This is a genomic window from Flavobacterium sp. W21_SRS_FM3, from assembly GCF_052113625.1.
Taxonomy (GTDB): domain Bacteria; phylum Bacteroidota; class Bacteroidia; order Flavobacteriales; family Flavobacteriaceae; genus Flavobacterium.
The window spans coordinates 1-57,671 of the sequence record NZ_JBGQOD010000007.1 but is presented as its reverse complement, the minus strand read 5'-3'; the positions used below and the strand labels follow the sequence as shown (position 1 = coordinate 57,671).

At 32.5% G+C, this 57,671-nt stretch carries 56 protein-coding genes (1 of these 56 running past the window's edge); 43 read left to right on the top strand and 13 right to left on the bottom strand.

Going from position 1 to position 57,671, the window contains the following annotated elements; translation table 11 throughout:
* The 3 genes from ACEN2K_RS11425 to ACEN2K_RS11415 form a co-directional block, all read left to right on the top strand.
* Positions 1 to 1,311, top strand: the 3' portion of a protein-coding gene (locus tag ACEN2K_RS11425) for an L-serine ammonia-lyase (protein ID WP_441759455.1). The gene continues 117 nt to the left of window position 1, outside the view; only the last 1,311 of its 1,428 coding nucleotides appear in the window; the start codon falls outside the window, past its left edge; the stop codon is at positions 1,309 to 1,311.
* 436 nt (positions 1,312 to 1,747) lie between these two features.
* Complete coding sequence (locus ACEN2K_RS11420; protein WP_441759454.1) at positions 1,748 to 3,502, top strand: tyrosine-type recombinase/integrase; 1,755 nt, start codon at positions 1,748 to 1,750, stop codon at positions 3,500 to 3,502.
* Between the two features lie 84 nt (positions 3,503 to 3,586).
* A complete protein-coding gene (locus ACEN2K_RS11415; RefSeq protein WP_441759453.1) occupies positions 3,587 to 4,033 on the top strand; it encodes a hypothetical protein in 447 nt (148 codons plus the stop codon).
* A gap of 381 nt (positions 4,034 to 4,414) precedes the next feature.
* On the opposite strand, the gene ACEN2K_RS11410 is transcribed toward ACEN2K_RS11415, so the two are convergent.
* Positions 4,415 to 4,537, bottom strand: coding sequence for a hypothetical protein (locus ACEN2K_RS11410; protein ID WP_441759452.1), 123 nt, complete (start codon positions 4,535 to 4,537; stop codon positions 4,415 to 4,417).
* Between the two features lie 60 nt (positions 4,538 to 4,597).
* Between ACEN2K_RS11410 and ACEN2K_RS11405 the strand changes: the two genes are divergently transcribed.
* Complete coding sequence (locus ACEN2K_RS11405; RefSeq protein WP_441759451.1) at positions 4,598 to 4,801, top strand: hypothetical protein; 204 nt, start codon at positions 4,598 to 4,600, stop codon at positions 4,799 to 4,801.
* Here ACEN2K_RS11405 and ACEN2K_RS11400 read toward each other — a convergent pair.
* Entirely contained in the window at positions 4,785 to 4,976 is a 192-nt protein-coding gene (locus tag ACEN2K_RS11400; protein WP_441759450.1) for a hypothetical protein, read from the bottom strand. The genes ACEN2K_RS11405 and ACEN2K_RS11400 overlap by 17 nt on opposite strands.
* Positions 4,977 to 5,442: 466 nt before the next feature.
* Here ACEN2K_RS11400 and ACEN2K_RS11395 point away from each other — a divergent pair, with 466 nt between their 5' ends.
* From ACEN2K_RS11395 to ACEN2K_RS11260, 28 genes are all read left to right on the top strand, one after another.
* Positions 5,443 to 5,733, top strand: coding sequence for a hypothetical protein (locus ACEN2K_RS11395; RefSeq protein WP_441759449.1), 291 nt, complete (start codon positions 5,443 to 5,445; stop codon positions 5,731 to 5,733).
* A 245-nt stretch (positions 5,734 to 5,978) separates the two neighbouring features.
* A complete protein-coding gene (locus ACEN2K_RS11390) occupies positions 5,979 to 6,329 on the top strand; it encodes a hypothetical protein (RefSeq protein WP_441759448.1) in 351 nt (116 codons plus the stop codon).
* Positions 6,330 to 7,015: 686 nt separating this feature from the next.
* Positions 7,016 to 8,827 carry an AAA family ATPase gene (locus ACEN2K_RS11385; protein WP_441759447.1) on the top strand — a complete coding sequence of 604 codons (1,812 nt, stop codon included), beginning with the start codon at positions 7,016 to 7,018 and terminating at the stop codon, positions 8,825 to 8,827.
* 158 nt (positions 8,828 to 8,985) lie between these two features.
* Positions 8,986 to 9,597: a hypothetical protein gene (locus tag ACEN2K_RS11380; protein WP_441759446.1), complete on the top strand. Its 612-nt coding sequence runs from the start codon at positions 8,986 to 8,988 to the stop codon at positions 9,595 to 9,597.
* Between the two features lie 133 nt (positions 9,598 to 9,730).
* Positions 9,731 to 10,822, top strand: a complete 1,092-nt coding sequence (locus ACEN2K_RS11375; protein ID WP_441759445.1) for a TIR domain-containing protein — start codon at positions 9,731 to 9,733, stop codon at positions 10,820 to 10,822.
* A gap of 204 nt (positions 10,823 to 11,026) precedes the next feature.
* On the top strand, positions 11,027 to 12,502 hold the full coding sequence (locus tag ACEN2K_RS11370) for a serine hydrolase (RefSeq protein ID WP_441759444.1): 1,476 nt from the start codon (positions 11,027 to 11,029) through the stop codon (positions 12,500 to 12,502).
* A gap of 139 nt (positions 12,503 to 12,641) precedes the next feature.
* The gene (locus tag ACEN2K_RS11365; RefSeq protein WP_441759443.1) at positions 12,642 to 13,088 is read left to right on the top strand and encodes a DUF4844 domain-containing protein; all 447 of its coding nucleotides are present in this window, start codon (positions 12,642 to 12,644) and stop codon (positions 13,086 to 13,088) included.
* A 2-nt stretch (positions 13,089 to 13,090) separates the two neighbouring features.
* A complete protein-coding gene (locus tag ACEN2K_RS11360; RefSeq protein ID WP_187011300.1) occupies positions 13,091 to 13,234 on the top strand; it encodes a hypothetical protein in 144 nt (47 codons plus the stop codon).
* A 172-nt stretch (positions 13,235 to 13,406) separates the two neighbouring features.
* Positions 13,407 to 14,138, top strand: a complete 732-nt coding sequence (locus ACEN2K_RS11355; RefSeq protein WP_441759442.1) for a hypothetical protein — start codon at positions 13,407 to 13,409, stop codon at positions 14,136 to 14,138.
* 669 nt (positions 14,139 to 14,807) lie between these two features.
* Positions 14,808 to 15,296, top strand: coding sequence for a hypothetical protein (locus ACEN2K_RS11350; RefSeq protein ID WP_441759441.1), 489 nt, complete (start codon positions 14,808 to 14,810; stop codon positions 15,294 to 15,296).
* A gap of 152 nt (positions 15,297 to 15,448) precedes the next feature.
* The gene (locus ACEN2K_RS11345) at positions 15,449 to 16,462 is read left to right on the top strand and encodes a hypothetical protein (RefSeq protein WP_441759440.1); all 1,014 of its coding nucleotides are present in this window, start codon (positions 15,449 to 15,451) and stop codon (positions 16,460 to 16,462) included.
* Positions 16,463 to 16,622: 160 nt separating this feature from the next.
* Entirely contained in the window at positions 16,623 to 17,129 is a 507-nt protein-coding gene (locus ACEN2K_RS11340; protein ID WP_441759439.1) for a hypothetical protein, read from the top strand.
* 160 nt (positions 17,130 to 17,289) lie between these two features.
* Complete coding sequence (locus ACEN2K_RS11335; RefSeq protein ID WP_441759438.1) at positions 17,290 to 17,700, top strand: hypothetical protein; 411 nt, start codon at positions 17,290 to 17,292, stop codon at positions 17,698 to 17,700.
* A gap of 166 nt (positions 17,701 to 17,866) precedes the next feature.
* Positions 17,867 to 18,514, top strand: a complete 648-nt coding sequence (locus ACEN2K_RS11330; protein ID WP_441759437.1) for a hypothetical protein — start codon at positions 17,867 to 17,869, stop codon at positions 18,512 to 18,514.
* 176 nt (positions 18,515 to 18,690) lie between these two features.
* Entirely contained in the window at positions 18,691 to 19,215 is a 525-nt protein-coding gene (locus ACEN2K_RS11325) for a hypothetical protein (RefSeq protein ID WP_441759436.1), read from the top strand.
* A gap of 156 nt (positions 19,216 to 19,371) precedes the next feature.
* Positions 19,372 to 19,854 carry a hypothetical protein gene (locus ACEN2K_RS11320; protein ID WP_441759435.1) on the top strand — a complete coding sequence of 161 codons (483 nt, stop codon included), beginning with the start codon at positions 19,372 to 19,374 and terminating at the stop codon, positions 19,852 to 19,854.
* A 380-nt stretch (positions 19,855 to 20,234) separates the two neighbouring features.
* Positions 20,235 to 20,714 (top strand): hypothetical protein, encoded by a 480-nt coding sequence (locus ACEN2K_RS11315; protein WP_441759434.1) that lies wholly within the window; start codon positions 20,235 to 20,237, stop codon positions 20,712 to 20,714.
* A 260-nt stretch (positions 20,715 to 20,974) separates the two neighbouring features.
* A complete protein-coding gene (locus ACEN2K_RS11310) occupies positions 20,975 to 21,463 on the top strand; it encodes a DUF4199 domain-containing protein (RefSeq protein ID WP_441759433.1) in 489 nt (162 codons plus the stop codon).
* A 176-nt stretch (positions 21,464 to 21,639) separates the two neighbouring features.
* Complete coding sequence (locus ACEN2K_RS11305; protein WP_441759432.1) at positions 21,640 to 22,170, top strand: GNAT family N-acetyltransferase; 531 nt, start codon at positions 21,640 to 21,642, stop codon at positions 22,168 to 22,170.
* 505 nt (positions 22,171 to 22,675) lie between these two features.
* Entirely contained in the window at positions 22,676 to 22,993 is a 318-nt protein-coding gene (locus tag ACEN2K_RS11300; protein WP_441759431.1) for a hypothetical protein, read from the top strand.
* A 120-nt stretch (positions 22,994 to 23,113) separates the two neighbouring features.
* On the top strand, positions 23,114 to 24,151 hold the full coding sequence (locus ACEN2K_RS11295) for a serine hydrolase domain-containing protein (RefSeq protein WP_441759430.1): 1,038 nt from the start codon (positions 23,114 to 23,116) through the stop codon (positions 24,149 to 24,151).
* Positions 24,152 to 24,296: 145 nt separating this feature from the next.
* Positions 24,297 to 24,920, top strand: coding sequence for a hypothetical protein (locus ACEN2K_RS11290; protein ID WP_441759429.1), 624 nt, complete (start codon positions 24,297 to 24,299; stop codon positions 24,918 to 24,920).
* A gap of 1,090 nt (positions 24,921 to 26,010) precedes the next feature.
* Positions 26,011 to 28,293: a GH92 family glycosyl hydrolase gene (locus ACEN2K_RS11285; protein WP_441759428.1), complete on the top strand. Its 2,283-nt coding sequence runs from the start codon at positions 26,011 to 26,013 to the stop codon at positions 28,291 to 28,293.
* Between the two features lie 207 nt (positions 28,294 to 28,500).
* Positions 28,501 to 30,276: an AMP-dependent synthetase/ligase gene (locus ACEN2K_RS11280; RefSeq protein WP_441759427.1), complete on the top strand. Its 1,776-nt coding sequence runs from the start codon at positions 28,501 to 28,503 to the stop codon at positions 30,274 to 30,276.
* A 439-nt stretch (positions 30,277 to 30,715) separates the two neighbouring features.
* A complete protein-coding gene (locus tag ACEN2K_RS11275; protein WP_441759426.1) occupies positions 30,716 to 31,195 on the top strand; it encodes a MarR family winged helix-turn-helix transcriptional regulator in 480 nt (159 codons plus the stop codon).
* 47 nt (positions 31,196 to 31,242) lie between these two features.
* Positions 31,243 to 33,633, top strand: a complete 2,391-nt coding sequence (locus ACEN2K_RS11270; RefSeq protein WP_441759425.1) for a 3-hydroxyacyl-CoA dehydrogenase NAD-binding domain-containing protein — start codon at positions 31,243 to 31,245, stop codon at positions 33,631 to 33,633.
* A gap of 110 nt (positions 33,634 to 33,743) precedes the next feature.
* Positions 33,744 to 34,925, top strand: a complete 1,182-nt coding sequence (locus ACEN2K_RS11265; RefSeq protein ID WP_441759424.1) for an acetyl-CoA C-acyltransferase — start codon at positions 33,744 to 33,746, stop codon at positions 34,923 to 34,925.
* A gap of 168 nt (positions 34,926 to 35,093) precedes the next feature.
* Positions 35,094 to 36,884 (top strand): acyl-CoA dehydrogenase family protein, encoded by a 1,791-nt coding sequence (locus tag ACEN2K_RS11260; RefSeq protein WP_441759423.1) that lies wholly within the window; start codon positions 35,094 to 35,096, stop codon positions 36,882 to 36,884.
* A gap of 293 nt (positions 36,885 to 37,177) precedes the next feature.
* Here ACEN2K_RS11260 and ACEN2K_RS11255 read toward each other — a convergent pair whose 3' ends face one another.
* A complete protein-coding gene (locus ACEN2K_RS11255; RefSeq protein ID WP_441759422.1) occupies positions 37,178 to 39,199 on the bottom strand; it encodes a BCCT family transporter in 2,022 nt (673 codons plus the stop codon).
* A gap of 679 nt (positions 39,200 to 39,878) precedes the next feature.
* On the opposite strand from ACEN2K_RS11255, the gene ACEN2K_RS11250 reads away from it, so the two are divergent.
* From ACEN2K_RS11250 to ACEN2K_RS11240, 3 genes are all read left to right on the top strand, one after another.
* Positions 39,879 to 40,406 (top strand): superoxide dismutase family protein, encoded by a 528-nt coding sequence (locus ACEN2K_RS11250; protein ID WP_441759421.1) that lies wholly within the window; start codon positions 39,879 to 39,881, stop codon positions 40,404 to 40,406.
* 21 nt (positions 40,407 to 40,427) lie between these two features.
* The gene (locus ACEN2K_RS11245; RefSeq protein ID WP_441759420.1) at positions 40,428 to 40,997 is read left to right on the top strand and encodes a YdeI/OmpD-associated family protein; all 570 of its coding nucleotides are present in this window, start codon (positions 40,428 to 40,430) and stop codon (positions 40,995 to 40,997) included.
* Positions 40,998 to 41,077: 80 nt separating this feature from the next.
* Positions 41,078 to 42,277: an LETM1-related biofilm-associated protein gene (locus ACEN2K_RS11240; protein WP_441759419.1), complete on the top strand. Its 1,200-nt coding sequence runs from the start codon at positions 41,078 to 41,080 to the stop codon at positions 42,275 to 42,277.
* 43 nt (positions 42,278 to 42,320) lie between these two features.
* Here the strand turns inward: ACEN2K_RS11240 and can are convergent, their stop codons facing one another.
* From can to ACEN2K_RS11220, 4 genes are all read right to left on the bottom strand, one after another.
* Positions 42,321 to 42,956, bottom strand: a complete 636-nt coding sequence (gene can, locus ACEN2K_RS11235) for a carbonate dehydratase (protein WP_441759418.1) — start codon at positions 42,954 to 42,956, stop codon at positions 42,321 to 42,323.
* A 95-nt stretch (positions 42,957 to 43,051) separates the two neighbouring features.
* Positions 43,052 to 44,707, bottom strand: a complete 1,656-nt coding sequence (locus ACEN2K_RS11230) for a SulP family inorganic anion transporter (RefSeq protein ID WP_441759417.1) — start codon at positions 44,705 to 44,707, stop codon at positions 43,052 to 43,054.
* Positions 44,708 to 44,788: 81 nt separating this feature from the next.
* A complete protein-coding gene (locus ACEN2K_RS11225) occupies positions 44,789 to 45,073 on the bottom strand; it encodes a hypothetical protein (protein ID WP_441759416.1) in 285 nt (94 codons plus the stop codon).
* Between the two features lie 147 nt (positions 45,074 to 45,220).
* Positions 45,221 to 45,694, bottom strand: a complete 474-nt coding sequence (locus ACEN2K_RS11220) for a Dps family protein (RefSeq protein ID WP_441759415.1) — start codon at positions 45,692 to 45,694, stop codon at positions 45,221 to 45,223.
* 93 nt (positions 45,695 to 45,787) lie between these two features.
* On the opposite strand from ACEN2K_RS11220, the gene ACEN2K_RS11215 reads away from it, so the two are divergent.
* Positions 45,788 to 46,729 carry a LysR substrate-binding domain-containing protein gene (locus ACEN2K_RS11215; RefSeq protein WP_441759414.1) on the top strand — a complete coding sequence of 314 codons (942 nt, stop codon included), beginning with the start codon at positions 45,788 to 45,790 and terminating at the stop codon, positions 46,727 to 46,729.
* A 3-nt stretch (positions 46,730 to 46,732) separates the two neighbouring features.
* On the opposite strand, the gene ACEN2K_RS11210 is transcribed toward ACEN2K_RS11215, so the two are convergent.
* The 3 genes from ACEN2K_RS11210 to mnmD all read right to left on the bottom strand — a co-directional run bounded on the left by ACEN2K_RS11210 (position 46,733) and on the right by mnmD (position 48,203).
* On the bottom strand, positions 46,733 to 46,942 hold the full coding sequence (locus tag ACEN2K_RS11210; RefSeq protein WP_441759413.1) for a hypothetical protein: 210 nt from the start codon (positions 46,940 to 46,942) through the stop codon (positions 46,733 to 46,735).
* Positions 46,943 to 47,187: 245 nt separating this feature from the next.
* Positions 47,188 to 47,382 (bottom strand): hypothetical protein, encoded by a 195-nt coding sequence (locus ACEN2K_RS11205; RefSeq protein ID WP_441759412.1) that lies wholly within the window; start codon positions 47,380 to 47,382, stop codon positions 47,188 to 47,190.
* Positions 47,383 to 47,537: 155 nt separating this feature from the next.
* A complete protein-coding gene (gene mnmD / locus ACEN2K_RS11200) occupies positions 47,538 to 48,203 on the bottom strand; it encodes a tRNA (5-methylaminomethyl-2-thiouridine)(34)-methyltransferase MnmD (protein WP_441759411.1) in 666 nt (221 codons plus the stop codon).
* 310 nt (positions 48,204 to 48,513) lie between these two features.
* Between mnmD and ACEN2K_RS11195 the strand changes: the two genes are divergently transcribed.
* Positions 48,514 to 49,581 (top strand): branched-chain amino acid aminotransferase, encoded by a 1,068-nt coding sequence (locus ACEN2K_RS11195; protein ID WP_441759410.1) that lies wholly within the window; start codon positions 48,514 to 48,516, stop codon positions 49,579 to 49,581.
* Between the two features lie 69 nt (positions 49,582 to 49,650).
* On the opposite strand, the gene ACEN2K_RS11190 is transcribed toward ACEN2K_RS11195, so the two are convergent.
* Entirely contained in the window at positions 49,651 to 50,037 is a 387-nt protein-coding gene (locus ACEN2K_RS11190) for a hypothetical protein (RefSeq protein ID WP_441759409.1), read from the bottom strand.
* Between the two features lie 82 nt (positions 50,038 to 50,119).
* Here ACEN2K_RS11190 and ACEN2K_RS11185 point away from each other — a divergent pair, with 82 nt between their 5' ends.
* Entirely contained in the window at positions 50,120 to 50,308 is a 189-nt protein-coding gene (locus ACEN2K_RS11185; RefSeq protein WP_441759408.1) for a hypothetical protein, read from the top strand.
* A gap of 68 nt (positions 50,309 to 50,376) precedes the next feature.
* Here ACEN2K_RS11185 and ACEN2K_RS11180 read toward each other — a convergent pair whose 3' ends face one another.
* Positions 50,377 to 52,413 carry a dipeptidyl-peptidase 3 family protein gene (locus ACEN2K_RS11180; RefSeq protein WP_441759407.1) on the bottom strand — a complete coding sequence of 679 codons (2,037 nt, stop codon included), beginning with the start codon at positions 52,411 to 52,413 and terminating at the stop codon, positions 50,377 to 50,379.
* 322 nt (positions 52,414 to 52,735) lie between these two features.
* Between ACEN2K_RS11180 and ACEN2K_RS11175 the strand changes: the two genes are divergently transcribed.
* Genes ACEN2K_RS11175 through ACEN2K_RS11160 form a run of 4 tightly spaced genes read left to right on the top strand, consistent with a single transcriptional unit; the run spans position 52,736 to position 55,497 of the window.
* Complete coding sequence (locus ACEN2K_RS11175; RefSeq protein WP_441759406.1) at positions 52,736 to 53,938, top strand: SRPBCC family protein; 1,203 nt, start codon at positions 52,736 to 52,738, stop codon at positions 53,936 to 53,938.
* A gap of 60 nt (positions 53,939 to 53,998) precedes the next feature.
* On the top strand, positions 53,999 to 54,541 hold the full coding sequence (locus tag ACEN2K_RS11170; protein WP_441759405.1) for an RNA polymerase sigma factor: 543 nt from the start codon (positions 53,999 to 54,001) through the stop codon (positions 54,539 to 54,541).
* A 33-nt stretch (positions 54,542 to 54,574) separates the two neighbouring features.
* Positions 54,575 to 54,994, top strand: coding sequence for a hypothetical protein (locus ACEN2K_RS11165; RefSeq protein WP_441759404.1), 420 nt, complete (start codon positions 54,575 to 54,577; stop codon positions 54,992 to 54,994).
* Positions 54,995 to 55,038: 44 nt separating this feature from the next.
* Positions 55,039 to 55,497 (top strand): sensor of ECF-type sigma factor, encoded by a 459-nt coding sequence (locus ACEN2K_RS11160; protein WP_441759403.1) that lies wholly within the window; start codon positions 55,039 to 55,041, stop codon positions 55,495 to 55,497.
* A 40-nt stretch (positions 55,498 to 55,537) separates the two neighbouring features.
* Here the strand turns inward: ACEN2K_RS11160 and ACEN2K_RS11155 are convergent, their stop codons facing one another.
* The gene (locus ACEN2K_RS11155; RefSeq protein ID WP_441759402.1) at positions 55,538 to 56,602 is read right to left on the bottom strand and encodes an oxidoreductase; all 1,065 of its coding nucleotides are present in this window, start codon (positions 56,600 to 56,602) and stop codon (positions 55,538 to 55,540) included.
* 114 nt (positions 56,603 to 56,716) lie between these two features.
* Between ACEN2K_RS11155 and ACEN2K_RS11150 the strand changes: the two genes are divergently transcribed.
* The coding region (locus tag ACEN2K_RS11150) for a hypothetical protein (protein WP_441759401.1) at positions 56,717 to 57,671 on the top strand (955 nt) is incomplete at its 3' end.

The following is a 57,671-nucleotide window of genomic DNA, read 5'->3' as shown; positions in this document are numbered from 1 at the left end:
AATATACTTGACACCATTACAAGAGTAAAAGTAGATCTATACGGCTCCTTATCCTTAACAGGTAAAGGACATGCTACTGATCTAGCCGTTATGTTAGGACTTAGTGGGCAAGATCCAGAGTACATTCCCGTAGAAGACATTGATGGTATTATAAAAACCATAGAAACGACGCAGCACCTTTTATTGGGGAATGAGTTTAGTATCCCGTTTCATATTGTAGAAGATATTGTTTTCAACAAAGACTTTTTACCTTTCCATTCTAATGGGATGATGTTTACGGCATATACTGCTAGTGGTGCTGAATATGAAGCTACCTTCTACTCCATCGGTGGTGGGTTTGTAGTTAAAGAAGAGCGTGTCAATGCTAAGGAGAAAATCAAAATAAAATGTGCGTTCCCATTTCCAACTGATAAAGCGGCCGACTTATTAGCGTATTGTCATGCTGAGAATAAAAGTATTTCGGAAATTGTGTACGAAAACGAAAAATCCATGCGCAGTGAAGCCGTTATTCATCATGAATTAATGCGCATTTGGAACACCATGCTCGAGTGCATGTACATTGGCTGCCATTCTGAGGGAATACTTCCTGGTGGGCTTAATGTGCGCCGTAGAGCCTTTGATTTGCATCAAAATCTTATTGGATTATCAAATTATAGCAATCCTCAAACCTGGTTAGAAGAAATTAGGTTGACTGAGGTAAAATTTCGACAAATATTAAAATGGGTAAGTTGTTTTGCGCTGGCAGTAAATGAAGTTAATGCCGCGCTAGGTCGTATTGTAACTGCTCCTACTAACGGTAGCGCTGGAGTTATCCCATCAGTTCTTATGTATTATTTAGTGATCGAAAACCACGATGCAGGAGAGAAAGAAATCAAACAATTCTTGTTAGTTGCTGGTGAGATAGGAAGTATTTTCAAAAAAGGTTCGACTATATCAGCAGCCATGGGCGGTTGTCAAGCAGAGATTGGTGTATCTTCGGCCATGGCAGCAGCAGCCTTGTGTGAACTTATGGGCGGAACTCCAGAACAAGTGTTAATCGCTGCCGAAATTGCTATGGAACACCACCTGGGATTAACCTGCGACCCTATAGGCGGACTAGTGCAAATTCCATGTATAGAGCGCAACACGATGGGCGCTATAAAAGCAATCAATGCCGCTGAACTGGCATTGGCTACTGATGCTAAAAATGTCAAAGTACCCTTAGACAAAGTAGTTAGCACCATGTGGGAAACAGCCAAAGACATGAATAATAAATACAAAGAAACGTCCGAAGGAGGTTTAGCGATTGCCGTTAATATGGCTGATTGCTGATATTGTAGATTTCGTGCTTGGTTGTGAAGCTTCTAGCTAGTGGCTCTTCCCTTTTGGCTTAGTGCCTAATGCCTAATACATTTCAAGTTTCAGATAACAACATTCAGCATACTTAACTTCCTTGAACAAGATGACAAGGCGATTAAAAGCTTAGATTCCAACGTAAAGCTCCCCTTTAGAGTTAGTATAAAGATTTGGGCGTGTCCTTGCTTCCACTCTGTTGCAGCAAGGTCAGGCTTTCGGCACTCGCTTCCCGATAAAAATCGGGAGAGCTCAAACAAAGCCTCAATCCTTCACGCAAGTCCCCATTTTGCGACAGCGAAAACAATAGCTTTCAACTCTTCCAAATAAAATTGAACATAGACCATTCAAAACCAATAATTTATAAGACATTATTTAAAATAAAGTAGTATTTTAGTTACTTCATATACGCCTTATGCAAATAATTGTAAAAAAGATTTGGCATCGCGATGCAGACCGAATCGGACTTTTTTTTAAATATGATAGTGCTACAATTGGCCAATTAAAACAATTGGGAGGAAATTATAGCCAGTCGCTCCGTTGTTGGTATTTTGATTATAATCTTGACAATTACAAGCTGTTAAGTCAGACCTTTGAAGATTTAGTTATTGACAATCCAAAAAAGTCTAAAACGCAACCGCTGGCCGGCCTTACCACAAGCCGTGACCTTCCAGCCATAGCCAAAAGCGAACTTCAGTTAGATTCGGCTCCAATGCTGAATAACCCTGAACATATAACGAAAGTAACTTCGTTAGCAACCAACATGCGTTTAGAATTATTACCTAATTTAGGTAAATATTGGGTTTTCAAAATGCGGTATTACCAGCATATCAGCAGGCAATTATTAGCCACAAAAGGAGTCTATTGGAACGCTAATTATAAAGTGTATATGGTTTTAAGGAATGCAGCAGCTAAAGCGCAAGTTGAAAAAACGCTAGGTGTATCCTCTTTTTTCCCTGAAAATGATTTTTATAAAAAAGAAACTGTTTTTACATCTGAATCGGTTGTAATCAAACCACACCTTGAAGACACTAAGTGGATGGAAGTGTACATGCCCCCTTTTCTAGTATTGCGAGAAAAAATAAAACGATTTTCGATGGTGCGTTATAGCACAATCAAAGACTGTTACTTACTTCCTGCATCTCCTAGTGTTTATGAAGCTATGGAGTTGCAATTTGAACCCCATCGGGTATTGCTAAACAATCGGCTTCCAAAAGCATATTTGATGAAACAAAATTTACCCAATAGGAAGCAGCTGGATTTAAGTAAAACCAAAGCGCAATTATTCAACCAAGTTCCTGATGCAGCCCACGATTACATTTCGCTGCTGGTTGACACGATCCTGGCGCTTAATTACAGTAGTTCCACGATGCGCACCTACACTAGTTCTTTTTTAAAATTCCTACGAGATCATCAGTTCAGAGACCCAAAATCAATTACCCATAAAGAAATCATAAGATACCTAGGATCCCTTATGGAGCGTGGTTTATCAGCATCATCTGGACACAGTATGGTCAATGCAATATTATTTTACTACCAGCAAATAGAACATCAAAAAGGTTTTGAACTTAAACTACCGAGGCCAAAAAGCGAAAAAAAATTACCCTCAGTATTAACAATGGAAGAATGCCTACAAATATTTAGGGCAGTAGACAATCCTAAACATAAATTATTATTGTTAATAGGCTATGGAGCGGGCTTAAGAGTAAGTGAGATTGTAACGCTCGAATGGCGAGACATTTTATTTACAGAGCATAAAATACATATTAAAAATGCGAAGGGGAAGAAAGACCGCATGGTGATGTTGCCCTACTCTATTGTGAGTTCACTGGAGCTTTATAAGCAGTTATATGAACCTACAAAATATGTTTTTGAAGGGCAATATGCTGGAGAGCCATACAGTGTAGGCAGCGCTCAGTCAGTGATGCGTCAAGCATTAAAGAAATCTGGACTATCCAAAAAAGCTACAGTACATACCTTACGTCATAGTTTTGCAACCCATTTATTAGAAAGTGGAACCGATATTAGATACATTCAAAAATTTCTAGGGCACGCTAGCATCAAAACCACAACAATATACACCCACGTTTCAAAAATGGCTACTGATAAGATAGTGAGTCCACTAGATCGTTTAGTAGATGAAAATAACAAGAAAAAACTGAATGATTGATGTAAACGATCCAAAAAGATGTATATATTTGATGTTATATACAAGTTATGCCTCAGTTTAGAAAACCGAAACACCGAAAATAATATGAGTAATGAATTAACAATTGGAATAATTGGTTTATATACTATTGTATACGTAGTTGTATTCTTTGTGCAAAAATCACAAATCGACCAAACAAAAGAAATAAACGCATCAATGAAATCTTTTATGGATATTTTCAAAATAGACGAAGTTAAAAAATATGTTGAAATGAGAAACGAACGTGTAATGGAAGACGCTTCTAAAATGATGATGAATGATCAGAAATTTAAAGAAATGTCAGACCATTTAATAAAAACAACTACAGAGCCATTGCAAGAGTTTTATAAAAAAACAATTAACGACAGACATATTGAATTGTTAAATGTTGTTTCTCAAGTAATAATATCTTTAGAACCAGACGAAAGAGAAAAATTCATAAAAGAAGTTTTACCAAATAACCAGCAAGCTCTTATGGATATGTTGATTGACCACGAAAAAAATAAGTCTTAACGTTATTATATTCTTTTCTTGAAACAATTTTGTGTTTTAATAAAAACCCAAATCTTTCGTCAAAAACATTTTTTTCCTTTTTTTTGAGTAAATTACATATAAAGTAAAGCATAATAATTAATTTGAAAATGTTTCCGACTTAAACGGTGCGGAAGCGAAACCGAAAATTGAAATGTGAAAATTGTAATAAATATAAAACCGAAGGCATAACCGCTGTTTTGAGCTAGCTGGAGTTTAGTGGAATTGCCGTTTCGCAATCATATTTTCGTTAAGCCGAAAATTGAGCGGTCACGATTTTCCAGCCAACTCAAAGCAACATAACGTTATGGCTCAGTTCAACCGAACTGACGTAGAAAAAAATAACGTTAAACAATTAAACATTCAAAAAATGAGATGTAGTAACTGCGGAAAAGAAACGCCATTTAGTGGAAAAGTGTGCCATTGGTGTAATAATGACAAATCTAAAGACCAAGCAATGTATAGTAAATTTATGGTTGTTTTCATAATCATAATATTTTTTATATGGTTGTTTTCTAAATAATAACATAATCTAAAATATAATTTATGGAACTAAAAGATTTAATTAAGAAGTATTACGATTCTAATGATAAAACTGAAAAATTAGAATTAAGAAACGATATACTTAAAAAGAAAACCCAATTAGATTTACCACTTGCTTTTGATGGACCTATTTTATTACACTATGAAACGTTTAGAATGACCAACAAAAAAACATCTTTAGAATCTATGCTTAAATTTGTTCCCTAACAAACATAACCAATCTTGGAGCTTCAATATCATCTTTATACGAATCTAATTCAATAGTAAATCCTTTTTGTGAAAGAAATTCTATGAGTTCTTCTTCTAAATTGTATTTTCTGTGTATAGTAACAATTGAAATAATATCTGGGTTTAAATCTGTATTTGAATTTATATCTGACATAATAATTAAATTTTTAAGGTTATAAAATAAACCTCGCTTACGTTACAAACGAGGTTTTGTTTTGAGGCATCTTGCCTACTGAGATAACCTAAGTTTAACTTTTAATGTTGGGACAACATGGAAACAATTATTGCTTTAGCAATCGTGTACTTAATAGTATGCGAAGCCAAAAAATAATTAAGTAAAACTTAGTTATTATCTTTTCTTTTTTAGAACATTGCTCGTTATTTTTAACGAGCTTTGTCCTGAAAAAAAACGAAACCGACTTTAAAACGGTGCGGAAACTAAACCGAAAATTGTATTGTACATAAAGAACCGAAGCCATAACAGCTGTTTAGCAATAGGGCAAATTATGTGCTATCTTGATATTTTATTTTCATAATGATATTTAGTTTAAACGGAAAATTTAGTGCTTTTAAGTTTGCCCCATCGCTAAGCAGCGAAACGTTACCATACATTTTAAAATATGAAGAAAATAGAAAATATGCAACAGCAAGTAATTATCGGAATGTTATCACACTTAAGTAGACAATTGATAGATGTTGAATCAAAACAAGATTTCATATTAAATTTAATCTCGCAAAAGTTTGATATTGACATTGAAAAAATTAACACAGAAATAGAAAGAATAACTGCCGAAAACTCAATATTAAATTTAAACTCTATTGAAAATATATACAATAACGTTGAGGACATTAACGACTTCGTTCGCGACATAAAATTTCCTTTGAAAGACGACGAATCAGAATCCATGTAGTTATTTTTTTTATTTCTTTTATTTCTTTTGAAATATATTTTTTGTTTTTTTTCATTGTATTTAAATTTAATATTTAATAATATAAAAAGGAAAAACGTCTGGTAACAGCAGTCTGTGTATATTGTGGAATTTAGTGGAATTACCGTTTCGCAATCGTGTTTTCGCTAAACCGAAAATACTCTGGTCACGAACCTCCACAACATCCACAGGCTGCGAAACGTTATGGGCTATTTAAAAACCGAAAAGTGACGAAAAACAATCCTGAAATACTATTCAAAGCACATCTAAAAATATACGTTTTGCCGAAAGACAAAATTATATTTGAATTCGAATTAGAAAATAATAATATCGAATATTATAGTGATATAGAAAATCAGCCAAATTTTGAAAACGGAATTAGATATTTGATATTAGATGCCGACAGAATAAAGCTTGATAAAATTTTTACCGAAAACGGAATTATTGCTCATACAGAAACAATCCCAACTTCGGATTATCGAGACGGAAAAAAAGCAATGAAATTGTATCTAAAAGTTGGCGGAATAGTAGCAGGAATTATGATTTTAATAATGATTATTGAAAGCTATTTAAAGTGAAAATTGAAAAGCAGAGAGTATTAGAATATATATTTGAAATAACATAAACAGCCCATAACCGCCATTTTGAGCTAGCTGGAATTTAGTGGAATTATCATTTCGCATCAAGTTTTCGTTAAGCCGAAAATCGAGCGGTTACGAACTTCCAGCCATCTCAAAGTGGCATAACGTTGCTGTATATGATATTCCGAATTTTGCGCATAAAAAATCAGAATATAATCGTTAAGCAGAAAATCATTTGCTTCAATTTAAGTGATGCAGTTTGCGTCGAAATAGATTATAACGACATCACTAAGCAGAAAGTTATTCGGTTCAATTAAAGCGATGCAGTTTGCGTCGAAATAAATTCTAGTAAAATCGTTAAGCAGAAAGTAATTTGCTCTAATGAAAGTGATGCAGTTTGCGTCTAAATGAATTGTAGCGGAATCGTTTAGCGAAAAGTTATTCGATTCAATGGAAATGATGCAGTTTACGTCCAAATGTATTGCGCCGAAAAACGGAAGTGGAATAGCATTTTAATAACATAATCACACACAGCAACACACGTTTTGCCGTATTTGGGGCTTTAGTGGAATTATCGTTTTAATTCGTATTTTCGTTAAGCGGAAAATATCCGTTTTTAAAACCCCAAAACACGGCAAAGCGCGGGAACGTTGGCAGTAATTCTATAAAATCATCCAATAAACATGAACCTTTCCTTACCAAACAAATATAAATCTCTAGATCCATTTACTTTAATTTTGCCAGACTTTGTTGTTTTGACAGGGTTAAATGGAGCTGGTAAAACACAATTACTAACGGCTATAACAAATAATCATTTAAATGTTATTGAAAATGGCTTAGAATTAAATCCTAAAAAGTATGTAACCGGACAAACTTTGGCTCCTAATGATAGCGCTATTGTAACTCGAGAGCAACTTAATGTGAACACACAAAATATTTGGAATCAATATAATGACTATTTAAAAAATAAACAAAGTAATCCATCATATTCCTTAGAAAATCATGTCTTTGGTCAAAATTCACCTCAAATCAAATTAATCGAAAGAATTGCGAAAAGTGCCAAGAAGCAAAGAGATGAATTAACATCAGATGATTTCTTTAATTTTTACCCATTTGAGGACGGATTAACTCCATCTGATATTTTTTATCAAAATTTTTCAAGTCTTTTTAAGCGCTATCAAGATAAATTAGATGAAAATGAATATCGTGAGTATAGAAATAAAATCAAAGGTCATCTTGATGTCTCATTTTTAACCAAAAATGAATTCACAGATAATTTTGGCGAAGCTCCTTGGGAATTTGTAAATAAAATTATTAAAGAAGCTACCTTAGATTATCATATAAATTCACCTGCTGATAGTCATCGCGATGCACCATTTGAATTAAAATTAATAAATAATTTAACTGGAACTGAAGTGAAGTTTGGAGATTTGTCTTCTGGAGAAAAGGTTATTATGTCGCTAGCTCTCGCTCTTTACAACTCGAACTTTGATATCGAATTTCCAAAAATGTTATTAATGGATGAACCAGATGCGTCACTTCATCCATCAATGTCAAAAAAATTTTTAGATGTTATTCAAGAAGTTTTTGTAAAGGAAAAAAAGATGAAAGTTATTGTAACGACGCATTCGCCATCAACTCTCGCTTTGGCTCCAGAAGAATCGATATTTATTGTAAATAAGACAGGACAAAGAGTCGAAAAAGCAACAAAGGATAGAGCTTTAAAAATTTTGACTTCAGGTGTTCCGTCATTTAGTATAAGTTATGAAAACAGACGGCAAGTTTTTGTAGAAAGCCCCAATGACGTAGCCTTTTATGAAAACCTATATCAAAAAGTGTCTGGCTCTTTAATTCCTGAAATATCATTAACATTTATATCTTCAGGCGAAAGTAGAACTGATAAAAATGGAGTTAAAGTCTCTAATTGTGGGCAGGTAATCAATATTACTCAAACACTTAGAACTGCTGGTAATAAATTTGTTTTTGGACTTATAGATTGGGACACTGTAAACCAAAATTCAGATGGAATATTTGTGTTAGGTAATGGAAATAGATATAGTATAGAAAATTATATAATTGATCCCATCTTTATTGCTGCAATTCTTTTAAGAGAAAAAATAGTTGATAAGAAAAGTTTACATCTTACTGACGAAGAAACATTTACTGACTTAAAACATTTTTCTGCAGAGCGATTACAATCGATTGTAGATTATATCACGGAAAAAATAAAGCCAACTATCAAACCATCTGAAGAAACCACAACAGAAGTTTCACTTCTAAATGGTATAAAAATTACTATTCCAAATTGGTACCTTCATCATCAAGGCCATGAGCTAGAAGAAAAAATAATTAAAATTTTTCCAGAATTAAACGGTTTGAAGAAAGGGAAAGAAGAACTTCTAAAATTAGAAATACTGAATAAAGTTATTGACGACTTGCAAGGACTTCTATCAGCCGACATAATTGATGCTTTTATAAAAATACAATCACACTAGAACTACTGCCAACAGCGGTTTTGCGAGATTGCGAATTATGTGCAAAAATTAAATTTATCTTTCGCAAGAAGTTTTATCTTAGCAGAAAAATCTCGGCTACGAAGTTCGCAACCTCGCAAAGCCGCGAAACGTTGGCAGTAATAATAAAACCGAACTGGATGAAAAAACTAATTTGGATATTAGTATTGATTTTAATAAGCTGTTCATCAAAAGAAAATGAAGTCGAAAACATCGAATTTATGTCTTACAATTGGAGCGTGGAAATACCTGTAAATAAAGCTAAACCGAAATTCAAAACAGAATGCGAAATCTATTCAGTGTTAAATATAAATGGAAATAATAAGACTTATTTTCTTAATTACGAGCCGAATAAAGTTGAAGAATATTTCGAATCAACTGTTGATAAAAAAATTATTGATTCGCTAATTCATTATTCAAATAAACTTTCAGAAAATTCTAGAAGCGAAATCAAATATGATTCAAATATTGGATGTATAAAAGCACCTCCAATATTAAGAGTGAAAATTAATTATAAAAATAAAACTTCAAAATCTTATTATTATAACTTTATCCAAAATGACAAAGAATACTCATCTATCAAAAAATTATATACTGAATTACGAATTAACCGAATTGAGGAAAATTATAGAAAAACAAAAATGAATTCTGATCTAATAAACAGAAAAAATATATTTATAAAATGGACAAGCAATGAGGACACTTTAAACTTTCCAAAACCAAGAAAACTAAATTTTGAACCTCAAGGCTAAATATCAATTACTACTGCCAACCGCTGTTTTGATATAGCTGGAGTTTAGTGGAATTATCGTTCCGCAATCATATTTTCGTTAAGCCGAAAATTGAGTGGTTACGAACTTCCAGCCATCTCAAAGCAGCAAAACGTTGGCAGCAAGCATCAAAAAAACAGAGAAAATGCAAAAAAATCAAGACATATTTATAAGCCACTCGGGACAAGACAAACAAATAATTGATGACTTTATAGACTTAATTTTAGTTGGTGGAATGAGTGTGCCAATTGATAAAATTTTTTCTTCAAGTAGTGATGGAACTAAAATAAAATCGGGAACAGATTGGAGAGATTCAATTTTAAGTGCTTTGCAGAATGCGAAAATTAATTTTCTCTTTATATCTTCTAACTATAAAGAGAGTGAAGTCTGTATGAATGAAATGGGAGCTGGATGGGTTACTTCAGCAAAAGTAATTCCTCTTATAATTGAACCAATAAATTATAAGACAGTTGGAGTAATTCAAGAGCCAATACAAATTGAAAAATTGTTAGATGAAAAAAGCCTCGACAGAATTAAAGATTTACTACAAGAAACATTTGAAATACCAAATAGCTTAATTAAAAGTGATAGATGGACAGCCAAAAAGAAAGAATTTGTTTTAAAAACAAAAGCTTTTTTAAAAGCTAATCCTTTTAAAAAACCATTAGATCGACAAGAATTTGATGACTTAATTGAAGAGAATAATGAATTGGAAACTACGCTAACAAAGATAATCGAGGAGAAAAATGAATTAGAAAAATTAGTTGAGGATCTAAAAAATGCTAAAGACAAAAGCGATGTAAAAGAAATTGTGAAAAAGTATTCAAATACAACTGAATACGACGAGTTTGAAATTTTAACACAAAAAGTGTGTGATTCACTTTCTGATTTCCATCCAATAATAATAGGTATTATTTTTAAAACATTTTCAAATAAAGATATTACTATTAAAGCTTTAGCATATAGTGAAGAAGTAGACGAAGCATTAGCTAACGATTATATAAATGAAGAATTAGAAGCTGTTTTTAATAAAACTCAAAAGATGCAGAAAATTGAAATGCTACTCGATAAACTCTCATTGTTCTTATCAAAAGATTTATCTTCAGAATTCCACGAACAATATGAAAATGAATATGACGCACCTTTCTCCATTTCAAATAAAATATTTTGGAAAGATGTATTAGACTTAAATTTATATTTCAGCTAAATAAAGAAAATAAGCCAGCTGGTAACAGCCATTTTGAGCTAGCTGGAGTTTAGTGGAATTACCGTTTCGCATCAAGTTTTCGTTAAGCCGAAAATTGAGCGGTTACGAACTTCCAGCCATCTCAAAGTGGCATAACGTTGCCATTAATTATAAGAAATCATCACAATCAACAAAATTTATCGTCTTTAGAGAAAAATATATTAAATGAAACATCAATTTTTCAGTTTATTAATTGTCTTATCAATTTTTACTTCCTGCTCGAGTATTTCAAAAACTCAAACAGACAAAAAGAATTTTCAGACCCAACTACTCGATTCATTGTTCAATTTCAGCCACTCAAATGGAATGTTCAATGGAGCTGTTTTGGTTGCAAAACACGACTCTGTTATTTACAAGAAATCTTTTGGATTCGCCAACGAAGAAACGAAAGAAAAAATTACTCCTGAATCAGTTATTTACATTGCATCAGTTTCCAAACAATTTACTGCAATGGGAATTATGATGTTACAAGAACAAGGTAAATTATCTTACGACGATAAAATCAAAGACTTTTTCCCAAAGCATCCAGAATATCTAAAAAATATAAGTGTAAGACAACTTTTAAACCATACTTCAGGACTTACGGACACGGAATATTATAAGTTAACCGACCCAAGCAATAATGATGTATTTGAAACTCTTATGAAACAAAATTCTCTTGAACTGGAAAATGGAAAAATGTTTCGATACAGTAATTCGGGTTATGTATTGCTCGCTTTGATAATTCAAAAAATCTCGAAAAAACCAATTGACGAGTTCTTCAATCAAGAGATTTTTGAACCTTTAAAAATGCAAAACACTACCGCGACTAAAACTGCAGTAGAAAAAATACCCAACAAGGTAGATGGCTACAATGTAATTGGGTCAAAGGTTGATTACAAATCTTCCGTAATTGGGCCAGGTGGAATTTATTCAACTCTAAACGATTTAGAAAAGTGGAACAGAGCGTTAAATTCTAATAAATTGATATCAGAGAAAACGCTTAACGAAGCCTTTAAAAATGGAAAATTAAATGAAGGTTCTATATCTATCAATATGAACGGACAAGAATATGGTTATGGTTTTGGTTGGATGCCATACCAAAAGAATGGAAAAAAGTACGTTCAACACGATGGATCGGTAGAAAGCTACAGGTCCTTAATAAAGAAAAATCGAACCGATGGTTATGATTATATATTCTTGACAAATCAGGGTGCTAAACTTGCAATGAATGAATTGACTAAATCAATTGACACAATACTTGAGCAATCCAAATATCAAAAACCAAAAATTCCTATTATCAACAAAATATTAAGTGAGCTAAAAATAAATGGCTCATCAAATTTGGCAAGTAATGTTAAGAATAAAATCGATGAAAATCCAAATGATTACAATATTGATGAAAATAGCATAAATGGACTTGCATACACATTCCTTCGAGACAATCAAACAAAAACAGCGATTGAAATTTTAAAACTTAATACAGAATTAAATCCAAAATCCGCAAATGCTTTTGATAGTTTAGCAGAAGGATATTTTTCCAATAAACAATTTAAATTATCAAAAGAAAATTATCAAAAATCAATAGAATTAAATCCCGAAAACAAGAATGCAAAGGTAATGATTGAACGTATCGGAAAAGAAACTGCGGAAAATAACTAATGGCAACAACCGTTTTGAGCTAGCTGGAATTTAGTGGAATTATGGTTTCGCATCAACTTTCTGCAAAGCCGAAAATTGAGCGGTTACGAACTTCCAGCCATCTCAAAGCGGCAAAACGTTGGCACCTATTTTAGAAAAAATGACAAAACACATTAAAATATTCTTATTATTTTTCACATTATCTGCTTGTGGACAAAATGCAACCGAAATGAAGACACCTAAAAATGCACAAGAAAAGTTTGCGGAATTTATTGCGAAAAAAAAGTTTATTGCAGAAAATTATTATCCTGGAATTGCTGACGAAAAAATGCGACCAATTTTTACAGAGAAAATAAATCAAGTCGCTAACGATTTTAAAATTGTTTCCGAATTAGAAAAACCGACAGATTTAAAATACCAAGAAAAAATAAAAATTGGACTTTTACGATTTTCAGATGTTTATATGGATTTAGATACAGAAGACAAAGAACGTGTTTGCTCCTATTTTGAAGAGTTAATGGATATTGTTGAATTAGAAAGTTCTGAAGGTCAATTAAATAAATTTATGTACGGATTTGACCCAAATGAAATGACAAAAAAGAATTAGAAATGTCAAATAAAAGAAAAGGAGTTTTAACAACTGATTCAGAATGGCGAAAACATTTGCGAAAAATTGGAAAACGAATTTTTTGGAAAGGCGAACGTTTAGCTGAAAAGAAAATGATTAATAAAGAAACTAAGCAATCTGAATAGAAAAAACAGGTGCCAACACTCGTTTTGCCGTATTTGGGTCTTTAGTGGAATTACCGTTTTAATTCGTATTTTTCTTTAACCGAAAATAATTGTTTTCAAAACTCCCAAACACGGCAAAGCGAGGAAACGTTGTGCGACACTTTGGAGCGACAGAAAAACCAAATAAATAAGAATGAATATTTTTTCAAAACTATTTAGAAAAGAAAAAAAAACAGGTTGTCCAAACTGTTATCAAAACGAAATTATAAGTTTTGGTAAAGATTTATTGGAAAGTAAATTCATCTCATTAATTGAAACTGAAAAGAAAATTGGTGAAATTGAAATTTATAAGTGCCAAAAATGTAAAACAGAATTTTACTTAAAGGGTTATATGTTTGAAAAAATATTTGACGGACAAATAGAAAATCTAAAAAAATGGAACGAAAAAGATTTAGTTTGTCCACAAAATCTGAAAAATGAAATTGAAGAAATTGGTTATTCTGAAAATTGGAACTCTGAAAAAATTGTACCAAGCAAAGTAATATTAAAAAGTGGAATTGAATATGAATTTACAACTATATTGTTTTCAACTAATCCACCATTAGGTCATTATTTCACAAATTTTAAAAATGTGTTTTTCATCGACGAAGTAAATTCTATCAAAAAAAGTGATTATGGATTATCGAAAGAAATTAGGGAAAAATCACTAATCGCTGAAGAGAAAAGAATGGGATTTTACCCAATTGTAGTTAAAACCATGATAAATAAAGAAGTTGTAATTAATGGAATTGAATTGTTTTTTAATTCAAGAAATATAAAAGGTTCTGAATTAGAACTTGCAAATGAAGAATGGAATCATAGAAAAGAATATATTTACTCTTCAAAAAACGAAATGGAAACAACAATAGTAATGGTAAAAAAATAAAAGCGATCGCACAACAGCGGTTTTGCGAGATTGCGAATTATGTGGTAAATTCAAGTTTATCTTTCGCAAGAAATTTAATCTTAACCGAAAAATCTCGGTTACGAAGTTCGCAGCCTCGCAAAGCCGCGAAACGTTATGGTAAATAGCTCTTTGGGCGTGCTTCAGCTAGTGTGATTTTAATCTTTTTAAGTAAGTAACTACTATAAAAGTTTACAATAAGCTGCCGGAAATAAAAATCTAGAACAGTAAAATTAATCGTTGTCGATATCGAAAAGTGAGCTACTCTAAAGAAATTTGAAAGCGGATTTTTTTTTTATGTTTTTTCGAGATTTAGATGAAGTTTGATTCCACAGTATTAAAACAATCGAAAGCGTAAAATTGAAATGACGGAGAAATAAATTGGAATCGATAATAGAAACGTTCAATATTATGTGCTTAACATACGTGTCGCTACATACCATAACACACGATTGTGGTTATTGCGGAATTTAGTGGAATTATCGTTTTTTATTAGTATTTTCGTTACACCGAAAATACTCGTCTTCGATGTCCGCAACATCCACAAGCGCGGGGACGTTGGCGGTCAGTTTAAACCAAATTTACGCAGACCAAATTCATCTAGCCAAAACAATTTTAAAATTTAAAAGTAGAAGTTAAGAATTAAGAAAAATGAAATACTTAAAAATAATTACACTTCTACTCTTCTCAATTTTGTCTAATGGGCAAGAAAATAATTCCGAACTGAAGAACCAGTTATCCGAAATTGAAAATTACACTAAATTTATTGATAGCACTTCAAAAGAGTATAAAGAAGGAATTGCAGAAGGTCCAATTGTTTATAAAAGTTTGTTCAGAAGAAATGGTGGTTGGGATGCGTATTATTTAAGCGATAATGGAAATAATCCTTTAAGAATTAAATATAGCCAAACTGGATTCAAAACAATTGAGACTTATAAACTGTATTATAAAAATAGTAAGCTTATTTATGCAGAATTTGTTGAAGAATATTTAAACAAAAAAATTAAAACAAGTCAAACTAGATTTTATTTCCAAGATGGAAATTTAATTAATCAAACAAATATAGAAACTTCAAATTTAGATTTAAGCGAACTTTTGAGAGAAGAAAAACGAATAAAAGAGTATTACTATAAAAAGTAGTGCTAAATAAAAAACCGAACCGCCAACAGCTGTTTTGAGCTAGCTGGAGTTTAGTGGAATTACCGTTTCGCATCAAGTTTTCGTTAAACGGAAAACTGAGTATTTACGAACTTCCAGCCATCTCAAAGCAGCAAAACGTTGGCAGATATATTATGAAAAAAACAGTATACATATTTATCATTTTTATATTATTTAGTTGTGGAAATAAAAAACCATATCCGAATAAAATTTCTGACTTTAGACCTGAATTACAAATCCCATTAAATAAACTTCAAAAAGAAAAAAACCTTTATTCAATAGATACTATTGCGGGTAATTTTTTAAAAGAAAACTGCTCAAAAGAAGAATTGTTAAAACTTCTTGAATGCGAAGACCCTTTGTTAAGATTTATTGCATACAAAACAATAATAAACAGAAAAGAAAAAGATTATTTTGAAATTCTTTTAGGACACTTAAACGATACTTCTAAAGTTTTTTGGTCTTCTGGCGACTTAGCAGGAGAAACAATGGTTTCTGATTTACTGATTAAAGAAACTAGTGGTATACTTACACAAAATAAAAAAAATATTTTAATGGATAGTGTTTTACTAAAACATTCTTATCTAGAAAATTTTACTTATATGCTTCAAGGAGTTGAACCAAAAGAAAAGTACTATTCAATTATAAAAAAAAGATGTGAAAAAAAAGACAAATATCGATGCGGAATACAATTAAGTGCCTGTTTTGCTTTGTCAAAATTTAAGAAAAATGAAGATTTAGAATTTTTAAAAAACAAATTTAATAATCTTGAAAGTCCTTGTGAAGATTGGATTTTTAAATCAATAGAACAAAATCCAAATGAAATTTATTTCCCAATTCTAGAAAAATATTTTTATGAAATAATCAAAAAGAAAAAGCAATTCTCATATGATGACTTAAAGTACTATTGCCGTGCAATCGCAAAATATCAAAACAAAGAAAGTTTGGCACTATTAACAGAAATATTAGAGAAAAAAAACTATCCAGACACATGGTATTTTAACGACAACCAAGACAATGTTTTTAGAGCAATTCACAAATATAAAGCGCCAATTTATGAAGATTTGTATAGAAAATTGAAACCTAAAATGAGTGAATTTGTAATGAAATATTTAGACTCAGACTTAGATAACAGGAAAACTTGGTAAAAATACATCTGCCAACACACGCTACAAGCAATTTGGGGATTTGGATTAATGGAAAGATTGGTTTGTATTTGGAAGATTTGGCAAATCCGAAAGATAACGTTGATTTAATCCCAAACTGCTTGTAGCGCGAGAACGTTAGCGGTAACCTTAAAGAAAAAAAATGGCGAAAGCGAAAAATTTAAATCGACTTCCGGGAAATTTAGCCCATAGTTATTTGAGTACTCTTGGATATTATGACGGTGGCTATATGGCTGACTGGATAAACTATATTGCGAGAGAAAAAAATGTAGCCGAAATTGAAATAGATATTTTAAACAAAAACATAATTCCAAAAGAAGTTGCAATAAAACCTCTTTTCGCAGACCTTGAAAAACTAAAAAATATAATACAAACCGAACTGAAAAATAATGGTTTTGAAATATCCTTTATAAAAAAAGCGATAATGCGTTTTGAAATTCCTATCGACTCACCAAATATTACGCGGACAATTTATTGTTATCCTTATTTAGAAGACGAAAAAGGAAAAATTTACAAACCAAAAAAAAGAATAATGGAAACGGCTTATGAAATTAGTTTTAATCCTGTCAAAAAAACAGAAATTGAACCTAAAAAAACGAAACTGTCTCTCTTTGGAAAGATCAAACGAATGTTAAAAGGCAACCGCTAACAGCCATTTAGCAAGATTGTGGATTTAGTGGAATTACCGTTTTTAATGACGTTTACATTTATCAGAAAGTACTTGTTTTCAAAAGTCCACAACCTCGCTAAGTGGCATAACGTTGGCGGTCAGTTTGAAGCAGACCTAAAAAAAGAAAAACTAATCTTAAATGGAAAAAATACAATTACATTCAAAACTAACATTTTTCAAAAAATATATTATTTCAAGTTGGTTATTATTAGCAGGCATAAATTTACTTTATACATCAATATCAAATAAGGATTGGATTGCAGTAATCATAATAGTATTAGTAGTTAGTGGAATTGTTCATACCGTTAGAAAATTTTTATTTCCATTAAGAAATGTTTTCTTAGATAAAGTAAACAGAAAAATATTAGTAGAGTACCGAAATGAAATAATTGTTATTCCGATTTCTACTGTAGAAAAAATTGAAGAACAAAGCAGACTTGGAAAAATATTGAACGTAAAACTAAACTTAACAACTAAATTTGGTAATGAGTTTGTATTTATTCCAAAAGACAAAAAAGTTATTCGTGAAATAACTGAATTGCAAAATTAAATCTATAAGAAAAACCGAACCGCCAACAGCTGTTTTGAGCTAGCTGGAATTTAGTGGAATTATCGTTTCACATCAAGTTTTCGTTAAGCCGAAAATTGAGTGGTTACGATTTTCCAGCCATCTCAAAGTGGCATAACGTTATGGGTAACCTTAAAGACCGACAAGAATGGAAAATTTCGACATAAAATTAGCACTTGAATGGTTAGGTGCAATTGTAATTTCAGTGGGTGGAACAAGTGCAATTGTAATTGGACTTGCAAAATGGTTTGGCGACAGACTTGCAAATAAACTTTTAGAAAAAGACAAAGCTAAATATCAAGAAGAACTTGAAGGATTAAAAACAAAATATCAAACTGAACTTGAAACTAAAAAGACAGAACTTGAAACGTCGAAATCTATATTTTTAAGATATTCGGAACATCAGTTTAACTTGTACAATGAACTTTGGAAAAGTTTATGCGACTTAAGACACATTGGAGAGGAACTTTGGGAACGGGCAGAAATTCAAAAAGTAAAAGATTTTTCAAAACAACTAAAAACGACAAAATTGGCAGTTGAAAAAAGTGCTTTACTTATAGAAGACAATCATTTCAAGGACTTAATAAAAATTCTTGACAACTTCGGAAAATTTGAATTTGGAAAAATGACACTAATATCTTTGCGAAATAAACAAGCTCACGAATTTGAAAATTACGGTGTAAATGAAAGAGAAATAAGACGTGTTATTGACCAAAACAGACAAACAAAGCTAGAGTATGTAAGTTTGGTTGACAATTTATCCGCTGAATTCAAAAGACAAATAAAAGGAGTATAAAAAAAGGCTACCCATAACAGCCACTACAACGGATTTGGGCATTTGGTTTAATGGAAAAATGGTTTTGTATTTGGAAGTTTTGGCATAACCGAAAGATTACGCATTTTTAATCCCAAACCCGCTGTAGTGCCAGAACGTTGTGCGTCAGTTTAGCCAAACTAAATCAATTAAAAAAGATGAAAATAATATACAGTTTGTTTAATCTTAAAAAGTATGTTGACAGAGATTTTAATTTGTTTTTAAACAATAATGAGTTTAAGAAATTTATTAATAATGTCGAAGACATAACAATCAAATATAGTTCACTAGAATTTTTCAAACTAAATAATCTTAAAGAAGAACAAATTGGTTATAGATTCAATCATTTGGGAAAATCATTATTGGGAACAAATAAAGGAGCTTGGAAAAAAAATTGGGTCGCTATTGGTTATGATAGTATAGGAGATCCAATATTTGTAGATTTTGAAAAGCCAAATTTACCAGTTTTCACATCCGAACATGACGAAGACGAATGGAATGAAAAATATATTGCTATTTCACTAGAAAATTTTAAAAAAATTCTAAATGATTTAAGAATATTAAAGCAAAAATCAGAAAATGGAATCTCAAAATTTGGAATAAATACTTTTTTGGAAAAAACGAAAAATGAAAATAAATATATGGATGTGGAATATTGGAAAATGTTCCTAGATAATGAATAAAACCGAACGCACAACAACTGTATTGAGCTAGCTGGAGTTTAGTGGAATTACCGTTTCGCATCGAGTTCTCATTAAGCGGAAAATTGAGCGGTTACGATTTTCCAGCCATCTCAAAGCAGCATAACGTTAGCGGTCAGTTGTAAAAAAAACGCAGAAATGAAACAAAAGTATCTAAATATCGTAGCTTTAGTAATTCTAACTCTTCTGAGTTGTGAAAAAAAGTACGTAATTAATTCAAATGCTTTTGAATATAAATGGTATTCATTAGATGGAAACTTAACAATCAATTCAAACAATACATTTGAATTCAATCGTTTTACTTGTATTTCGCAATCAATATCGAAAGGAAAATGGAAAATTACTAATGACACTATAGTTTTAAATAGTTTTGAACCTAAAGGATGTTATTATATCGAAAGTTTTATACTTGAACCTCCTCCACCTCTAAAAGATACGATTACGAATCATAATTTTAATCACAAAAAAACAATAAAAGAATGTACGCCAAATATTGGTTATGTAGTTTTTAGAAACGAAAAATTTTATATTAAAGATTCTACACTAATATCGAAATCATTTACTTATATTAATATTAAAGAACTTAATGGCGTTTACAATTTTAAGAAAATAAAATTTTAATAAACCTAAGACCTAAAAATCATAAATTGTGAAGTAGAAACTTTAAAAATTTGTGGAAGTAGAAACGTAAAACTGAATAGAAAATCGGAATTGATAAACATTATAAATAAACAACCGAACCGCCAACAGCCATTTTGAGCTAGCTGGAGTTTAGTGGAATTACCGTTCCGCATCAAGTTCTCGTTAAGCCGAAAATTGAGCGGTTACGAACCTCCAGCCATCTCAAAGTGGCATAACGTTGTAATATATTTTACCAAATTTTGCGCGTAAAAAATCACATAAATTTAATGCTGAATAATTACTCACTTCTCTCCTACTCAAAAAAATAATCTACTGTTATTTACAAGTTGACAGTAATTTTAAATGAACATCGTCTTAAAATGATAAAATCTCAATTTTCTTTTCGAACATTTTTTTTTGTTGCTTTGACCATTGCAACATTCGTTTTACCAATTTATCTTTTTGTAAATAGAGTTGAAGCGTTTGGAGAAAACTATAATTTAAAATTTTTATTTGTTTCGTCAATAATGCTATTTACTTTTTTTTGGCTTATTTTGGGAACGGTTCGAAGAGTACTATTGTTAAAAATAAATGACCAAGAAATTATAATCAAAAACATTTTGCTTTCTGAAAGAAAATTTTCTTTTACAGAATTTGATGGTTTTGAAACTACAATAGAAACTTCGAGAAGTGGTAGTTATGAAGTTTTATATTTGATGAAAAACAAGAAAAGTTTGATTCATATTTCTGAATTTCATTTAGCAAATTATAAAGAATTGAAAAGCAGTATTGAAAAAAAGTTGAACAATTTAGGACTAATTCCTTTCAGTTTCATTACGGATTGGAAAAGGTATAAATGAAAAACTACCGCCTTCCGCTATTTTGAGCTAGCTGGAATTTAGTGGAATTAATATTTCGCATCAAGTTTTCATTAAGCCGAAAATTGAGCGGTTACGAACTTCCAGCCATCTCAAAGCAGCAAAACGTTAGCAGTAACTATTGAAAAAAAAGGAAACGTTAAAAACATTAAACAAAATAAAAATCGTTGATATACGATAAATTAACCCCGAAATATTGAATTGGATAAAAACAGCTTACGAAAACGCTAAATAAAAAAACTATGAAAAACTTAAAAATTGAAATAAAATGGGCTCTCATTTTTTCTGTAATTGGCTTATTATGGATGCTTTTAGAAAAACTTGTTGGTTTACATAGCACTCACATTGACAAACATATGTATCTAACCAACCTTTTTGCGATTCCTGCAATTCTCGTTATGGTTTTAGCACTTAAAGACAAAAAGAAAGACTTTTATGCAGGACAAATGAATTATAAGCAAGGTTTGATTTCGGGTACCATTTTATCAGCGTTCATTGCATTATTGAGTCCATTAACACAATGGATAACTTCCGCTATCATTACACCTGAATATTTCCCGAACGTAATTGCTTATTCTGTAGAAACAGGATATTACAAATCAATTGAAGAAGCAGAAGCTTACTTTAATCTGAAAAATTACATTGTTCAAAGTACAATTGGAGCACTGTTGATGGGGATTATAACTACTGCAATTGCTATGATTTTTATTCGTAGTAAGAAAGAAACATAAAAAAAGAACGCCCAACAATTTGTATAAAAAATAGGCGAGATAGTAGTAAATTCAAGGCTTTTGGCTCGTATCAAAGTTTTTGCTTAAGCAAAAATTTTGTGCTTCGAAATAGCCTACTTTTCATATTCATAACGTCGTGGTGCATATAACCGAGACGTATAAAAACAACGAAATAAATGGAATTAACCATAAGAAAAGAAAAATCAGAAGATTATAAAACAGTCTTTAAACTTATAGAAAAGGCATTCGAAAACGAACAAATGAGTGACCACAAGGAACAGTTTTTAGTAGAGAGATTGAGAAAATCAAATGCTTTTATTCCCGAACTATCAATGATAGCAGAAATTGATGGAAAAATTGTTGGACATATTCTATTGACTAAACTTAAGATTAAAAACAAATCGAACCAATTTGACTCATTGGCTTTAGCACCTGTCTCTGTCTTACCTGAATCTCAAGGAAAAGGAATTGGCGGAACATTGATAGTAGAAGCTCATAAAAATGCTAAAGTATTAGGACATAAATCAATTGTTTTACTTGGACATGAAAATTACTATCCAAGATTTGGTTATGTGCAAGCTGATAAATATGGAATCGAATTACCGTTTGAAGTTCCGAAAGAGAATAGTATGGTAATTGAATTGATTGAAAATGGACTGAAAGGAGTAAATGGAATGGTTGAATATCCTAAAGAGTTTAATGAGTAAAAAATACGATACCTCAACAAAGCATATAGTTTATGGCGGGTGAACGGCTACAAGCAAGGTTTTCGCTCCGTAGCCAGCTTTGGTTTCGGTGGACAGGAAACTGCTGCAAAACCGCCACAAGCCATATGCAGACCATTATGTGCAAGCTGGTTGCAAAAACGATATAAATTTAAAAAAGTAGTGGAAAAACTAATTAGAAAATACTCAAAAATATTGATAGCTATTTATGTATTTGCATACTTATCATCCGAAATTATAGCCTACATATTTCCGAATTTATTATCTTTTGAAAAAGTAAATGGTCAACATCTAAACATCGGAGTAGGATACTTGAGAACTGGAATTAGATATTTATTGAATGTGTTATTAGTATTTATCATCGCCAAAGAAATGAAATATTTAAATTTGAAATCAAGTTTAATATTAATTATAACTTTTTTTTCAAATATAATTGGCGTCGCATTTTTCCTATTCATAGCTTTTGATCAAAAAAATTACCTAAAAAATGCAAAGTAGATTACTCAAAAAACTAAATAAATATATCGCAGTAATGATTTTAAATTCATTATTATTTGCCCCTTGGGCTCTTGTTTTTAATGTATTTAATCCAGAAGTTTTTCGGAATATTGGAGATATCCAACAATACGGAGATTATTTAGTTAGACTTTTAACGATCGTCTTTTTGATTGCAGATTTCCAAAAAGAGAAACTGAATTATGTAATAGTAGCTTGTATATCAAGTCTTTTTTACCCATTACTTGGAGTCATAATTTTTGGACTATTATTCTTGGAAAAACAAACTAAAGAAGCCAGCCACCAATAGCCATTTTGAGCTAGCTGGTATTTAATGAAATTATCGTTTCGCACCAAGTTTTGTTTAAGCTGAAAATTAAGCATTTGCATAATTCCAGCATCTATAAATTTTTTATCATCTTGAAATAAAATGACAAAAAAAATCAAACAGCTATTTAAAATCGTTTTCATTACTGCAAGTGTCTGTTCTTTATGGTTCGTGCCTTGGATCTTAGTAAAAGCCTGGATACTACCCTTGCCTGATACCGTTCAAGAACAGCTAAATGAAGCAGTTGATCATGGGTTTGATGGAATGATTGTTTATGTAGACGAAGCAGGAAAACCACCAGCCTTTTATTCTGGAGGTTGGAAAGACCGAAAAAACAAAATAGCAGCTGACCCTCACTCTTTATTTAAAATTGGAAGCATCCGCAAGTTATATGTCGCTGTGGCTGTAACCAAACTAGTCAAAGAAAAACGCTTGTCCTTATATCAAACACTCGCTGACTACTTTCCAGAACTTGTAGGCCGAATTGAAAACGCAGAAAGTATCACCTTGAAAATGATGGTACAACATCGAAGTGGCATTCCCAACTTTACAGATAATCCTGCGTTCTGGGAAGACGAACAAAAAAACAGTAGTAATCCACTGAAATTTGCTCTTGATTTACCTGCTACTTTTAAACCAGATAAAGGATATGAGTATTCCAACACCAATTATTTATTACTCACTACAATTATGGATAAGGTGCTAGGATATAGCCATGAACAATACATAAGGGACAAAATCTTAATACCTCTGGAGCTTCACAACACCTTTTTTTCGAATAAAGAGGTCAATTTAGAAAATGTTATGAGCGGCTACTATGTAGGTGTTCAAAAAGATTTTAAAAGCAATGAAAACGGTATGTTAGCTACAGCAGAGGATGTGGGCCAATTTATACGTGCCTTAAATGATGGTTCAGTATTTGACAAAGGAGAACAGCAAATCTATCCCTATGTTTACGACCATGGAGGTCTCGTTCCTGGCTATCAATGTCTTGCTGAATACCACAAAGACATCAATACGGTTGTTGTGCAGTTTATCAATACGACTGACTTTGAAGGATATGAATGGAATTTATCAGAAATTGTAATAAACCGCATTGTCAAAATAGTGAAAAGAAAAAATAAGGAAAACAATAAATAAATATTTAGGTGAATTAGAATTTTAGGTTTAAATTGTATGAAAATTGAAACTATACATTTCAGCTTTTGCAATCGTCTTATATTCATAAATACACTGTTGTTAAAGTCTTTAATAAAGTCGTATATTCGATAAAAACAATAATCCTATGAAAAACATTTTTTTAACGCTAATTATAATTTTGTTTAGTGCGACGGTATTCGCTGGCGAAATTGAAGCCACAGTAATATTTGAAAATTTGACTAATAAGGAACTTACTTTAGGAGAATTTACAATAATTAATTCAAACAGAAAGATCGAAGTTACTACAGCTAATAGTTTCAAAATTACTTTACCTGAAAAAGGTAAGTACCAATTCAGCTTTTTTTCAGACGATTTTGACACTTACACTTATTATCCAACACATATAACTGATAAAAAAAACACTATTACTATTCGGCTTGTAGAAAAAAAAATTGTAAATAGTGGTGACAAACTTCATTTGGTTCCGTTGTATTTGCAAACAAAACTGACTGATGAACAAATGGATAAACTAATTTCACAAGAAACATTAAATTTTATAATGCACGGACTTAATAATTCCATTCCAGAAGAATATGTACTATTTAAAGCAAAATACGGCATTGGTCTTATAAAAGAAAATTGCGCGATTGATCCATTTTCATTTAAAAAAGCTGCCATACACAACCAAATCATTTCTGATTATTTAAATAGAAAGTATGGAACTGCATGGTCTAGTGAATTAGAAGCTAAACCATACGGTATAAAATAAATTTACTTTCTAATAGCTATTCTAACAGAGACAGCCATCTAGCGAACTATTGTGATTCTCTTTGCTGAATGTACATAGCTATTAATTTCAATACGTTAAATCCACCTAAAAAAATAGCTTCAAAAAAGCTAAGATTTAAGTATACAATTCAAGCTATTACGATGCGAAATACCATAGATAGCAATTTTCAAATCACTTTAAAAAACCATTTATATTTGTAAGGTATTCTTCTTGTAAAATTATTAGTAACTAATTCTAGATTATTCTAAGCGTTTCTTTCAAGCTTTAATTTTCTTTATAATTTAATTAATGAAATAGCTGTGCTGCTGCTCGGGACTAATCATGACTACTTCTACATCATTATTCACAAAAATGATATGTCCTGCGGGTCAATATAAAAGATCATTTGCAAGTACAATTTCTTTTGTATCAGACTCATTGGTTATGGTAACTTCTCTGTTAATCAAATAATCCTACTGTGGGCATTGAAACCTATTTTCCCCAAAACCTTAAAATAACGGAGTGATATCCTTACCTTTAAAAAGACTAAAATATTCTCGATTAATTTCCCCTACACCTTTAACATCTCCAAAATCAGTTAACTAACGAATAACGGCTCGATGGATCAGCATTTTAATTTCAATATTTTCATTAGCAATGCTGCTAATCTTTAATACAAATAATTATTAATAACGTTAATAGAAACTGACTGTGGATTAAAAGTTTACTATCGCAATTTATACATTAATTACTGATTACCAGCACACTAAACACAATTATGTATTTTAAAACTTTAGCTTACTAATGTATCAAACACCGCTATTAGTGAACCAATAACAAACTGTAAATCATATTGTATTATCAGAAATATAATTACTTTAATAATTTATAATAAGTAAAATTGTTTCCAATCTCTATTTAAGAAAGGGATCCTTCTGCTGCATATCATATAGTTGAAAAATATTTGCATCGGTACTAAAATGACCAAATTTATACAGGTACATTTGTTCTAAAAGATTGTAATCCTTAGATTTGGGAATTAAAACATTTCTTACTAAAACTTTCCTATAGTTATTCCAAAAATAGTACCATGAAAAAAATTGTTCTTCTTTGCATTGCACTTCACTTTCAAGTAAACTATGCCCAACAAAATTTAATACCCTTTGTAAAACCAATCATTGGTACAGAAAAAATGGGCCACACCTACCCTGGTGCCACAGTCCCATTTGGTGCCGTACAGCTGAGTCCTGAAACGGATACTATTTCGTATGAACGAAACGGCAAATACAATGGAGAAGTATATAAATATTGTGCAGGATACAAATATGAAGACAAAACCATAGTTGGTTTCAGTCATACCCACTTAAGCGGAACGGGGCATTCAGATTTAGGGGACTTTTTGATTATGCCTACCCAAGGAAAATTACAACTTAATCCAGGAACCGCTTCTAATCCTAAAGGGGGCTATCGTTCCTCTTATTCTCATGCAAACGAAGTTGCAGAAGCCGGTTATTATAAAGTTAAATTAGATGATGATAATATCCTTGCTGAGATGACCACGACAACTCGAGTAGGAATGCATCAATACACGTTTCCAAAATCAGATGAAAGTCATATTATTCTTGATTTGATGGCCGGAATTTACAACTATGATGATAAAGATGTTTGGACTTATGTAAGAGTGGTTAATGATACTTTAATAACTGGCTATCGTCAAACTAATGGTTGGGCAAGAACCCGAACAGTTTATTTTGCGATGTCTTTTTCAAAACCGTTTACACAGTATGGACAAAAAAATTATGACAACAAACAAGCCTACAGAGGTTTTTGGGGGAAATTTGATCAAACTAAAAACTTCCCCGAAATAGCGGGAAAAAAAATCAGAATGTATTTTGACTTTAAAACGGAAGAAGCTGAAAAAGTCAAAATAAAATTTGCCTTATCCTCCGTTAGTCAAGAAAATGCCTTGCAGAACATGCAAACTGAAATTAAAGGTTGGGATTTCGAAAAAGTAAAGGCACAAGCACAGGCCATTTGGAATAAAGAATTAAACAAAATTGCGATTACCGCGCCAGAAGCGACTAAGATCAACTTCTATACTGCCATGTACCACACTTTTATTAACCCTACCGTTTATACTGACGTGAATGGACAGTACAAAGGATTAGATCAAGGAATACATCAAGCTAATGGTTTTACAAATTACAGTACGTTCTCTTTGTGGGACACGTACAGGGCGTTGCATCCTTTTTTTAACATTATACAGCCATCCCGAAATAATGATATGGTAAAATCCATGCTGGCACATTACGATCAAAGTGCTTTACATATGTTGCCAATTTGGTCACATTATGCTAATGACAACTGGTGTATGAGTGGTTACCACAGCGTATCTGTTATTGCGGATGCTATCATAAAAGGAGTTTACGATGGTGACGCTAATAAAGCGCTAGAAGCGTGTATCAATACTGCAAAACATCGCAATTATGAAGGAATAGGCTACTATATGGATTTGGGATATATTCCTGCTGAGAAAAGTGGCATTTCTGTTTCCAATACTTTAGAATATGCTTACGACGACTGGTGTATTGCACAGATTGCCAAAAAATTAAATAGAACTGATGTATATACTGAATTCATGGAGCGAGCTTCCCATTGGCAAAATAACTTCAATGAATCTACTGGTTTTATGCAACCCAAAGGAGCGAATGGTGATTTTAAAAAAGAATTTGATCCGCTAAGCACCCATGGTCAAGGATTTATTGAAGGTAACAGTTGGAATTACAGTTTTTTTGTTCCTCAAGACCCTGCTTCTTTAGTGGAGAAAATGGGGGGGAAAAAGGCGTTTGCTTCCCGACTTGACACTTTATTTAGCATGCACCTACCCGACTCTTTTTTTGCTGAAACAGAAGATATCACTCGTGAAGGAATCATTGGTGGTTATGTTCATGGGAACGAGCCAGCTCATCATGTCGCCTACTTTTACAATTGGGCAAACCAGCCTTGGAAAACGCAGGCACAGGTTCGTAAAATTCTAGATATGCAGTACAAACCTACTCCTGATGGTTTAGGTGGTAATGATGACTGCGGTCAAATGAGCGCCTGGTATATCTTTTCGTCACTTGGTTTTTATCCCGTAGCACCAGGTTCGAATGACTATGCCATTGGATCCCCGTTAATAAACAATGCTACCATTACCTTAGAAAACGGTAAGCAATTTAAAGTGGATGTAAAAAATCAAAGTAGTAAAAATGTGTATGTTCAAAAGGTACTTCTAAACAGCAAGCCCATAACTGACTTTGTTTTAAAGTATGCCGATATCACTAATGGAGCAACGCTGATTTTTTATATGGGCTCAAGGCCAAAAAAATAAAGCCAAAGAAAATTATTTAAATTCAAACAAAATAAGCATTACGAAAGTGATGCTTATTTTGTTTAAAAAAGAGTATTAAAGCCCAATAAAGAAATCGTTTTCGTCAAACAAAACGAATTTCCCTTCTTTTTTTTGATTTAATTTTTGAAAATTAAAAAATATCATTAAATTTTATTTAATTTGCGAATAAATTCAACATTCGAATACATGACTCCAATAACAAGACTCTTTGATTTTCCTTATTACCAACAAGAAAGATATACTACAATTCCAGACGCATTAGTTAGCAAAGTTGACGGAGTTTGGGTTAAAACTTCAACTCAAGAATATATTGCCAAAGCAAATGCTATATCAAGAGCACTCTTGAAAATGGATGTTAAAAAAGGGGGCAAAATTGCTTTGATCTCTTCTAACAATAGAACTGAATGGAACATCATGGATATTGGAGTGCTACAAACTGGAGCACAAACAATCCCTATATACCCCACTATCTCAGAACAAGATTATGAATATATTTTAAATCACTCTGAAGCAGAATACTGCTTTGTTTCTGACAAGGAAGTACTTGCCAAAGTAAATAGCATTAAAGATAAGGTACCTACTTTAAAGGAAGTGTACTGTTTTGATAAGATTTTAGGTTGTAAAAACTGGGAAGAATTATTACTTCTAGGGGAAGATGAAAGCAATCAAAATGAAGTTGAAGAGCGCAAAAATAGTGTTAAAGAGGATGATTTAGCAACCATCATTTATACATCAGGAACAACAGGAAGACCTAAAGGTGTGATGTTATCTCATAAGAATATTGTGTCAGATGTATTGAACAGTGCTCCCCGTATTCCATTCGAACCTGGAAATAGCCGTGCCTTAAGTTTCCTGCCGGTATGCCACATTTTTGAAAGAATGATACTGTACTTATACCAATATTATGGCGTATCTATCTATTTTGGGGAATCAATCGATAAAATTAGTGATAATTTAAAAGAGGTAAAACCTACGGTCATCACTGCTGTACCAAGATTATTAGAAAAAGTATACGATAAAATTTATGCTAAAGGAACGGAATTAACTGGAATTAAAAAGAAGTTATTCTTCTGGGCAATTGATTTAGGATTACGTTATGAACCTTATGGTGCTAATGGAACTTGGTATGAGTTCCAATTAAATATCGCTAGAAAATTAATTTTCAGTAAATGGAAAGAAGGTTTAGGTGGTAATTTAGAGCTAATGGTTTCTGGAAGTGCTGCTTTACAAACAAGATTAGCGCGAATTTTTGCAGCAGCAGAAATACCTGTGATGGAAGGTTACGGTTTAACCGAAACTTCGCCAGTAATCTCTGTAAACGATATGAGGAATAAGGGGTTTAGAGTGGGAACTGTTGGAAAAGTGATTGGCAGCGTACATGTAAAAATTGCCGAAGACGGTGAAATTCTTTGTAAAGGACCTAATGTTATGATGGGGTACTACAAAGATGAAAAGCTAACTAATGAAGTAATTGTAGATGGCTATTTTCACACAGGTGATATTGGTGAATTTGACCAAGATGGTTTCTTAAAAATCACCGACCGTAAAAAAGAGATGTTCAAAACTTCTGGAGGAAAGTACATCGCTCCACAAATTATAGAGAATACTATGAAGCAATCACGTTTCATTGAACAAATAATGGTCATCGGTGAAGGCCAGAAAATGCCTGCTGCCTTTATTCAACCTAATTTTGAATTTGTAAAAGAATGGGCTGCTATACACAAATTTGAAATAGGCGTGAGCAATGAAGAAATTGTTGAGAACGAAAAGGTGATCAATCGTATTCAAGAAGAAATCAATCAAATCAATAAAAAGTTTGGTCACTGGGAGCAAATCAAGCGTTTTGAACTTACTCCTGACGTATGGTCAATTGAAGGCGGTCACTTGACACCAACGCTTAAATTAAAACGTAAAATTATTTTAAAACAATACGATAATTTATTTCATAAAATTTACAACTAACCAAAACCAAATGAAAAACCTCGAATTACGATTCGGGGTTTTTTTATGTCTTTTTTGAAATGGATTCCAGAATTCTACTACATCTTATCCAATAAATAAGAAAACAAAATGAGATAAATAGTAGTTAAGCAATAGCAAGCTCATTACCCAAGGTTTTCTTATACCTAACGTTTGGCAGTAACCTATTTTTAAAATAGTCCCTAACCCTGAGAAATCACTTAAAAGGGACAAAAGATAGCCTGACCTATCCCGATAACTATCCCGATCACTATTGGGATTACGTAAGGGTGCGCTGTACAGATATTTAACAGTAAAAAAACCAATACTTATATTTTAGCGGAAGATTTTTTATATTTAAGCATTATTAACAAAAAAATATTTCAATTTATTATGCGTGCATAGTATTTTTTTAGTATATTTGAAATCGATTGCGGAAAATATGAAAGATAAAACTATAGATTACATTCTTCGAGCTACATGGCAGGCAGTTGCCAGAATGTATAATGAAGAAGCCTCTAAATATGATGCCAGTATGGCTACAGGATTTGCTTTACTTAGTATTGATAAAGAGGGCGGAACTCCATCAACGGCACTTGGCCCAAAAATGGGAATGGAAGCAACCAGCTTAACGCGTACTTTAAAATCTATGGAAGACAAAGGATTAATCATTAGAAAGAAAAATCCTGAGGATGGTCGCGGTGTTTTGATTTACTTAACCCCTTTCGGTAAAGAAAAACGTGACCTGTCTAAGAACACAGTTTTGAAATTCAATGAAGCCGTTAAAGAAAATATTTCTGAAGAAAAGTTGCAACACTTTATTGAAGTAGCAGAAACAATCAACGAATTAATACAAGACAAAAATATATTTAATCAAACAGAAAAAATAGATAATGATGTTGTCCTAAATGATAAAAAGTAATCACCAAGATGATATTCTATTCAAATAAAAACAAATAAAAACTACGTATGAAACGCACAATTAAAAAAGTTGCAGTAATCGGATCCGGAATTATGGGTTCGGGAATTGCTTGCCATTTTGCCAACATTGGTGTCGAAGTTTTACTACTTGATATCGTTCCAAGAGAACTAACAGAAGTAGAGACTAAAAAAGGATTGACATTAGAGAGTAAAATTGTTCGCAATCGTTTAGTGAATGAGCATTTAATGAATGCTTTGAAATCGAAACCCTCTCCTATTTACAGTCAAAAGTTTGCTAGTCGCATAACAACGGGAAACACTACGGATGACATGGCAAAAATTGCTGATGTGGACTGGATTATTGAGGTAGTTGTTGAAAGATTAGATATTAAAAAACTAGTTTTTGAACAAGTTGAAAAATACCGTAAGCCAGGTACGTTGATTACTTCTAACACTTCAGGTATTCCTATTCACTTTATGAGTGAAGGAAGAAGTGAAGATTTCCAGAAACATTTTTGTGGAACCCACTTCTTTAATCCTGCTCGTTATTTAAAATTATTTGAAATTATTCCTGGACCACAAACTTCTCCTGAGGTTTTGGATTTCCTAACAGTATATGGAGAGAAATTTTTAGGTAAAACTTCGGTTGTTGCCAAGGATACTCCAGCCTTTATTGGAAACCGTATTGGAATTTACGGAATCCAAAGTTTGTTCCACTTGGTAAAAGAAATGGGATTAACTATTGAAGAAGTAGATAAATTGACTGGACCAGTAATTGGTAGACCTAAGTCGGCTACTTTTAGAACAGTGGATGTTGTAGGATTGGATACTTTGGTACATGTTGCGAATGGAATCTATGAAAACTGCCCTACTGATGAGCAACACGAGTTGTTCAAACTTCCAGAGTTTGTAAACAAAATGATGGAAAACAAATGGCTTGGAAGTAAAACAGGTCAAGGTTTCTACAAAAAAGTTGGAAAAGAGATTCTTACTCTAGATTTAGATACTTTAGAATACCGTGCAGCTAAGAAAGCCTCTTTTGCTACACTTGAATTAACTAAATCAATTGATAAACCTATCAATCGTTTTAAAGTTCTTGTAAAAGGAAAAGACAAAGCAGGTGAATTTTACCGCAAAAGTTTTGCCGGAATGTTTGCTTATGTTTCGAATAGAATTCCAGAAATCTCAGAGGAATTATACAAGATTGACGATGCTATGAAAGCTGGTTTCGGTTGGGAAAATGGTCCATTCGAAATTTGGGATGCCATTGGTGTTGAAAAAGGAATCGAAATCATGAAAGCAGAAGGACTAGAACCAGCTGCTTGGGTAAATGAGATGTTGGCTTCTGGAAACAAAAGTTTTTACACTGTAAAAGACGGTGCAACAAATTTTTACAGCATTCCTTCGAAAGCGCAAACTAAAGTTCCAGGTCAAGATGATTTTATTATCCTGAACAACATTCGCGAAAGCAAAAAAATATGGAGTAACAGTGGTGGAGTAATCACTGATCTAGGTGATGGAATCATCAACTTAGAGTTCCTTTCTAAAATGAATACTATTGGTGGTGACGTTTTACAAGCTATCAATAAAGCTATCGACTTAGCCGAAAAAGAATACCAAGGTTTAGTTATTGGAAATCAGGCAGCAAATTTCTCTGTTGGAGCTAATATTGGAATGATTTTCATGATGGCCGTGGAGCAAGAATATGATGAGTTGAATATGGCTATCAAAATGTTCCAAGACACGATGATGCGAGTACGTTACTCTTCTATTCCTGTTGTAGTAGCACCACACGGAATGACTTTTGGTGGGGGATGCGAAATGAGCTTACATGCTGATAAAGTAGTAGCTGCCGCGGAGACTTACATGGGATTAGTTGAGTTTGGTGTAGGTGTAATTCCTGGTGGTGGTGGTTCTAAGGAACTAGCATTGCGTGCTTCTGACTTATTCCATAAAAATGATGTGGAGCTAAATGTATTGCAAGAGTATTTCTTGACTATTGCTATGGCAAAAGTATCTACATCTGGTTACGAAGCGTTTGACACGGGATTATTACAACATGGTAAAGACATCATCGTAGTAAACAAAGACCGTCAAATTGCTGAAGCTAAGAAACATGCTTTACTTATGGCTGAAGCAGGTTACACACAACCTATTCGCAGAACGGATGTAAAAGTATTAGGTAAGCAAGCTTTAGGAATGTTCTTAGTAGGAACAGACCAAATGGAAGCGGGTAAATACATCTCAGAGCATGATAAGAAAATTGCCAACAAACTAGCGTATGTTATGGCTGGTGGTGATTTATCTGAACCAACATTGGTAAGCGAACAATACTTATTGGATCTTGAACGTGAAGCTTTCTTGTCATTATGTACTGAAAGAAAAACATTAGAGAGAATCCAATTTATGCTAACCAAAGGGAAACCGCTTAGAAATTAAAAGCACCCTAGCCCCCAAAGGGGGAATCTAGAAGGTTTAACTATAATATTAACTAAAAATCCTATTCACCCCTAATAGGAATTCCCCCTTCGGGGGGCTAGGGGGCAAATATGAAAACAGCCTATATAGTAAAAGCATACAGAACTGCAGTTGGTAAAGCACCAAAGGGAGTTTTTAGATTTAAAAGACCTGATGAATTAGCAGCAGAAACCATCGAATATATGATGAATGAACTGCCTGATTTTGACAAGACTCGTATAGATGACGTAATGGTAGGAAATGCGATGCCTGAGGCAGAACAAGGTTTAAACGTGGGACGTCTGATCTCTTTGATGGGATTAAAAATTGAAGATGTACCAGGTGTAACTGTAAACCGTTATTGCGCTTCTGGATTAGAGACGATTGGGATGGCTACAGCCAAAATTCAATCAGGAATGGCACACTGTATTATTGCAGGTGGTGCTGAGAGCATGAGTTTTATTCCGATGGGTGGTTACAAACCAACACCGGATTATGCTGTCGCCAAAGCAGGAAACGAAGACTACTACTGGGGAATGGGTTTAACAGCCGAAGCAGTAGCACAGCAATACAATGTCTCTAGAGAAGATCAGGATGAGTTTGCTTATAACTCACACATGAAGGCATTGAAAGCGCAAGCAGAAGGTAAATTTGACAAACAAATTGTGCCAATTACTGTAGAGCAAACCTTCATCAATGAAAACGGTAAAAAAGAAACAAAGTCATACGTAGTTAATAAAGACGAAGGACCTAGAGCTGGAACTTCTAAAGAAGCTTTAGCTGGACTAAGACCCGTTTTTGAAGCTAATGGAAGCGTAACGGCAGGAAACTCGTCACAAATGAGTGATGGTGCTGCTTTTGTACTAGTTATGAGCGAAGAAATGGTAAAAGAGTTAAATGTAGAACCTATCGCGAGATTAGTAAACTTTGCTTCTGCTGGAGTGGAGCCAAGAATTATGGGTATCGGACCTGTAAAAGCAATTCCAAAGGTATTGAAACAAGCAGGTTTATCTATTAATGATATTGACTTAATTGAATTAAACGAAGCTTTTGCTTCACAGTCATTAGCTGTTATCAGAGAACTTAATTTGAATCCTGATATCATCAACGTTAATGGTGGTGCAATCGCCTTAGGTCACCCATTAGGCTGTACAGGTGCTAAATTATCAGTTCAATTATTTGACGAGATGAAACGCCGTGGGAATAAATATGGGATTGTCACTATGTGCGTAGGTACAGGTCAAGGTAGTGCAGGGGTTTACGAGTTAATGTAAAGCCCCCTTATCCCCCGAAGGGGGAATTACCAAAATTTACTAATAAAAATTAGATTTCCAAGTTCTTAAACAGATATATTCACATCTTTAACTTTATTTAAGTTAAAGAATTTAAAACCCTACTGACCCCTAGTAGGAATTCCTCTTTCGGGGGTAAGGGGGCTAATTATGGCAGACGTAACCAGAGGAGGTCAATTCCTCGTAAAAGAAACAAAGTGCGAAGATATCTTCACTCCTGAAGACTTCAATGAAGAACAATTAATGATGCGTGACTCTGTAAAAGAGTTCGTAGACAAAGAATTATGGCCTAATAAAGACCGTTTTGAAAAGAAAGATTATGCATTAACTGAAGAGACAATGCGCAAAGCTGGAGACTTAGGTTTTTTAAGCGTAGCTGTTCCTGAAGCTTATGGCGGAATGGGAATGGGATTTGTTAACACTGTCTTGGTTTGTGATTATATCTCTGGTGCTACGGGTTCCTTCTCTACAGCTTTTGGAGCTCATACAGGTATTGGGACGATGCCAATAACTCTTTATGGTACTGAGGAACAAAAACAAAAATACGTACCTAAATTAGCTTCAGGAGAGTGGTTTGGTGCTTACTGTTTGACTGAGCCAGGTGCAGGATCTGATGCTAATTCAGGAAAAACAAAAGCTGTTTTATCTGAAGACGGTAAATATTACTCAATCACAGGACAAAAAATGTGGATTTCGAATGCAGGTTTCTGTAGCGTATTCATCGTTTTTGCACGTATTGGAGATGATAAGAACATCACTGGTTTTATCGTGGAGAATACTGCTGATAACGGAATCTCAATGAACGAAGAAGAGCACAAATTAGGAATTAGAGCTTCTTCTACTCGTCAGGTTTTCTTTAACGAAACTAAAGTTCCAGTTGAGAATATGTTATCGGAAAGAGGAAACGGATTTAAAATTGCGATGAACGCTTTAAATGTGGGTCGTATTAAACTAGCTGCAGCTTGTCTTGATGCACAACGTAGAGTAATTACTAATGCTACCGCTTATGCAAACGAAAGAATGCAGTTTAATACGCCTATTGCACAATTTGGGGCGATTCGTTCTAAATTAGCAGATATGGCAACTAGCTGTTATGCTGGTGAAAGTGCTACTTATAGAGCTGCTAAAAATATTGAAGACAGAATTACTGCTCGCGAAGCTGATGGTGAAACACATCAAGATGCTGAGTTGAAAGGTGTAGAAGAATATGCAATTGAGTGTTCGATTTTAAAAGTTGCTGTTTCTGAAGATATTCAGAATTGTGCTGATGAAGGAATTCAAATCTTTGGTGGAATGGGATTCTCAGAAGACACACCTATGGAAAGTGCTTGGAGAGATGCTCGTATCGCTCGTATTTACGAAGGTACTAACGAAATCAACAGAATGCTATCTGTAGGAATGTTGATAAAAAAAGCAATGAAAGGTCACGTGGACTTATTAGGTCCTGCTACTAAAGTGGGTGAGGAACTATTAGGAATTCCATCTTTTGATACTCCAGATTACTCAGAGTTATTTGCTGAAGAAAAAGAAATGATCGTGAAATTGAAAAAAGCGTTCTTAATGGTCGCTGGTAGTGCAGTTCAAAAATTCGGAACTGAATTAGATTCTCACCAACAAATCTTAATGGCGGCTTCTGATATTTTGATCGAAATCTACATGGCTGAAAGTACTATTCTTAGAACGGAAAAATTAGCTAAAAAAGAAGGTGAAGACAAAGTACAAGAGCAAATTGCGATGGCTAAATTATACTTGTATCAAGCAGTAGACATTGTAACACAAAAAGGAAAAGAAAGTGTAGTATCTTTTGTTGAAGGAGACGAACAACGCATGATGTTAATGGGATTAAGACGCTTTACTAAATATGCAAATATGCCAAATATTGTAGCTTTAAGAGAAACGATTACTTCTAAATTAGTTGCAGAAAACGAATATTGCTTTTAAGCAAAAAGATAGTTTTTAGTTGAATTTTATTTGTTCAAAAGACCGCAGTCATTAATTTGACCGCGGTTTTTTATTGGTATTCTTACTTAGATCTGATTGTTATCAGCATCGAACCGTACCTCGCTATTAAATTACTAGTAAAAGGCATTTTGGATAACAACCGCTTGGCTTGAAATTATGCTTTTTACTCCTACTACATCTGTTTATTACAAAGGAATATGACACTTAAGCAGACTAAAAAAACCGCAGTCATCAAATTGATTGCAGTTTTTTCATTTTTCAAAATTCTAAAATTAATTCGGTTTCATCAGTAAATCGTGCATCCCGTCTGAACCTAAGGTTAAAAAACGCTCGTATTCCCTTAATACGTCCGAAATAATTTCGTCTTTACTTAGATACTGAATATCATAACCCATACGATGATCTCCAAAGTAGGTAATTGGTAAAAACACGGTCTCTGAATCGATATTGGGAGAATTCTGTTCGTTAATCAAAGTTTCAGAAATAGTTTGCGGTTGTGCCATAACACCATATATAAAATCACGTAGTTCATCATGTTTGATCACGAGTTCTATAGAATTATTGGGGGCAGTATTATACACAATACTCGCTTCAATTTTATTCTTGTCCAATTCTTTTACTAATTCTTCAAAGGATAACCGTACCGTCTCATTTAGAAACTTTTTTACATCTTTCTTTTGTGAATAGGTCAGGATTTTTTCTAATCGAACTTTCCAGTGGTAATCATTCCAGTTTAAGCTTCCATGAGAATATTTAGTTCTGCTATATTCATCGTCAGCCAATAACGCCTTCCATAAATTAACACATAGTAATAGCATAATAACTCCAAACGGTAAGGCGGTTACCAATGTCATGGTTTGTAATGAGGCTAAACCACCAGAACTTAATAAACTCAATGAAACCACTGTCAACAGTACGCCCCAAAATGCATTTTGCCACTTAGGTGAATTAGCAGCGCCTTTTGATGAGATTCCGTTCATAATAAAAATTCCGGAATCAGCAGATGTGATAAAGAACACACAGATAATTGCAATGGACAAAATATTAAGTAAACTGGTCAATGGAAAATAACTAAAAAAGTTAAATAAAAGCGTGTCAGGATTATTGGCAAACTCACTAAGTGCACCATGTGCTACAAATTTATCAATCCATATAGCACTACTTCCAAAGATCGTCATCCATACAAAGTTAAAAAGGGCTGGTATGAATAAAACTGCTAAAATGAATTCGCGTATAGAACGTCCTTTAGAGATTTTGGCGATAAAAAGACCTACATAAGGTGCCCATGAAATCCACCATGCCCAGTACAAAATTGTCCAGTTAGAGAACCATTCTTGACTGTCTTTCTCAAAAGCATAAGTATTAAAAGTTAATGACATAAAATTACTAACATAGTGACCTATTCCTTCTGTTAGTGTGCTTAAAATATATATTGTAGGCCCAGCGATTAATACAAATAACATTAATAAAGTAGCCATGATGATATTTATCTCACTTAATCTCTTCACTCCTTTTCCTAAACCGCTTGTAGCAGAAACGATGGCAATCAACATCACCGCCACAACTATTCCTACTTGGTATTCAAAACTAGTACTCGGAATAATACCTAGATTCTCAAGACCCGCACTTAATTGCAAAACTCCAAAACCTAAAGTAGTCGCAATACCGAAAAAAGTACTGCATAAAGCAAAAACATCAACAATATTTCCAAATCTACCATGTATTTTATCTTTCAGCATCGGATAGAAACCACTTCTAATGGCTAACGGCAAATTATGACGATACGCAAAATATGCCATAGAAAGCCCCACGACACCATAAATAGACCAGGCATGAAAGCCCCAGTGGAAAAATGTATACAGTTGGGCTTCTTTTGCACGAAGGCTTACATCAAGATTACTAATTGCAGGATTGGCAAAATGAGCCATGGTTTCAGCAACACCAAAGTACATCAAACCAATTCCCATTCCTGCTGCAAAAAGCATAGCAACCCAAGAGAAAAAAGAGTATTCGGGTTTGGTATCATCAGCCCCTAACTTAATCTTACCAAATTTACTGATAGCAATTCCTATCAAAAAAAGTACAAAAACAGTAACAATTAAAACATAAAGCCAACCTAAGTTCTTAAATATAACTGCCTTTACTTGATTAAAAAACTCTTCGGCTTCTGTAGAGAACAATCCACAAAATAAGGAAATGGCAATAATTATTGTCAAACTGGGCAGTGCCACAGACTTGGTAAAATCTGTTTTAAAATTATATTTCTGGTGTAGAAAAGATAATAGTTTATTCATAATACATAAAAAAGTTAACTATAACCACTATGAGATTATAGTATTAAATAATAGCTCTACCTATTCTGCTTTAGAATAAAAAGATAAAACTCAAAATATTGAAAAATCACTAAACCTAATTTAGTGTACCGTGAGCGTAAAATAGTTAATTGCTAACCCGCCACTAATTGTTCTTAATACAGAAACAAATTCACAGTATTATAAGAATGGCTCGATGGCCACAATACGTTTAAAAAAAAGTTACTCGATTAAATGAGTTAATTACTTTAATCCATGCCAGACTAATTTTAAAAAAAACAGCCTCAATAAGCATATGTAGGACTGCAAAATTAGTAAAAAATGAGTGGAAAATGCCAATAAATACAGATTTCCCGCCAATACAGAGAATACCGTCATGACTTCTCTGGAATTTTACATACTCTCTCTTTTTACTATTAAATTAAAACAGAATACAAAACCCTCACTTACCATAAAATTAGGATTTATGAACTTTGATCATTAAAAATGGTCAGTCAACGCAATTGATTTTGGGTAATAACCAAAAAAATTACTCTCATAAATTTATTATAACAGTATGACGATTTGTAAGAATTACCTAATCATTATTTAACTTCAATTTAATTTTTTCATGCTGATTTTATGTGTAATTTTATATGGAATTAAAAAAACAGATACTATCATGAAAAAAATATTATTTTCAGCCGCAGTTTTAATTGCTGTAGCCATTGGATGCAAAACAAACAGTAAATCAAGTGACACTAAAAAATTAGAGATTGCTTTCGAACCCAAAAGCAATAGCAACGTTGCTGGTACAGCTACCTTTATTGAAAAAAATGGAAAAGTAACATTTGTAGCTAAACTATCTGGACTAAAACCTGGAGTTCACGCCATTCATATTCACGAAAAATCTGACTGTTCAGCCGCAGACGGTAGTTCAGCTGGAGGTCATTGGAACCCAACTTTTAAAAAACATGGTAAATGGGGTGTGGGAGAATATCACAAAGGAGACATAGGGAATTTCACTGCAGATGCAAATGGGAACGGAACGATTTCTCTAACAACTGATGAATGGAACATAGGTTCAGGTGACCCAACCAAAGATATTTTAGGTAAAGGACTAATTGTACACCAAGGTACCGATGATTTTGTCTCACAACCATCAGGAGATGCAGGTGCTAGAGTAGCTTGTTCTGCAATTATCAAATAAATTTATTTAAGCAGGGTCGTTTTGGAGGAAAGAGAACATTTTTATTTTAAAAATGCAATCGAATGGCGCAACTGGCTTCATGATAATCATGCGGATTCAAAGGGCATATATCTAATTTTTTATAAAGTAGACAGTCCAATGGAAAGCATGCGCTGGGAGGAAGCCGTTCAAGTTGCACTTTGTTATGGCTGGATCGATTCTACAGTAAAGAAGATAGATGCTGAAAGAAGAAAACAAGTTTTTTCTCCAAGGAAACATAAAAGCGTATGGAGTAAACTAAATAAGTCTTATATCCAAAAATTAACTGAAAGCAATCTCATTCACGCCAGCGGACTTCAAAAAATTGCAGCTGCTAAAAGTGATGGCTCATGGACTGCTTTAGACAATGTCGAAAATTTAATTATCCCATTAGACCTAGCAATTGCTTTTAAGGCAAACGCTATCGCTTACCAGAACTATTCCAACTTTAGCCCATCATATAGAAAAAGTTATTTGTACTGGCTTAACCAAGCAAAAAAAGAAGACACGAGAAACAATAGAATTTTAGAAATAATACGTTGTTGTACTAAAAACATGAAATCCAGGAATTAATAATAATTTGTTTATAAATTGAAGTAAGCGCTTCTATAAATTCATAAATAAACTTAGCTTTACAACTTTAAAACTGCACCATGATTAACCCTTCGGCTCCTGGATGGATAGACAAATTTTTCACAAAACAGAACGCTGCAAAGCAAACTGTTTTTAGCACTACCGATTCTTTTTATCAAAAAATTAGAAGCACAGGATTTATATATGGTCACATCGTTTCTTTTGAAACTAATGCCGTTATTGAAACTAAGGGTTGGGTGCAAAATGAAATTCCGAAAGTTGCCTTATTAAATACGCTATATGCTATGTATGGCTTAACGAAGCAGCAACAAAATCCTGAAAATTTCATAGCAGAAACTTTAGATTTTTATAATAAAATGAATCCGCAAGGATTTAATCTTTTCAAAAAAGTCCTGCCGAATAGCTCTCCCTCATTGAATTTGGAAAAGATAATTGATGATAGAGTGCAGACTAATATTGATATTATCAGTAAGAATTTTTCGCATATTGTAACTAATGCATTGCTCTTTGTTGATGTGCTGGCTTTTCGCCAATATTTAATTCATGAAGCGATTCCTGATAAATATTTAAAGAAAATCGAGGAAGCTGTGATTAGCTTGGTATCGCTAGCTTTAAAAACCAAGTCTCAAAAATCAAATTATGACGATTTATTAATAAAGCTTTTTGAAGCTTCTGTTCGTTACAGCAAGTTTTCAAAAGTTAGTGTTCAAAATCTTGAGGAATTAAACCTTGATTACTTTACATCAGATTTAGAAAAATATTACCTTATAGACATGGCGGGTATGGCATTATGGAGTGATGGAGTTATAGAAAATGAAGAGGCTTATTTTCTACATAAATTAGCAGAATTAATAGCGATACCTGATGAATTTGTAACTGATAGTATTCAAAGCACAGATGCATTTATAACTCATCACAAAAAGGAAATTCCATATTTCAATTATTCTAATCCCGTAAAGCATTTTTACGATCAGGCGACTCAGAGTGTAATAACTTTGATCACGCGCAATAAAAATAGATTACTTAAGGAAATTGTTCAAAGTAAAGAATTAATGATTTTGCTGGCTACTTCTACAAGAAGAGATCTGGATGAAAAAGAGAAGAAAAAGGTCAAAAAGCAATTATTAGACATTTGTAAATCAGTTCCTTCGTTAACCATATTCTTGTTACCTGGTGGAAGTTTGCTATTACCAATTTTAATAAAATTTATACCTAAAATGTTACCCTCAGCATTTAATGAAAATTTAGATGCTGAATAAAAAAAAAGTCGCTTTAAAAAGCGACTTTTTTTTATTTACTATTTTAGAATTGTAATTGAAATACTTCATCTAAGTCAGTATTAGAACTGATATTGACATTTAAATCTGTTACAAATCCAGAGTTTAAACCATATACCCAACCGTGAATACTTAATTCCTGTCCGCTCTCCCATGCAGCTTGTACAATAGAGGTTTTTGATAGATCAAACACTTGTTCTTTAATATTGATTTCAACAAAAGTATTAAAACGTTCTGTTTCGTCTTCTATAGCGTCTAAATATTGATTATGTAAACGATATACATCTTTAATGTGTCGAATCCAGTTATCAATAATTCCTATTGATTGATTACCCATCGCTGCTTTTACACCACCACAACCATAATGACCACAAACAATTACATGTTTCACTTTCAATACATTTACTGCGTAATCTAAAACGCTTAACATATTCATATCAGAATGTACGACCATGTTAGCAATGTTTCTGTGGACAAAAACTTCACCTGGTTTAGCACCAATGATTTCGTTTGCAGGCACACGACTGTCAGAACATCCTATCCATAGTAATGGTGGTGTTTGACCTTTGGCTAAATCTGCAAAAAAATTCGGGTCTTTCGCTAAAGCATTCTCAACCCATTCCTTATTATTATCTAATATTTTTTTATAAAAATTACTCATTTTTCTTATGTTTTAAATTTAAATAGCTAATTGCTATATTCATCCTTTCTTCAAAATAAGCAAAGGTTAAATAACAAATTTTCTATCTTATATTATTAATTTTTAAAAGTATCATTAATCAATTCTTTTTTAACCATTTGTCTCTTTGCTACATCATAATAATGTTCAATAGAAACGTGATTAGCTAAATCAGGACTATTTTCTAAATCGTACGCTTTCTTAAATCCTTTTAATTTCACTTTGATGTTTTCGTCAACAGCACGTGTTTCTTTAAACTCCTTAATCAGATCTAAAATATCATGTGCAATATAAACAGTATCATGTGCATTGATAATTACTTTAGAATTTTCAGGGATGTCGTTTAAAGTACTTTTTATGGCTGCTTTATTTAAAAACGAAACTTCCTGAGCTAGATCAATATGAATAATATCACCATCTACATATTCTTCCTTTTTGAAGCTATACGCTCGTTTCAAATTACCTTTTAAGATAAAGATGATACTAATAACGATCCCTAAAGCAACACCTTTCAATAAATCTGTGGTAACTACAGCAACTAGAGTAGCAATAAATGGGATAAACTGGTATTTTCCTTTTTGCCAGAAATGTATAAATGTGGCAGGCTTTGCTAATTTATAACCAACTAAAATTAATATGGTTGCTAACGTTGCTAATGGAATTTTATTTAATATCACTGGAATGGCAAGTACACTTATCAATAACAGCACTCCATGAATAATGGAAGACATTTTTGATTTTGCTCCAGCTGCATTATTAGCTGAAGTACGTACCACTACAGATGTCATTGGTAAACCTCCAATTAAAGAACTAATAATGTTACCAATACCTTGTGCTTTTAGTTCCACATTAGTATCTGTATACCTTTTTTGTTTATCCATCCTATCAGATGCCTCAATACATAACAATGTCTCTATCGATGCTACTACAGCAATGGTCATACCTACAATCCACACTTTTGGATTTGTAAAGCCAGAAAAATTAGGAGTTACGATTATTGATTTTAATTCATCAAAAGAAGTGGGAACTGGCAAGGAAACTAAATGCTCATTAGATATGGCTAAAGAGCTCCCAGAGCTAATAAATATTTCGTTTAATATAATTCCTGACGCTACTGCAATTAACGCACCCGGAACTAATTTTAATTTCTTTAAAAATGGAACTCTATCCCAAGAAATAAGAATAATTAATGAAACAATTGTAATGACAATTGCACCTAATTGAACATGGTTAAAAACTTCAAATAATGACGAAAAAGAATTATCACCGTTTCTTTGTACAAAAGATTGGTCCCCCTCAAAGTCAGCATCATAACCAAAGGCATGAGGTAATTGTTTTAGAATTATAATTACTCCAATACCCGCAAGCATCCCTTCTATCACATTAGTAGGAAAATAATTTGATATGCTACCAGCTTTAATAAAGCCTAAACCTAATTGTAAGAAACCTGCAATAAGAACAGCTGTTAAGAAAATATCGAATGCGCCAAAGTCAGTAATTGCAGTTAAGATAATAGCTGTTAAACCAGCTGCTGGTCCTGAAACACTTAAATGAGATTTACTCAAATACCCCACTACAATTCCACCAATAACTCCTGAAATAATTCCAGAGAACAACGGTGCTCCAGAAGCTAAAGCAATTCCTAAACACAAAGGTAGCGCCACCAAGAAAACCACTAAACCAGATGCGAAATCAGACTTAAGGTTGGCAAAAAGATTTATTTTTTTTGTCATAATACTATAATAAATTTATACGTAAACTGTATATAGCAATTGTAAATGCTACAGTTAAATTTTAAATTACAAACGGAAGTATTATGCCAAATTAGGCGGAGGAGAGAATATAGTAGCCGTTATTTTATCGTGTTTTGATAAATTTTCCGACAAAATAAGACTCGATTTGTTGTGTTTTCCAGTCAGAAAACCAGTTTCAAATTCAGTATAGTAAGCAAAAACTTTTACCTCTTTCTGGGTATGTTCTTCTTCAGATAAACTAAAAAAAACAGAGGTGTCGCATGACTTTTCTATCATAGTCACTATAGTGGGCGTGGCTAGAAAAGCGATAAATAAAAATAAAAAAATGCGAGCTATTAGTTTCATTAAAACAAAAGTATGATATAACTGATTAATTTGAAATAAATGTGTATTCTTTTTTAAAAATTTTAACATTATTCAAGAAAAAAACCAAAATAATAGCAAAGTAGTATTTTGGTTTATTACGTTCTTCTAATCATCAAAAATGGCAATTTACTCTTCTAGCCAAGCTTGCATCATCCAAATAGTTTTTTCTTGCTCAGAAATAAAGTCACTCATCATGCTGTTAGTCCCTTCATCATTAATTGCGTCAGATTGATCTAAAATTTCTCTTTCAATTTTTAACAATTCTGATAGTGAAGAAACGATTAAATGGATTGCTTTTTCATCATTAGAAATATTTTTACCCACCGCTAGTTTATTGTTAGCTATATAATCTTGAAATGTATGTAGCGGACGTCCACCTAATGTCAATACTCTTTCGGCTATTAAATCAATTTTTAACTGAGAATCGTTATACAATTCTTCAAACTTAACATGTAAATCAAAAAAACGTTTTCCTCTAATATTCCAATGAATACCTCTTAAATTTTGATAATATACTTGAAAACTAGAAAGTAAAGTATTCAATTCATTTACAATTAATTCTGTTTCTTTTACTGGTAACCCTAAAATATTCGTTTTCATATATGTTGTTTTTTACAAATTTAAGCTATTAAAGGTGTTTTATACTATAATCTAAATTGATTGTTTTTATATTTGCATCATAAAATACTATTCATGACTATCACTCAACTAAAATATGTACTAGCTGTTGCTGAACACAAAAACTTCACATTAGCTGCCGAAAAATGCTTCGTGACTCAACCAACGTTAAGTATGCAGATTCAAAAAATTGAAGAAGAATTAAATATTCAGATTTTTGATCGTTCGAAAAAACCAATACAATTAACTGATATTGGACAAAAAATTGTAACACAAGCCAAAAACATTGTTAATGAAGCTGATAGAATACAGGATATTGTAGAGCAACAAAAGGGTTTTATAGGAGGCGAATTTAGACTAGGGATAATTCCAACTATTATGCCTACACTACTACCTATGTTTTTAAATAATTTTATCAAAAAATATCCGAAAGTTAAATTAATAATAGAGGAGTTAAATACTGAAGAAATAATTACAAAACTCAATAATGGTCATCTTGATGCTGCAATTGCAGCCACCCCATTAATGGAAGAAAAAATAAAAGAAATCGTTTTGTATTTTGAGCCATTTATGGCCTACATTCCTGAATCCCATCACAATTTCCAGAAGGAAGAAATTGAAGTAGATGATTTAAACCTTGATGAAATACTGTTACTACAAGATGGTCACTGCTTTAGAGACGGTATTTTAAATTTATGTAAAAACGCTCCAAAAAATGAGTTCAATCATTTTCAAATTGAAAGCGGAAGTTTTGAAACATTAATTAAACTGGCTGATGAAGGACTTGGAACAACTTTACTGCCGTATTTACATACATTAGATTTAAAAGAAGCAGACAAAAGAAAACTGCGCCATTTTAAAGAGCCTAAACCGGCCCGTGAAGTTAGTTTGATTTTTCCCAAAAGCGAATTAAAAATACAAATTATAGATGCATTAAGAAGTACAATTGCTGGTGTAATAAAGGGGGCAATTGTTTTTCAAAATGTAGAAGTAATTAGTCCTATCCAAAAGAAATAATCACTAATTCTTTACAGAAATAGGTTTCATCTTGAGGCACTTTTTCAACTCAGGTTTATTATTTGTAAAAAATGTTAACCAGTTATTAAGGTGCTCCATTTCATAAGGTAATAGATTCTTTGCTGCTTTTCTTAATTCCTTAGCAAATAATTCTGGGCTAAAACTAACTTTCTCTAAAGTTTCCTTAGTGTAAAAATAGATTAGTCTTGACATAGTTATTGGTTTTAAGTAGTTTTTGTTATTTTATTTACAGCATAAATATAATAAATCTAAAACTTCAAAACAGCAAAATATACGTTAAAATACCTGTTTTTATCGATTAAACGCATGATTTAAACGATTACATAGTACAACTCTTACTATAAAACTTATTCATAACCAAGTACTTATAGCTATTATTTACAAAACAATTACTGAAAATAAAAAAGGAACCCAGATGGGTTCCTTTAGATATATCTTTAGCTCACAATAAGTAAACATTGCTTTAATTCGGGTTTTTCAATGGTGAAATTTAACAACCATTCCCTTAATTGTTCTATTTCATATGGCAACAAAGTTCGAATGGCTTTTTCTAATTCCTTACAAAAAAGGATGGGATCAAAACTTACTCTTTCTAATATTGACTTTGTGTAATCAAACATGACTTTAGACATAATAAAATAAAAATTACAGGTTATTTTTTGATTTATGATGTTGTAAAAATACAGTATTTAAAAAATGTATTATTAAATTTTAACGTAAAATTTAGATTATTATTACATTTAAAATAATAATATTTTATTGACCAACAATTAAATAAATACGGTAGTTAAACTTTTTTTGTAGCTCTAAACATTTCTCTTTTCCCTGGAGGCCCAGCAAGTTTTTCAACAGTAAATCCTACTTCGATCATACTCCTTTTAACTACGCCACGTGCTGCATAAGTAACAAGGACACCATTATTTTTTAAAGCATCATACATCTTTTTAAAAATTTCAGTGCTCCATAAATCGGGTTGCACTCGATAACCAAAAGCATCAAAATAAATTAAATCATAGCAATTAAAGTCAACAATATCAGCAAAAAATTGTTTACGCTTTGTTAAAGAAAATTGGGCATTGACAACATTTTTTTCTTCCCAGTGGTAGTCGTGCATTGCTTCAAAAACTGTTCTTTCAGCTACTGCATCTAATTCTTCCACATAATTCATAGAAACTAATTCTTCAGCAGAGATTGGATAAGCCTCTACCCCTACATAATCGACTTTAAGATTTAATTTTTTCGCTTCTAAATATGTGATAAAGCTATTCAGTCCCGTACCAAAACCTATTTCTAATAATGCAATTTCTTTATCTGCAAATAACGAGAGTCCGTTTTTAATAAATACATGCTGTGCCTCTTGTATTGCTCCGTGTTTTGAATGGTATGATTCGTTCCACTCTGGAATATGAATGGTTGTCGAACCATCTAATGTTTGTATAATTTCTCTTTTCAAAATTGTATATTTAAACTTCAAATCTACCAACTGGCAGAAAGATCGGTTCAAAATTAATCAAAACAACTGTACTTAGTTTAAAATTAGCCCTATAATATTAAAGATTTGCCATAAAACATACGCTTTTAAATTAATTTGTTATAATATAAACAAATCACAATTAAATGCTTGAATTAATGTAGTTTTAGCAAGGATTTTAGTGATTTTTATTTAATTTTGCATCAAATAACCTTCTCTTTTTTGAAACAGTGTTGGTTTTGATTTAAGCATTTAGTAACCACAGCAAATTAATACAAATAAACATATTATTATGAGTACCACTCAAAATCAACAAATTGAAATTATAAAAGCAACTTCAACTAAAATAAATGAAGTAGATTTTGATAACCTAACATTCGGATCGGTTTTTACAGATCACTTATTGGAATGTGATTATATAAATGGAGAGTGGCAAACTCCAGTAATTAAACCATATGCGCCTTTTTTATTAGATCCTTCAGCTCGCGTTTTTCATTATGGACAAGCAATTTTTGAAGGAATGAAAGCGTATAAGGACGACAATGACGCTATTTGGCTTTTTAGACCTGACGAAAATTACAAGCGTTTCAATAATTCAGCTAAACGTATGGCTATGCCTGAGGTACCTGAATCCGTTTTTATGGATGGTTTAAACCAAGTCATAAAACTAGATGAAGCTTGGGTTAAAAAAGGAAAAGGAAATTCATTGTACATCAGACCTTTTATGATTGCTACAGGAACTGGTGTCATGGCAAATCCATCTAATGATTATAAATTTATGATTCTTTTATCTCCGGCAAAAGCGTATTACTCTGGAGAGGTAAAAGTGCTAATCGCTGAGCATTTCAGTAGAGCAGCAAATGGTGGTATTGGGGCTGCAAAAGCAGCAGGTAACTATGCTGCACAATTTTACCCTACTAGTTTAGCAAATAAAGAAGGATTCCAACAAGTCATTTGGACTGACGATGCTACTCATACAAAGTTAGAAGAGGCAGGTACCATGAATGTGTTTTTTAGAATTAACGACACTTTATTAACTGCGCCTACTAGTGAAAGAATTCTGGACGGAATTACTAGAAAAAGTTTAATTGAAATGGCAAAAAAAGAAGGCATTGACGTGGAAGTACGTCCAGTACTTGTATCTGAACTTGTTGAAGCTTCAAAAAATGGTTCTTTAAAAGAAATTTTTGGAGCGGGAACTGCTGCGGTAGTAAATCCAATCATTGGTTTTTCTTACCAAGATGTATACTATGAATTGCCTAAAATAGAAAATTCATATGCTGCACAACTTAAAGAAAAACTAACAAGCATACAACATAAGCTAGCCGAAGATACTTTTGGCTGGACCGTTAAAATATAATAGGACTCATTATAGAAAAAGGCGATTTTCAAATGAAAATCGCCTTTTTTATTTTATAAAATCAATATTTTAAAATGCTAGAATTTTTGAAAAATCAGGTTTAAAATAATTAGGTCCTTTTAAAACTTTTCCGTCTTCGCGGTATATTGGATTTCCTTGTTCATCTAACTTACTCATATTACTACGTTGAATTTCATCAAAAACAGCTTCAATTTTATGTTGTAATCCATGTTCAATAATTGTCCCGCATAATATATACATCATATCCCCTAGTGCATCAGCAATTTCAACTAAGTCGTTATTTTTTACAGCTTCAAGATACTCTTCATTTTCTTCCCGCATTAACTCATAACGTAAGTTGTTTTTATGTGCTCCTAAATCAGCAATAGGGTTTTCACTATGGCCAATTTTAAATGCAGTATGAAATTCTTTAACGGAGTTAATCTGTTTTTGCATGGTTTTTATTTTAAGAAATGAAATCGCAAATTAGCAACTTTTGGTAAACAATTACTTAAATTTGCATAAAATTATTTACACTATGTTTAGTCAAGGACAACTGCTATTTGCTGGCTGTTTTTTTATTGCTTTTGTTATTGCGATGATTGTTGCTTATCGAAAAGATATAAAAATACACAAAGAATTTTACAAAGGGAATTACAAAATTTTAATAGGTTTCCTGATTTTTATAGGAATCCTTTTTTTAATTAAAGTATTTTTTAAACGTTAAGTTACAGAATACACTAAATAAAAAAGTCCGCTTAAAGCGGACTTTTCTACATATAATCTATTTGTTTTTTAATTTTCTAAAGGTAGAAAACTAAAATCTTTTGAGTAATTAAGCATTTGCTCTTCAAATGATTTAGGTTGTTCAACAGCGATAGAAATGATATTTCCTTTGGCATCCATTTTTGGAACTAGTACGGGATTAACAAAACCACTGTAAGGAGCTGATGCAAATTGTTTGTTACGAGCTAAAACTTCAGCATGTAATTTTTGATCTACTTTCACACCGTAATTTTCTACTAATGCTTTACCAGCTTCATAATCACCCTCAGATTTGATACGTTGTACTTCACGTAATAATTGACCAAAGATAGCATGTAATTTTTCATAATCAGTAATATTAAAATAAGTCTTACCGTTGCGAGTTAACTTTTCAATTACATTATCCTTTTTACCTTTTTCAAATGCCCAAGCACTTACCCATTGACGGTTTCTCATATGAGCCTCTTCAATATTAGCACCTAGATCTAATCGAACTAATTGCGTCATTAATCCATTACGGATGTAACTATCATAAGATTCCATTCCTGTTTTCTTCCAATCATCTACTAAACCTAGCTCTTGAATTTTAGGATTGTATAAATAATATAAGCCAACCAAATCAGCTCTACCTTCTTCTAGGGTAGAAGCATAGCTCTTCAAGGTCTCTTTTGGAGTACCTACTCCATCATTGATTTGCCCTGATGCATGACCTACCACTTCATGCAAAGCAGTATGTAATTTATCTCCAATTTCTGCATACTTTTCAGCCAAAGCTATTTCCTCTGCGTCATTAGCAAATTCTTGTAACTTCCCTTTTCCTCCTGCATTTGCATAAGCATCAATGATATTTCCTAAAGAAACTGATTTTGAACCATGCTCAGCACGAATCCAGTCAGCATTTGGTAAGTTTACACCAATAGGAGTACTAGGCGAAGCATCACCTGATTCTCCTGCTACTATAACCGTTTTATAAGAAACACCTACTACATTTTTCTTTTTATGTTCAGGCATTAATGGAGAATTATCTTCAAACCATTGGGCATTTTGAGATACAACTTGCATCTTTTTTGACATGTCAAAATCCTTAATTTGTACTACACCTTCATAAGAACCTCTGTATCCTAATGGGTCATTGTAAACCTCAATAAAACTGTTGATATAATCAATATTTCCTTCAGTAGCAGCTAACCATGCAATATTGTACTCATCCCAAGTTTTCAAATCACCTGTTTTGTAATATTTAATTAATAATCCTAATGCGTTAGCTTGATTATCATTTTCGGCAACACCTTTAGCTTTTTCTAACCAAAAGATAATTTTATCGATTGCAGTACCATACATTCCGTTGCTTTTCCAAACTTTTTCTTGTAATTGCCCATTTGCATTTCGAACCAATTTAGAATTCAGACCATGAGAAAGTGGCTTCTTTGGGTCTGCATTAGTTTTTTTAGCATAAAAATCTTCAGCCTCTTTAAGTGTAATTCCTTTGTCATAAAAGTTAATTGCAGAACCAGCTAACAACCCTTTTGATTCATCAAGATTTACTTTTTTATCATCTACATCATTAAAAAGAACAGCTACGATATCCGTTGATAAAACGGTATTAGTTGCTTTCATTAAACTAACTAGATACTCTTTAGAGAAGTCCGGTTTAATTTTATCATTTGAATAATGATGGTGGATTCCATTAGAAAACCAAACCCTTTTTAGATAAATTTCAAAATTAGCCCAGTCTTTACTTTCCTTGTCTCCATTATAATTGACATAGATATTCTCAAGCGCTTTTCTAATTTTTAGATTGTTCTTGTAATTTTGATCCCACATAATATCACGACCAGAAGTTCCGGCTTGAGTAAGATAGTAAACAAGTTTTTGTTCTTTTAGCGTAAGATTTTCCCATCCTGGTATTTGGTAACGCAATACTTTGATATCAGCAAATTGTTCTACAACATAATCAAAAGTATTCTCCTTCTGCATTTGCTCATTAGTAACTGTTGGTTTTTGTGTGGTACAAGCAACAAAAACTGCAGCTGTTAATAAAAACCCAGTAATTTTTTGTAATTTCATTATTAATACTATTTAGTTATTTAATGCATTATTATTGAACAAATATACATATTCTTTGAGTAAATAATAAAATTGCCTACGCTTTAAAGAAGTAAAATGCTAAATCAGCAGTATTTAACTAAGAGCTATAAGCTGCAGATAAAGTCAGTTAACTTCTCACTAACAGTTGCTAATCTGTAAAATAATTTAAATAATCGAAGTTTAGTTTGCAGCAATTAAGAATGACGTTTTCAAAAAAATCAGACTTTTCATATTTTTTTTATACATAGTATGCTATATTAATTAAATCTCTAACTTTACATCACAAAACAAACAATATATTATGAGGATTTTAAAATACCTTTTTCTTCTATTATTATTAAGCTTAGTAGCATTATCCATTTTTATTGCTACACAAAAAGGAGATTATACTGTGGAAAGAAGCAAAATTATCAATGCTCCAAAAGCAGCTGTTTTCAACTATGTTAATGATTATAGAAATTGGAGTGATTTTGGATCATGGGTAACGGAAGACCCAGAAATAAAAATGGTATATCCTCAAAATACTATTGGAAAAGGAGCCTCATTTTCATGGGAAGCAAATGATGGAGATGGGAAAATGCTGACTCTGTATACTAAAGACATTGATAGCATTGTACAAAAAATGGAATATAACGGAAGCGATTCTAAAGTATATTGGAATTTTAAAGATACCATAGGCGGAACTAAAGTAAGCTGGAAAACCAAAGGAAAGATGAGTTTTAGTTTTAAAATTTATACGGCCCTAAATGGAGGTATCGATCGCGTTATTGGAAGTATGTATGAAAAAAGTTTAGTTAACTTAGATAAGGCTTTAGACTATGAAATTAACACATTCTCTGTTAAAGTTGATGGTATCGTTAAGAAACCAATTACCTATTATTTAGGTCAAACTTTCACCAGTGAAATTGCAAAAATCAATAAAAATTTTAAAATTGTTATCCCAAAAATTGATAGTTTCTGTAAAGACAATAATATCGCTACTGCCGGCAAACCTTTTATAATCTATCATACCTATGATTTGCAAAGTCAACTAGCTCGCATCACGATTTGCGTTCCTATACAAAGTGAAATATTCATTAGTTCTGGTAGCGATATCACATCTGGAAAACTAGAACTACAAGAAGCTGTAAAAGCCACTTTAACAGGTGATAATTCCCATAATAAAGCAGCATATGATCAAGCGATCGCATTTACTAATAAAAATGTTTTGAATCGCGATCCAAATATTTCGCATGTCGAAATCTATACTACAAATAAGAAAGAAATTAAAGATCCTTCAAAATGGATAACTGAAATTCTAATTCCCATAATCCCTAAAGTACTTGTCCCAGTGAGGACTTATACTCCGCCTGCTGCAACAAATCCAACTATTAAACAAGAACCATTAGTAGGAAAAACCATTACGGCGACACCTCTAAAAATTAAGCAGCCAGTCATAAAAGCAACAGAACCTAAGAAACCAGCCATTTCAAAACCCAAAGCTGAAGAAGAGTCTGAATTTTAAATTTCAAAAATGAATTAAACCTTTTGCATAAAATCTATTCTAACCTTATAAAAAATAGCTTTGCCGGAGGAAGAAGAATTTATTAAACAGTTGTTAGATGTGAAAACGCAAAATACTGCGTTTCAAAAACTCTTGTCAACCTACCAAAAACCTTTATACAGCCATATACGTAACATCGTTTTAAACCACGATGATACTGATGATGTTTTGCAAAATACCTTTGTCAAAATTTTTCAAAACTTAAAAAATTTTAAAGGCGAAAGCAAATTATTTTCTTGGATGTATCGCATTGCAACCAATGAAGCGATTAGTTTTTTAAATCAAAAAGCTAAGAAAAGCGGAATTAGTTCAGAAGCTTTACAAAACAAAACAATTGATAATCTAGAAGCAGATAGTTATTTTGATGGAAATGAAATGCAAATAAGCCTACATAAAGCTATTGCAGCGCTACCAGAAAAACAGCAACTTGTTTTTAAAATGAAGTATTTTCAAGAATTGAAATACGAAGAGATATCAGATATTTTAGGAACATCAGTAGGTGCATTAAAAGCTTCCTATCATCATGCAGTGAAGAAAATAGAAAACATACTGACATCAAATTAAACCTTTTTCACAAATTATAGTCTTACTAGTGTTATGAAAGAATTTAAATTAGAAAATAGAGCTAAAATCCAAACTGGATTTACAATCCCTGAAGGTTACTTTGAAAATTTTTCAGAGAGAATGAAGGATAAAATTCCAGAGCAAGAGACAAAAGTTGTTTTTCTTTCCCGCTCAAAAAGAAAATTTATTTTAATGGTCGCAGCTGCAATTTTGGTATTGGCATTAATGATTCCAGTTTTAAGTACATCAACAAATACTGCAACAGTAGAATTAGACAGTACCACTTTAGAAAATTACTTAAGCTATCAATCTAATGTTAATCAATACGATTTAATAAATGCATTGGACTCAGATGATATTACTACCATCAATTCTAATGTAGCCCTTGAAGATGAAACAATTGAAGATATTCTTGCAAACAATGCTAGCCTCGAACATCTTATCATTGAATAATAAACCTAAGATTACTACTTACATTTTGAATTAAAAAAAAGAATATGAAAATAATAAAAATTATACCGATATTATTACTCTTAACCTCTTTTACGATTTTCGGCCAGTCTGATAATATGAAAGCCAAAAAAGAGAAAATAAATGCTATGAAAGTAGCGTATTTTACTACTGAACTAGATCTAACAACAAAAGAAGCACAAAAATTCTGGCCTATATATAATAAATTTGACGATGCCCAATTTGATATTAGGCATCAAAAGATGAGAAGTTATAAAAACCAAATGAACGAACTTGCTTTAAATAAAATAAGTGAAAAAGAAGCGCTTAATCTTCTAGATAAAATGGAAGACAGTGATGAAGAATTGTATTTGCTTCGAAAGAAATTTGTCAAAGATTTAAAAGAGATTCTTCCTGCAGTTAAAATTTTGCAATTAAGAAAATCTGAAGATGATTTTAATCGAAAGCTTTTACATCAGTATAGAGATCGAGCTCATAAAAAATAATTATAAACCCGAAACAGTATGAAATTTATTGTTTCGGGTTTTATTTTGAGAATTTTATTTGAATCATTTTATTTCGCCCTGCTGCAACCGCTGTACTGCTATCAATAAATCGTATGGTGTATAAATCGGAATCAGTAGCTAACAAGGTCCAAGAAGAACCACCATTTTGAGAATAATAAATTCCTGAAGCTCCCACGCTAATCAATGCTTTGCCATTACTATTGGGAAAATACTGTACGCAGGAAGCATAACCAAAACCTTGATTTTCGGCAACTAATTGCCATGTTTTACCTCCGTCTGTTGTTCTCGCTTTGTTTCCAAAGTTTTGTTGAAGCGCATCATAATCTCCACCAGCGATAAATCCTATTTGTGAATCATAAAAATCAGCTGTAAAAATACCGGCCATAGGTTTTCCTTGGACTATTGGTGTATTGTATATTTGCCAACTTGTCCCTTTATCTGATGAAAAAAGTACTCGTGCTTTTTTACCGCCAGTAACTATCCATGTATTGTTTCCTTTAATCACTATATTAGTATTGCTTGCTGCAAATGCCGCTTCCCCGTCTTCATTTACAGGCAAGGATGTGCAAGAGACTTTCTGCCACGAATTACCGCCATCTCTAGTTATAATTACTGAAAGACAATTCCCAATGGGATCTCCCATAGCAATTCCCTCTCTATTATTCCAGAATTGCATACTGTCGTAAAATACTTTTTCATGATGTTCTTGGTAAACCAGCTCGCTGTTGCCATTTTCTTTAGAAATTTTATACAAAAGCGCTGGATTAGCCACACTCAGTAAAAAAATATTTTGATCTGTTTGGGCTATGCTTCTAAATTCGAAATTTAAACTATCCTTAACAATCTTTCTCTCCATTTTTTTGTTTGTAGCCAAATCAAAAAAACCAAACCTAGCATTATTTGCTGCATACCAAATTTTATTACCATCAATTGAGATCGCTCTTATACTAATTTTATCTTGGAATAGTGTATCAATAGAAATCGAATTAAAAGTTATTTCATCTGTATCTGTAAAAGTAGGAACAACCGTTTTACAAGAGTGTAAAGCAAAAATGCACATGGCCAAGACAAAAATTTTCTTCATATTGAAATTTATTTGATGCTAATTTACAATTAAATATAGAAATAGCAATTGCTCTAAAATTTATTGGCACAGTAATTGGATATTGAAAAACAAGAAACTTTAACACCCCTCGTTATGAAAACTAAACTACTATTCCTTAGCCTCTTTGCTACTGTATTTGCAGTACAAATGAATGCTCAAAATAGGACTACGGTTAACGCTATGAATTATGAAATTAGCGATAACCTAGACTTAAGAGCTGTCGCTTCCATATTTGGTGAATCTAGAAATCTTCAAGATTTTGAAAGAAGATTAAATGATCCAGAAGAACAAATATCCAATTTAGACTTAAACAATGACGACGAAGTAGATTACTTACGTGTAATTGAAACAGTTGAAAATAGAACCCACGTTATTATTATCCAATCAGTTTTAGATCGTGATGTATATCAAGACGTTGCAACAATCGATGTAGAAAAAGACAGATACAATAAAATCCAAATTCAGGTGGTAGGAAATGAATTTATGTATGGTCAAAACTACATTTATGAGCCTGTGTATTACACCACACCGGCAATCTACGCCTCTTTTTGGATATCAAATTATCGTCCTTATGTATCAACCTGGTACTGGAATAATTACCCATCTTATTACTATGCTTGGAACCCGTATCCCGTATTCAGATATAGAAACAATATTCACTTGAGCGTTAACATTAATAACAATTACAATTATGTAAACTACAGACGAAGCAGTCAAGCAGTAGTCTTATATAATTCAAGACGATCTAATGGTTATGAAAGACAACATCCTAATTATGCTTTTTCTAGAAGAAATACCAATGTCGTTAATCGTTATGAATTAGACAGAGCAAGAAGCAGCCGCTCAGTAAGCAGCAGAGGTGATGGTAATTATTCTAGAAATAGAAATACCTCTTCAAGAGAAATTGCTTCTAGAAGAACAGATGCTAACAGAGATTATTCAGCAAATAGAAGAAGCGCTAATGAAGGAACTACGGCAAGAGTTAACACACAAAGAGATAATTCGCAAGGTAGAACAGCTCCTAATTCTAATAGAGAGGCAGACAAAG

What these genes read in the sequence shown, in the direction of transcription:
- ACEN2K_RS11360 (WP_187011300.1), top strand. Translation starts at nt 13,091, where the DNA reads ATGTCAAATAAAAGAAAAGGAGTTTTAACAACTGATTCAGAATGGCGA.
- ACEN2K_RS11285 (WP_441759428.1), top strand. Translation starts at nt 26,011, where the DNA reads ATGAAAAAAATTGTTCTTCTTTGCATTGCACTTCACTTTCAAGTAAAC.
- ACEN2K_RS11225 (WP_441759416.1), bottom strand. Translation starts at nt 45,073, where the DNA reads ATGAAACTAATAGCTCGCATTTTTTTATTTTTATTTATCGCTTTTCTA.
- ACEN2K_RS11395 (WP_441759449.1), top strand. Translation starts at nt 5,443, where the DNA reads ATGAAGAAAATAGAAAATATGCAACAGCAAGTAATTATCGGAATGTTA.
- ACEN2K_RS11385 (WP_441759447.1), top strand. Translation starts at nt 7,016, where the DNA reads ATGAACCTTTCCTTACCAAACAAATATAAATCTCTAGATCCATTTACT.
- ACEN2K_RS11370 (WP_441759444.1), top strand. Translation starts at nt 11,027, where the DNA reads ATGAAACATCAATTTTTCAGTTTATTAATTGTCTTATCAATTTTTACT.
- ACEN2K_RS11300 (WP_441759431.1), top strand. Translation starts at nt 22,676, where the DNA reads ATGCAAAGTAGATTACTCAAAAAACTAAATAAATATATCGCAGTAATG.
- ACEN2K_RS11275 (WP_441759426.1), top strand. Translation starts at nt 30,716, where the DNA reads ATGAAAGATAAAACTATAGATTACATTCTTCGAGCTACATGGCAGGCA.
- ACEN2K_RS11380 (WP_441759446.1), top strand. Translation starts at nt 8,986, where the DNA reads ATGAAAAAACTAATTTGGATATTAGTATTGATTTTAATAAGCTGTTCA.
- ACEN2K_RS11305 (WP_441759432.1), top strand. Translation starts at nt 21,640, where the DNA reads ATGGAATTAACCATAAGAAAAGAAAAATCAGAAGATTATAAAACAGTC.
- ACEN2K_RS11295 (WP_441759430.1), top strand. Translation starts at nt 23,114, where the DNA reads ATGACAAAAAAAATCAAACAGCTATTTAAAATCGTTTTCATTACTGCA.
- ACEN2K_RS11210 (WP_441759413.1), bottom strand. Translation starts at nt 46,942, where the DNA reads ATGTCAAGACTAATCTATTTTTACACTAAGGAAACTTTAGAGAAAGTT.
- ACEN2K_RS11405 (WP_441759451.1), top strand. Translation starts at nt 4,598, where the DNA reads ATGGAACTAAAAGATTTAATTAAGAAGTATTACGATTCTAATGATAAA.
- ACEN2K_RS11265 (WP_441759424.1), top strand. Translation starts at nt 33,744, where the DNA reads ATGAAAACAGCCTATATAGTAAAAGCATACAGAACTGCAGTTGGTAAA.
- ACEN2K_RS11340 (WP_441759439.1), top strand. Translation starts at nt 16,623, where the DNA reads ATGGCGAAAGCGAAAAATTTAAATCGACTTCCGGGAAATTTAGCCCAT.
- ACEN2K_RS11270 (WP_441759425.1), top strand. Translation starts at nt 31,243, where the DNA reads ATGAAACGCACAATTAAAAAAGTTGCAGTAATCGGATCCGGAATTATG.
- ACEN2K_RS11315 (WP_441759434.1), top strand. Translation starts at nt 20,235, where the DNA reads ATGATAAAATCTCAATTTTCTTTTCGAACATTTTTTTTTGTTGCTTTG.
- ACEN2K_RS11330 (WP_441759437.1), top strand. Translation starts at nt 17,867, where the DNA reads ATGGAAAATTTCGACATAAAATTAGCACTTGAATGGTTAGGTGCAATT.
- ACEN2K_RS11190 (WP_441759409.1), bottom strand. Translation starts at nt 50,037, where the DNA reads ATGCAAAAACAGATTAACTCCGTTAAAGAATTTCATACTGCATTTAAA.
- ACEN2K_RS11420 (WP_441759454.1), top strand. Translation starts at nt 1,748, where the DNA reads ATGCAAATAATTGTAAAAAAGATTTGGCATCGCGATGCAGACCGAATC.
- ACEN2K_RS11195 (WP_441759410.1), top strand. Translation starts at nt 48,514, where the DNA reads ATGAGTACCACTCAAAATCAACAAATTGAAATTATAAAAGCAACTTCA.
- ACEN2K_RS11355 (WP_441759442.1), top strand. Translation starts at nt 13,407, where the DNA reads ATGAATATTTTTTCAAAACTATTTAGAAAAGAAAAAAAAACAGGTTGT.
- ACEN2K_RS11310 (WP_441759433.1), top strand. Translation starts at nt 20,975, where the DNA reads ATGAAAAACTTAAAAATTGAAATAAAATGGGCTCTCATTTTTTCTGTA.
- ACEN2K_RS11260 (WP_441759423.1), top strand. Translation starts at nt 35,094, where the DNA reads ATGGCAGACGTAACCAGAGGAGGTCAATTCCTCGTAAAAGAAACAAAG.
- ACEN2K_RS11335 (WP_441759438.1), top strand. Translation starts at nt 17,290, where the DNA reads ATGGAAAAAATACAATTACATTCAAAACTAACATTTTTCAAAAAATAT.
- ACEN2K_RS11320 (WP_441759435.1), top strand. Translation starts at nt 19,372, where the DNA reads ATGAAACAAAAGTATCTAAATATCGTAGCTTTAGTAATTCTAACTCTT.
- ACEN2K_RS11290 (WP_441759429.1), top strand. Translation starts at nt 24,297, where the DNA reads ATGAAAAACATTTTTTTAACGCTAATTATAATTTTGTTTAGTGCGACG.
- ACEN2K_RS11160 (WP_441759403.1), top strand. Translation starts at nt 55,039, where the DNA reads ATGAAAATAATAAAAATTATACCGATATTATTACTCTTAACCTCTTTT.
- ACEN2K_RS11255 (WP_441759422.1), bottom strand. Translation starts at nt 39,199, where the DNA reads ATGAATAAACTATTATCTTTTCTACACCAGAAATATAATTTTAAAACA.
- ACEN2K_RS11220 (WP_441759415.1), bottom strand. Translation starts at nt 45,694, where the DNA reads ATGAAAACGAATATTTTAGGGTTACCAGTAAAAGAAACAGAATTAATT.
- ACEN2K_RS11175 (WP_441759406.1), top strand. Translation starts at nt 52,736, where the DNA reads ATGAGGATTTTAAAATACCTTTTTCTTCTATTATTATTAAGCTTAGTA.
- ACEN2K_RS11180 (WP_441759407.1), bottom strand. Translation starts at nt 52,413, where the DNA reads ATGAAATTACAAAAAATTACTGGGTTTTTATTAACAGCTGCAGTTTTT.
- ACEN2K_RS11230 (WP_441759417.1), bottom strand. Translation starts at nt 44,707, where the DNA reads ATGACAAAAAAAATAAATCTTTTTGCCAACCTTAAGTCTGATTTCGCA.
- ACEN2K_RS11215 (WP_441759414.1), top strand. Translation starts at nt 45,788, where the DNA reads ATGACTATCACTCAACTAAAATATGTACTAGCTGTTGCTGAACACAAA.
- ACEN2K_RS11280 (WP_441759427.1), top strand. Translation starts at nt 28,501, where the DNA reads ATGACTCCAATAACAAGACTCTTTGATTTTCCTTATTACCAACAAGAA.
- ACEN2K_RS11365 (WP_441759443.1), top strand. Translation starts at nt 12,642, where the DNA reads ATGACAAAACACATTAAAATATTCTTATTATTTTTCACATTATCTGCT.
- ACEN2K_RS11415 (WP_441759453.1), top strand. Translation starts at nt 3,587, where the DNA reads ATGAGTAATGAATTAACAATTGGAATAATTGGTTTATATACTATTGTA.
- ACEN2K_RS11250 (WP_441759421.1), top strand. Translation starts at nt 39,879, where the DNA reads ATGAAAAAAATATTATTTTCAGCCGCAGTTTTAATTGCTGTAGCCATT.
- ACEN2K_RS11350 (WP_441759441.1), top strand. Translation starts at nt 14,808, where the DNA reads ATGAAATACTTAAAAATAATTACACTTCTACTCTTCTCAATTTTGTCT.
- can (WP_441759418.1), bottom strand. Translation starts at nt 42,956, where the DNA reads ATGAGTAATTTTTATAAAAAAATATTAGATAATAATAAGGAATGGGTT.
- ACEN2K_RS11240 (WP_441759419.1), top strand. Translation starts at nt 41,078, where the DNA reads ATGATTAACCCTTCGGCTCCTGGATGGATAGACAAATTTTTCACAAAA.
- ACEN2K_RS11400 (WP_441759450.1), bottom strand. Translation starts at nt 4,976, where the DNA reads ATGTCAGATATAAATTCAAATACAGATTTAAACCCAGATATTATTTCA.
- ACEN2K_RS11410 (WP_441759452.1), bottom strand. Translation starts at nt 4,537, where the DNA reads ATGAAAACAACCATAAATTTACTATACATTGCTTGGTCTTTAGATTTG.
- ACEN2K_RS11325 (WP_441759436.1), top strand. Translation starts at nt 18,691, where the DNA reads ATGAAAATAATATACAGTTTGTTTAATCTTAAAAAGTATGTTGACAGA.
- ACEN2K_RS11345 (WP_441759440.1), top strand. Translation starts at nt 15,449, where the DNA reads ATGAAAAAAACAGTATACATATTTATCATTTTTATATTATTTAGTTGT.
- ACEN2K_RS11165 (WP_441759404.1), top strand. Translation starts at nt 54,575, where the DNA reads ATGAAAGAATTTAAATTAGAAAATAGAGCTAAAATCCAAACTGGATTT.
- ACEN2K_RS11155 (WP_441759402.1), bottom strand. Translation starts at nt 56,602, where the DNA reads ATGAAGAAAATTTTTGTCTTGGCCATGTGCATTTTTGCTTTACACTCT.
- ACEN2K_RS11205 (WP_441759412.1), bottom strand. Translation starts at nt 47,382, where the DNA reads ATGTCTAAAGTCATGTTTGATTACACAAAGTCAATATTAGAAAGAGTA.
- ACEN2K_RS11185 (WP_441759408.1), top strand. Translation starts at nt 50,120, where the DNA reads ATGTTTAGTCAAGGACAACTGCTATTTGCTGGCTGTTTTTTTATTGCT.